At 60.7% G+C, this 55,040-nt stretch carries 59 protein-coding genes (2 of these 59 only partly in view); 24 read left to right on the forward strand and 35 right to left on the reverse strand.

The genetic code is table 11. From position 1 onward, the window contains the following. Both dxs and ACZ0AZ_RS05525 read left to right on the forward strand, forming a co-directional pair. Positions 1–889, forward strand: partial view of a 1-deoxy-D-xylulose-5-phosphate synthase gene (gene dxs, locus ACZ0AZ_RS05520; RefSeq protein ID WP_463537057.1) — the end only. 1,010 nt of this gene lie to the left of the window's left edge; 889 of the gene's 1,899 nt are visible here — the last part of the coding sequence; its start codon lies beyond the left edge, outside the window; the stop codon is at positions 887–889. 165 nt (positions 890–1,054) lie between these two features. Continuing rightward, entirely contained in the window at positions 1,055–2,935 is a 1,881-nt protein-coding gene (locus ACZ0AZ_RS05525; RefSeq protein WP_463537058.1) for a TonB-dependent receptor domain-containing protein, read from the forward strand. A gap of 137 nt (positions 2,936–3,072) precedes the next feature. On the opposite strand, the gene ACZ0AZ_RS05530 is transcribed toward ACZ0AZ_RS05525, so the two are convergent. The 12 genes from ACZ0AZ_RS05530 to nrdR all read right to left on the reverse strand — a co-directional run bounded on the left by ACZ0AZ_RS05530 (position 3,073) and on the right by nrdR (position 11,887). Then, positions 3,073–3,873, reverse strand: coding sequence for a cobalamin-binding protein (locus ACZ0AZ_RS05530; protein ID WP_129999726.1), 801 nt, complete (start codon positions 3,871–3,873; stop codon positions 3,073–3,075). Then, positions 3,873–4,292, reverse strand: a complete 420-nt coding sequence (locus ACZ0AZ_RS05535; protein ID WP_434766858.1) for an MFS transporter — start codon at positions 4,290–4,292, stop codon at positions 3,873–3,875. Before ACZ0AZ_RS05535 ends, ACZ0AZ_RS05530 begins: the two co-directional genes overlap by 1 nt. Then, positions 4,289–4,906, reverse strand: coding sequence for a GTP cyclohydrolase II (ribA, locus tag ACZ0AZ_RS05540; RefSeq protein WP_024014485.1), 618 nt, complete (start codon positions 4,904–4,906; stop codon positions 4,289–4,291). Before ribA ends, ACZ0AZ_RS05535 begins: the two co-directional genes overlap by 4 nt. A gap of 243 nt (positions 4,907–5,149) precedes the next feature. Next, on the reverse strand, positions 5,150–5,887 hold the full coding sequence (locus ACZ0AZ_RS05545; protein WP_463537059.1) for a substrate-binding periplasmic protein: 738 nt from the start codon (positions 5,885–5,887) through the stop codon (positions 5,150–5,152). Between the two features lie 25 nt (positions 5,888–5,912). Further along, on the reverse strand, positions 5,913–6,416 hold the full coding sequence (locus ACZ0AZ_RS05550) for a phosphatidylglycerophosphatase A family protein (protein ID WP_039761886.1): 504 nt from the start codon (positions 6,414–6,416) through the stop codon (positions 5,913–5,915). Beyond that, complete coding sequence (gene thiL / locus ACZ0AZ_RS05555) at positions 6,413–7,378, reverse strand: thiamine-phosphate kinase (RefSeq protein ID WP_039761887.1); 966 nt, start codon at positions 7,376–7,378, stop codon at positions 6,413–6,415. Before thiL ends, ACZ0AZ_RS05550 begins: the two co-directional genes overlap by 4 nt. 27 nt (positions 7,379–7,405) lie before the next feature. Continuing rightward, positions 7,406–7,906: a transcription antitermination factor NusB gene (gene nusB, locus ACZ0AZ_RS05560; protein ID WP_008053839.1), complete on the reverse strand. Its 501-nt coding sequence runs from the start codon at positions 7,904–7,906 to the stop codon at positions 7,406–7,408. Next, positions 7,903–8,379: a 6,7-dimethyl-8-ribityllumazine synthase gene (gene ribH, locus ACZ0AZ_RS05565; RefSeq protein ID WP_003228649.1), complete on the reverse strand. Its 477-nt coding sequence runs from the start codon at positions 8,377–8,379 to the stop codon at positions 7,903–7,905. The genes nusB and ribH overlap by 4 nt, the downstream gene beginning before the upstream one ends. A 90-nt stretch (positions 8,380–8,469) precedes the next feature. Next, entirely contained in the window at positions 8,470–9,561 is a 1,092-nt protein-coding gene (gene ribBA, locus ACZ0AZ_RS05570) for a bifunctional 3,4-dihydroxy-2-butanone-4-phosphate synthase/GTP cyclohydrolase II (protein ID WP_083367795.1), read from the reverse strand. 21 nt (positions 9,562–9,582) lie between these two features. Next, on the reverse strand, positions 9,583–10,245 hold the full coding sequence (locus ACZ0AZ_RS05575) for a riboflavin synthase (protein ID WP_039761896.1): 663 nt from the start codon (positions 10,243–10,245) through the stop codon (positions 9,583–9,585). A 47-nt stretch (positions 10,246–10,292) separates the two neighbouring features. Continuing rightward, positions 10,293–11,426: a bifunctional diaminohydroxyphosphoribosylaminopyrimidine deaminase/5-amino-6-(5-phosphoribosylamino)uracil reductase RibD gene (gene ribD / locus ACZ0AZ_RS05580; RefSeq protein ID WP_463537060.1), complete on the reverse strand. Its 1,134-nt coding sequence runs from the start codon at positions 11,424–11,426 to the stop codon at positions 10,293–10,295. Next, positions 11,423–11,887, reverse strand: coding sequence for a transcriptional regulator NrdR (gene nrdR / locus ACZ0AZ_RS05585; protein ID WP_007910946.1), 465 nt, complete (start codon positions 11,885–11,887; stop codon positions 11,423–11,425). The genes ribD and nrdR overlap by 4 nt, the downstream gene beginning before the upstream one ends. 128 nt (positions 11,888–12,015) lie before the next feature. Here nrdR and ACZ0AZ_RS05590 point away from each other — a divergent pair, with 128 nt between their 5' ends. The 3 genes from ACZ0AZ_RS05590 to trxA all read left to right on the forward strand — a co-directional run bounded on the left by ACZ0AZ_RS05590 (position 12,016) and on the right by trxA (position 14,190). Continuing rightward, positions 12,016–12,480 carry a YbaY family lipoprotein gene (locus ACZ0AZ_RS05590; protein ID WP_463537061.1) on the forward strand — a complete coding sequence of 155 codons (465 nt, stop codon included), beginning with the start codon at positions 12,016–12,018 and terminating at the stop codon, positions 12,478–12,480. Next, positions 12,477–13,130 carry a class I SAM-dependent methyltransferase gene (locus tag ACZ0AZ_RS05595; RefSeq protein ID WP_463537062.1) on the forward strand — a complete coding sequence of 218 codons (654 nt, stop codon included), beginning with the start codon at positions 12,477–12,479 and terminating at the stop codon, positions 13,128–13,130. The genes ACZ0AZ_RS05590 and ACZ0AZ_RS05595 overlap by 4 nt, the downstream gene beginning before the upstream one ends. Positions 13,131–13,317: 187 nt before the next feature. Further along, complete coding sequence (gene trxA, locus ACZ0AZ_RS05600; RefSeq protein WP_463537063.1) at positions 13,318–14,190, forward strand: thioredoxin; 873 nt, start codon at positions 13,318–13,320, stop codon at positions 14,188–14,190. A gap of 4 nt (positions 14,191–14,194) precedes the next feature. Here trxA and ACZ0AZ_RS05605 read toward each other — a convergent pair whose 3' ends face one another. Beyond that, on the reverse strand, positions 14,195–14,554 hold the full coding sequence (locus tag ACZ0AZ_RS05605; RefSeq protein WP_039761903.1) for a hypothetical protein: 360 nt from the start codon (positions 14,552–14,554) through the stop codon (positions 14,195–14,197). A 128-nt stretch (positions 14,555–14,682) separates the two neighbouring features. On the opposite strand from ACZ0AZ_RS05605, the gene ACZ0AZ_RS05610 reads away from it, so the two are divergent. From ACZ0AZ_RS05610 to ACZ0AZ_RS05635, 6 genes are all read left to right on the forward strand, one after another. Further along, entirely contained in the window at positions 14,683–15,249 is a 567-nt protein-coding gene (locus ACZ0AZ_RS05610; RefSeq protein ID WP_129999718.1) for a hypothetical protein, read from the forward strand. Between the two features lie 153 nt (positions 15,250–15,402). Next, the gene (locus ACZ0AZ_RS05615; protein ID WP_129999717.1) at positions 15,403–15,996 is read left to right on the forward strand and encodes a DUF2796 domain-containing protein; all 594 of its coding nucleotides are present in this window, start codon (positions 15,403–15,405) and stop codon (positions 15,994–15,996) included. A gap of 139 nt (positions 15,997–16,135) precedes the next feature. Next, on the forward strand, positions 16,136–16,846 hold the full coding sequence (locus ACZ0AZ_RS05620) for an ABC transporter ATP-binding protein (protein WP_129999716.1): 711 nt from the start codon (positions 16,136–16,138) through the stop codon (positions 16,844–16,846). Between the two features lies 1 nt (position 16,847). Beyond that, on the forward strand, positions 16,848–18,113 hold the full coding sequence (locus tag ACZ0AZ_RS05625) for an ABC transporter permease (protein ID WP_463537064.1): 1,266 nt from the start codon (positions 16,848–16,850) through the stop codon (positions 18,111–18,113). An 11-nt stretch (positions 18,114–18,124) separates the two neighbouring features. After that, the gene (locus ACZ0AZ_RS05630; protein WP_024014502.1) at positions 18,125–18,643 is read left to right on the forward strand and encodes a DUF3299 domain-containing protein; all 519 of its coding nucleotides are present in this window, start codon (positions 18,125–18,127) and stop codon (positions 18,641–18,643) included. Positions 18,644–18,863: 220 nt separating this feature from the next. Further along, a complete protein-coding gene (locus ACZ0AZ_RS05635; RefSeq protein WP_024014503.1) occupies positions 18,864–19,562 on the forward strand; it encodes an OmpW/AlkL family protein in 699 nt (232 codons plus the stop codon). Positions 19,563–19,745: 183 nt separating this feature from the next. On the opposite strand, the gene ACZ0AZ_RS05640 is transcribed toward ACZ0AZ_RS05635, so the two are convergent. Both ACZ0AZ_RS05640 and ACZ0AZ_RS05645 read right to left on the reverse strand, forming a co-directional pair. After that, complete coding sequence (locus ACZ0AZ_RS05640; protein WP_310409120.1) at positions 19,746–20,678, reverse strand: NAD-dependent epimerase/dehydratase family protein; 933 nt, start codon at positions 20,676–20,678, stop codon at positions 19,746–19,748. Continuing rightward, positions 20,671–21,555, reverse strand: a complete 885-nt coding sequence (locus tag ACZ0AZ_RS05645) for a sugar nucleotide-binding protein (RefSeq protein ID WP_101160744.1) — start codon at positions 21,553–21,555, stop codon at positions 20,671–20,673. The genes ACZ0AZ_RS05640 and ACZ0AZ_RS05645 overlap by 8 nt, the downstream gene beginning before the upstream one ends. Positions 21,556–21,857: 302 nt before the next feature. Here ACZ0AZ_RS05645 and ACZ0AZ_RS05650 point away from each other — a divergent pair, with 302 nt between their 5' ends. Continuing rightward, positions 21,858–26,144 (forward strand): DEAD/DEAH box helicase, encoded by a 4,287-nt coding sequence (locus tag ACZ0AZ_RS05650; protein WP_463537065.1) that lies wholly within the window; start codon positions 21,858–21,860, stop codon positions 26,142–26,144. Between the two features lie 121 nt (positions 26,145–26,265). On the opposite strand, the gene ACZ0AZ_RS05655 is transcribed toward ACZ0AZ_RS05650, so the two are convergent. Then, a complete protein-coding gene (locus ACZ0AZ_RS05655) occupies positions 26,266–28,368 on the reverse strand; it encodes a mechanosensitive ion channel family protein (RefSeq protein ID WP_463537066.1) in 2,103 nt (700 codons plus the stop codon). A 291-nt stretch (positions 28,369–28,659) separates the two neighbouring features. Here ACZ0AZ_RS05655 and ACZ0AZ_RS05660 point away from each other — a divergent pair, with 291 nt between their 5' ends. From ACZ0AZ_RS05660 to ACZ0AZ_RS05675, 4 genes are read left to right on the forward strand one after another with little or no spacing between them, the layout of a single operon-like run. Next, positions 28,660–29,586, forward strand: a complete 927-nt coding sequence (locus tag ACZ0AZ_RS05660) for a DUF72 domain-containing protein (protein WP_463537067.1) — start codon at positions 28,660–28,662, stop codon at positions 29,584–29,586. Next, complete coding sequence (locus ACZ0AZ_RS05665; RefSeq protein WP_310409112.1) at positions 29,583–30,380, forward strand: endonuclease/exonuclease/phosphatase family protein; 798 nt, start codon at positions 29,583–29,585, stop codon at positions 30,378–30,380. Before ACZ0AZ_RS05660 ends, ACZ0AZ_RS05665 begins: the two co-directional genes overlap by 4 nt. Further along, positions 30,377–31,651, forward strand: a complete 1,275-nt coding sequence (gene clsB / locus ACZ0AZ_RS05670; protein WP_463537068.1) for a cardiolipin synthase ClsB — start codon at positions 30,377–30,379, stop codon at positions 31,649–31,651. The genes ACZ0AZ_RS05665 and clsB overlap by 4 nt, the downstream gene beginning before the upstream one ends. Beyond that, entirely contained in the window at positions 31,648–32,634 is a 987-nt protein-coding gene (locus tag ACZ0AZ_RS05675; RefSeq protein ID WP_039761925.1) for a lysylphosphatidylglycerol synthase domain-containing protein, read from the forward strand. The genes clsB and ACZ0AZ_RS05675 overlap by 4 nt, the downstream gene beginning before the upstream one ends. A 111-nt stretch (positions 32,635–32,745) precedes the next feature. On the opposite strand, the gene ACZ0AZ_RS05680 is transcribed toward ACZ0AZ_RS05675, so the two are convergent. The 3 genes from ACZ0AZ_RS05680 to ACZ0AZ_RS05690 form a co-directional block, all read right to left on the reverse strand. Continuing rightward, a complete protein-coding gene (locus ACZ0AZ_RS05680; protein ID WP_039761927.1) occupies positions 32,746–33,504 on the reverse strand; it encodes an alpha/beta hydrolase family protein in 759 nt (252 codons plus the stop codon). Beyond that, complete coding sequence (locus ACZ0AZ_RS05685) at positions 33,494–34,603, reverse strand: DUF3182 family protein (RefSeq protein WP_463537069.1); 1,110 nt, start codon at positions 34,601–34,603, stop codon at positions 33,494–33,496. Before ACZ0AZ_RS05685 ends, ACZ0AZ_RS05680 begins: the two co-directional genes overlap by 11 nt. Positions 34,604–34,904: 301 nt before the next feature. Continuing rightward, on the reverse strand, positions 34,905–35,885 hold the full coding sequence (locus ACZ0AZ_RS05690; protein ID WP_129999708.1) for a GlxA family transcriptional regulator: 981 nt from the start codon (positions 35,883–35,885) through the stop codon (positions 34,905–34,907). A 101-nt stretch (positions 35,886–35,986) separates the two neighbouring features. Here ACZ0AZ_RS05690 and ACZ0AZ_RS05695 point away from each other — a divergent pair, with 101 nt between their 5' ends. The 7 genes from ACZ0AZ_RS05695 to ACZ0AZ_RS05725 all read left to right on the forward strand — a co-directional run bounded on the left by ACZ0AZ_RS05695 (position 35,987) and on the right by ACZ0AZ_RS05725 (position 41,238). Continuing rightward, a complete protein-coding gene (locus tag ACZ0AZ_RS05695; protein WP_039761929.1) occupies positions 35,987–36,541 on the forward strand; it encodes a cysteine hydrolase family protein in 555 nt (184 codons plus the stop codon). A 230-nt stretch (positions 36,542–36,771) separates the two neighbouring features. Beyond that, complete coding sequence (locus ACZ0AZ_RS05700; protein ID WP_463538761.1) at positions 36,772–37,353, forward strand: YjfI family protein; 582 nt, start codon at positions 36,772–36,774, stop codon at positions 37,351–37,353. A gap of 17 nt (positions 37,354–37,370) precedes the next feature. After that, a complete protein-coding gene (locus ACZ0AZ_RS05705) occupies positions 37,371–38,069 on the forward strand; it encodes a PspA/IM30 family protein (protein WP_463537070.1) in 699 nt (232 codons plus the stop codon). Positions 38,070–38,267: 198 nt separating this feature from the next. Next, positions 38,268–38,918, forward strand: coding sequence for a DUF2491 family protein (locus tag ACZ0AZ_RS05710; RefSeq protein ID WP_039761931.1), 651 nt, complete (start codon positions 38,268–38,270; stop codon positions 38,916–38,918). 15 nt (positions 38,919–38,933) lie between these two features. After that, a complete protein-coding gene (locus ACZ0AZ_RS05715) occupies positions 38,934–39,359 on the forward strand; it encodes a DUF350 domain-containing protein (protein WP_016772952.1) in 426 nt (141 codons plus the stop codon). An 18-nt stretch (positions 39,360–39,377) separates the two neighbouring features. Next, positions 39,378–40,079: a DUF1190 domain-containing protein gene (locus ACZ0AZ_RS05720; RefSeq protein ID WP_463537071.1), complete on the forward strand. Its 702-nt coding sequence runs from the start codon at positions 39,378–39,380 to the stop codon at positions 40,077–40,079. A gap of 1 nt (position 40,080) precedes the next feature. After that, positions 40,081–41,238, forward strand: a complete 1,158-nt coding sequence (locus ACZ0AZ_RS05725) for a glutathionylspermidine synthase family protein (RefSeq protein WP_463537072.1) — start codon at positions 40,081–40,083, stop codon at positions 41,236–41,238. 193 nt (positions 41,239–41,431) lie between these two features. Here ACZ0AZ_RS05725 and ACZ0AZ_RS05730 read toward each other — a convergent pair whose 3' ends face one another. After that, entirely contained in the window at positions 41,432–41,953 is a 522-nt protein-coding gene (locus ACZ0AZ_RS05730; RefSeq protein ID WP_042610650.1) for a single-stranded DNA-binding protein, read from the reverse strand. A 9-nt stretch (positions 41,954–41,962) separates the two neighbouring features. Further along, positions 41,963–43,360 carry an MFS transporter gene (locus ACZ0AZ_RS05735; protein WP_039761936.1) on the reverse strand — a complete coding sequence of 466 codons (1,398 nt, stop codon included), beginning with the start codon at positions 43,358–43,360 and terminating at the stop codon, positions 41,963–41,965. 191 nt (positions 43,361–43,551) lie between these two features. On the opposite strand from ACZ0AZ_RS05735, the gene uvrA reads away from it, so the two are divergent. Continuing rightward, positions 43,552–46,386, forward strand: a complete 2,835-nt coding sequence (gene uvrA / locus ACZ0AZ_RS05740) for an excinuclease ABC subunit UvrA (RefSeq protein WP_039761937.1) — start codon at positions 43,552–43,554, stop codon at positions 46,384–46,386. A gap of 65 nt (positions 46,387–46,451) precedes the next feature. Here uvrA and bfr read toward each other — a convergent pair whose 3' ends face one another. From bfr to rplF, 14 genes are all read right to left on the reverse strand, one after another. Beyond that, positions 46,452–46,919 (reverse strand): bacterioferritin, encoded by a 468-nt coding sequence (bfr, locus tag ACZ0AZ_RS05745; RefSeq protein ID WP_039761939.1) that lies wholly within the window; start codon positions 46,917–46,919, stop codon positions 46,452–46,454. A 149-nt stretch (positions 46,920–47,068) separates the two neighbouring features. Further along, a complete protein-coding gene (locus ACZ0AZ_RS05750) occupies positions 47,069–48,523 on the reverse strand; it encodes a catalase (protein ID WP_129999702.1) in 1,455 nt (484 codons plus the stop codon). Positions 48,524–48,762: 239 nt separating this feature from the next. Continuing rightward, positions 48,763–49,149, reverse strand: coding sequence for a 50S ribosomal protein L17 (gene rplQ, locus ACZ0AZ_RS05755; protein WP_003176402.1), 387 nt, complete (start codon positions 49,147–49,149; stop codon positions 48,763–48,765). 42 nt (positions 49,150–49,191) lie between these two features. Continuing rightward, on the reverse strand, positions 49,192–50,193 hold the full coding sequence (locus ACZ0AZ_RS05760) for a DNA-directed RNA polymerase subunit alpha (protein WP_016772946.1): 1,002 nt from the start codon (positions 50,191–50,193) through the stop codon (positions 49,192–49,194). Between the two features lie 22 nt (positions 50,194–50,215). Beyond that, on the reverse strand, positions 50,216–50,836 hold the full coding sequence (gene rpsD / locus ACZ0AZ_RS05765) for a 30S ribosomal protein S4 (RefSeq protein ID WP_003176404.1): 621 nt from the start codon (positions 50,834–50,836) through the stop codon (positions 50,216–50,218). Between the two features lie 18 nt (positions 50,837–50,854). Then, the gene (gene rpsK, locus ACZ0AZ_RS05770) at positions 50,855–51,244 is read right to left on the reverse strand and encodes a 30S ribosomal protein S11 (RefSeq protein WP_002555466.1); all 390 of its coding nucleotides are present in this window, start codon (positions 51,242–51,244) and stop codon (positions 50,855–50,857) included. Between the two features lie 30 nt (positions 51,245–51,274). Further along, positions 51,275–51,631 (reverse strand): 30S ribosomal protein S13, encoded by a 357-nt coding sequence (rpsM, locus tag ACZ0AZ_RS05775; protein WP_003186020.1) that lies wholly within the window; start codon positions 51,629–51,631, stop codon positions 51,275–51,277. Between the two features lie 130 nt (positions 51,632–51,761). After that, on the reverse strand, positions 51,762–51,878 hold the full coding sequence (gene rpmJ, locus ACZ0AZ_RS05780) for a 50S ribosomal protein L36 (protein WP_002555468.1): 117 nt from the start codon (positions 51,876–51,878) through the stop codon (positions 51,762–51,764). Positions 51,879–51,905: 27 nt separating this feature from the next. Continuing rightward, positions 51,906–53,234: a preprotein translocase subunit SecY gene (gene secY, locus ACZ0AZ_RS05785; protein ID WP_016772945.1), complete on the reverse strand. Its 1,329-nt coding sequence runs from the start codon at positions 53,232–53,234 to the stop codon at positions 51,906–51,908. Then, on the reverse strand, positions 53,235–53,672 hold the full coding sequence (gene rplO / locus ACZ0AZ_RS05790) for a 50S ribosomal protein L15 (RefSeq protein ID WP_039761942.1): 438 nt from the start codon (positions 53,670–53,672) through the stop codon (positions 53,235–53,237). A gap of 3 nt (positions 53,673–53,675) precedes the next feature. Then, positions 53,676–53,852: a 50S ribosomal protein L30 gene (rpmD, locus tag ACZ0AZ_RS05795; protein WP_003176408.1), complete on the reverse strand. Its 177-nt coding sequence runs from the start codon at positions 53,850–53,852 to the stop codon at positions 53,676–53,678. A 2-nt stretch (positions 53,853–53,854) separates the two neighbouring features. Then, positions 53,855–54,355 carry a 30S ribosomal protein S5 gene (gene rpsE, locus ACZ0AZ_RS05800; RefSeq protein WP_007955637.1) on the reverse strand — a complete coding sequence of 167 codons (501 nt, stop codon included), beginning with the start codon at positions 54,353–54,355 and terminating at the stop codon, positions 53,855–53,857. Between the two features lie 3 nt (positions 54,356–54,358). Further along, entirely contained in the window at positions 54,359–54,709 is a 351-nt protein-coding gene (rplR, locus tag ACZ0AZ_RS05805; protein WP_003186037.1) for a 50S ribosomal protein L18, read from the reverse strand. Positions 54,710–54,719: 10 nt separating this feature from the next. Continuing rightward, positions 54,720–55,040: the 3' portion of a 50S ribosomal protein L6 gene (gene rplF / locus ACZ0AZ_RS05810; RefSeq protein WP_007966176.1), read on the reverse strand. Its footprint extends 213 nt past the window's final position; 321 of the gene's 534 nt are visible here — the last part of the coding sequence; its start codon lies off the right edge, out of view; it ends in the stop codon at positions 54,720–54,722.

The raw sequence follows: 55,040 nt of genomic DNA on the forward strand, positions 1-55,040 counted from the left end.
GTGCGACATGGCCGCGACTGACGCGCGGCTGGTCGGGATCACCCCGGCGATGAAGGAAGGCTCGGATCTGGTGGCGTTCAGCGAGCGTTTCCCCGAGCGCTATTTCGACGTGGCGATTGCCGAGCAGCACGCGGTGACGTTCGCCGCCGGCATGGCCTGCGAAGGCGCGAAACCGGTGGTGGCAATCTACTCGACGTTCCTGCAACGCGGTTACGACCAGTTGGTGCACGATGTCGCGGTGCAGAACCTCGACGTGCTGTTCGCCATCGACCGTGCCGGTCTGGTCGGCGAAGACGGCCCGACCCACGCTGGCAGCTACGACCTGTCGTACCTGCGCTGCATCCCGGGGATGGTCATCATGACCCCGAGCGATGAAAACGAACTGCGCAAGATGCTCACCACCGGCCACCTCTACAACGGCCCGGCGGCGGTGCGTTACCCGCGTGGCAGCGGGCCGAATGCAGTCATCGAAAAAGATCTCGAAGCGATCGAAATCGGCAAGGGCATCGTTCGTCGTCAGGGCAGCAAGGTCGCCATGCTGGTGTTCGGCGTGCAACTGAGCGAAGCCTTGAAAGTCGCCGAGAAACTCAACGCCACCGTGGTCGACATGCGGTTCGTCAAACCGCTGGATGAAGCGCTGGTGCGCGAGATCGCCGGTAGCCACGAGCTGCTGGTGACCATCGAAGAGAACGCAATCATGGGCGGCGCCGGCGGCGCGGTCAGCGAATTCCTCGCCCGCGAGAACATCCTCAAGTCGATGCTGCATCTGGGCTTGCCGGATATTTATGTCGAGCATGCGAAACCGGCGCAGATGCTCGCCGAATGCGGGCTCGATGAGGCCGGAATCGAAGCGTCGATTCGCCAGCGCCTGGCATTGCTCGCCCGCTAACTCGCTGAACACACAATACCTGTGGGAGCTGGCTTGCCCGCGAAGGCTTCGGCACATTCAACCTCGATGTTGAATGTACCGGCCTCTTCGCGGGCAAGCCCGCTCCCACAGTGTTTTGTGGAAGCATAAAACATGTGTACATCTGCAATTTCTAACGGACCACCGATGAACCTCCGCCTCGCCCTGCCCTTCCTCCTGCTGCCAACCGCCAGCGCCCTCGCCGACACCTTCGAACGCGATCAGGCGCTGAAGCTGCCGGACACGCTGATCAGCGCCAATCGTCAGGTCGAAGCGCGCAACGACAGCAGCGCCGCCAACACCGTGTTCACCCGCGAAGACATTGATCGCCTGCAACCCAGCGACGTGCCCGATCTGCTGCGGCGCGTGCCCGGCGTGCAAGTGGCGCAGACCGGCGGGCGCGGCAGTCTGCCGGGGATCTACATTCGCGGCACACAATCGGCGCAGAGCCTGGTGCTGGTCGATGGCCAGCGCATCGGCAACTCGACTTCCGGCGACAGCAACCTGCAACATCTGAACATCGAGCAGATCGAGCGCATCGAAGTGCTGCGCGGTTCGCGCTCGGTGATTTACGGCAGCGACGCGATTGGCGGGGTGATCCAGATCTTCACCCGGCGCGGCACCGAGCAAGGCTTGCAGCCACGCCTGCATCTGGGCTTTGGCAGTCAGCAGACATGGGAACGCAGCCTCGGCTTGTCCGGCGGCGACGAGAAAACCCGCTTCAACCTCGGCGCCAGCCTCGACGAAACGGCCGGAATCGACCGTACCCACGAGTCGTATCCAAGCGACAGCGACCATGACGCCTACCGCAACAAATCCCTGAGCCTGAGCCTCAGCCACGCGCTGACCGATGACGTCGAAGTCGGCGCCAATCTGCTGGATAACCGTGGCAGGAGCGAATTCGACAATCCGTTCGGCCGCTTCGACATGGCCACGTTCGAGTCGGTGCAACAGCAGCCATACAGTGATTTCAATGTCAGCAGCATCAGCAGTTATGTCGATGCGCGGGTCAACGAAACCTGGAAAACCCGCATTGAATTCGGCCACAGCGAAAACCGCGAAAAGACCTTCGACAAGCTCAGCGACGAGCGAACGGTGTTCAACACTTATCGCGACTCGGTGAACTGGCAGAACGACCTGACGCTGGACGCGCGCAACAGCCTGATCCTGGGCGGCGACTGGTACGAAGACCGGGTCAACAGCAGCACTGCGTTTGACGAGGACAGCCGCTGGAATCGCGCCGCGTTCATCCAGCATCGCTACCAGGCCGACAGCTTCTCTACCGAGATCGGCCTGCGCCACGACGACAACCAGCAGTTCGGCAGCCAGAACACCTGGAGCGGCACTTTCACCCTGCCGCTGAACCCGGACAACGACGTGCTGCTGAGCTACAGCGAAGGTTTCCGCGCGCCGACCTTCAACGACCTGTACTACCCGGATTTCAGCAATCGCGACCTGAAACCGGAAACTTCGAAAAGCTACGAACTGCAATGGCGCAGCCAGTTGAGCGACAGCGCGCGGCTGGAAGCCTCGATTTACCGCACCGACCTGGAAGACGCGATCATCTTCGGCAGCAACTCCCGCCCGCAGAACGTTGCGTCAGCGCGCATCAACGGTTTTGAAGCAGCGTTGAAGCAGGAGCTGTTTGGCTGGCAGAGCAATCTTGGCGTAGCAATCATCGATCCCCGTGATCGCGATACCGGGCATACCTTGGCGCGACGGGCGCGGCGCACGGCCACTTGGGATGTGGATCGGCAATTCGATCGATTGGGACTCGGCGCCAGTTGGCAGTTAGTCAGCGGCAGTTACGATGACTTGAACAACACCCAGTCGCTGGGCGGCTACGGCACGCTCGGGCTGCGCAGCAGTTGGGCGCTGAACCGTGAGATCAAGCTGGATCTGAAGGTGGATAACCTGCTGGACAAGGGTTACAGCCGGGCGAACTACAGCTATGACGGCGCGCAGTATGGCTATCGCGAGGAAGGTCGGGCGTGGATGTTTGGGGTGACGTGGACCCCTGAACTCTGAACTGAGATTTGTGTTGGTTGGCAGGCCTCTTCGCGAGCAGGCTCGCTCCCACAATAGACTGAGTGCGGACACAGCTTTTGTTTTCACCGCAAATCCAGTGTGGGAGCGAGCCTGCTCGAGAATACAGGCGATGCGGTCTACCGATCCGGCGCGATCAATTGGCATAGTTTGGCGGTGGCGCTGATCATCTGCCCGCTCGGTCGCTCAAGGCCTTTGTCAGTGGCCAGCAACAACCGCCCCTGCTTGACTGCTGCCACCTGCGGCCAGGCCTTCCACGCCCCTAGCTGGGCCTGATCACCGGCGACAATCACTTCGGGATCACGCTGCAATACTGCCTCGATACTCACCTGCGGCGCTGGCAGATTCAGGTCGGCAAACACATTGCGCGCACCGCACACCTCAAGCGCATCGCTGATGATCTGCCCGCCACCAACGGTATACAGCGGCTTGTCCCAGACCTGATAGAACACCCGCAGCGGCACATCACGACGATAACGCTGACGCAGGTCATCCAGTTGTTCACGCAATTGCGCTGCTCGTTCCGCCCCACGTTCAGGACGCCCGAGCTGTTCGGCAATGGCTTCGATCTGCGCGGCGAGTTGCGTCAAGGTGTGCGGCTCGGCGACGAAGGTGGGAATGTTCAGGTGCTTGAGCTGATCACGCTGCCCCGCGCCAACACTGCCGGGCCAGAGCAACAACAAATCCGGTTTCAGGCTAAGCAAGCGCTCCATATCGAGCTGGCCATAGCGGCCCACTGATGGAACATCGGCAATCGCCGCCGGCCGCTCGCCGGCATCCAGCACGCCGACCAGCAGGTCGGCGGAATCCAGCTCAACGACGATTTCAGACAGCGACGGGGCTAGGCTGACCACCCGCAATGCGGCCAGCACCGGGCCGCTCAGGGCAAGCAGCAGAAGCGCCAGCCACAGGCGAGGCATCAACCGAGTTGACGCGGAATACGGTAGAGGTAGAACAGCACGGCGGTGGACAGCGCCAGCAGCATCAACGGCACGGCTTCGAGGCCGACAAATACCGCCAGTGCGCCAATCCATGCCGGCAAAGACGCCACCAGCAACGCCGCACGCCGACGCGCCGCAAGGGCGATCCAGGCAGCGGGTTCATCGGCGGTATCGAGGGCTTTTTGCGTGGCAATCAGTGCATGTTTGTAACGTGAGAAATACTTCAGGCTGACAAACATCGAGGCGACGCCGGCGATGAACAAGGGCATCGCCAGCACTGGCAGCAGGCCTTGGCCTTCGCCAAACAACGCGTTGAGCACGAACAGCGGCAACAGGGCCAGCGCCAGGTATTGCCACCAGGCCACCGCCAACCGCCGCCGTACCTGGCCGCGGGTCACGCGCGGTCGACCTCGCCCTGATGTTCGTTGCCCATCATGTGGTCGAGCTTGCTGGCCTTGGTCGCCAGGTAGAGTTTGTTGTGCGGATTGTGCCCGGTGTGCAGCGGCACGCGCTCGGCGACGACGATGCCCATGTCGGTCAGCGCTTTGACCTTGCGCGGGTTGTTGGTCATCAAGCGCAGGGATTTCACGCCCAGATGCTCAAGCATCGGCAGGCACATGGCGTAGTCGCGCTGATCGGCGGCGAAGCCCAGGCGTTCGTTGGCTTCCACGGTGTCGGCGCCGCCGTCTTGCAATTCGTAGGCGCGGATCTTGTTCAGCAGACCGATGCCGCGCCCTTCCTGACGCAGATACAGCAGCACGCCACGGCCTTCGCGGGCAATCGCCTGCAACGCGGCTTCCAGTTGCGAGCCGCAGTCGCAGCGCTGGCTGAACAAGGCATCACCGGTCAGGCATTCGGAATGCAGGCGACCGAGTACCGGGGCGCCGTCGGCAATTTCACCGAGGCTGAGCACGACGTGCTCACGCCCGGTGCTCTCATCGAGAAAGCCGTGCATGGTGAATTGCGCAAAAGGCGTTGGCAGCTTGGAAGCGGCGACGAAGACGACAGGCACCGATGTGCTCCTGATCTAGAAGACTGAAAATTCGCAGGCCGGCATTGTAACAGCAGGTTCCTGTAGACGCTTAGGCTGAATTATCGGGCATAACCATCAAAAAGTTTGATGACAGACTGCCCTGCATCGGTCCCTTGTAGGAGTGAGCCTGCTCGCGATAGCGGTTGATCAGGCGACATCATTGTTAAATGTCAGTCCGCTATCGCGAGCAGGCTCACTCCTACAGGGGATTTGTGTTGGGCTTCAGTTAGCGTCAAACGGATACGGCTGCTGCCACTTCTCGAAGATCGGTTTCAACTCTCCGCTCTGCACCAGTTCGGCCATGCGCCGGTCATACAGCGCCATCAACGCCCGAGCCTGTGGGGTATCGGCGAAACCGAGAAACAGCGGCAATTCGGCCAGATGCGTATAACGGTACTGCGCAGGATCCGCTGCGTCGCGCATGACGGCCTGAATTTCGGTCAGCGCGTCGATGTAATAGTCCGCGCGCCCCTGTTTGAGCATCAACAAAATACCGGTGCGCCGTTCGATCTGGTTGAAACGTTTGATATTCGGCAGGTAGTTGTCGTAGCGGTAGCCGCGCACCCAGGCCAGACGATATTTGCCCAAAGTCGCCTGGGTCGGCGGCAGGCTGCTGGCCAGGCCGAGCGCGTAGACGTGATCGGAATCGAAATTCCACTTCGGGTACAGCACCTGCTCGGCCTCGTCGCGGTAGGAGCCGACCAATGCGTCGACTTCCTTCAACTGCACCAGGCCGATAGAACGGGTGTACGGCACCGTGCGGATATCCAGCTTCACACCGGCCGGTTCGTACACTTTGCGTAACACGTCCCAAGCCAGACCATGGCCGTCGGCAGCGGTGTAGTCCTCCCAGTCTTCGCTGGCCAGATGGATGACCGCAGGCACAGGCGCGGCGGCCTGCGCCTGGGCGAACGTGCCCAGCAGAGCCAGAAGCAGCAGGGCCAACCCGCGTCGCAGCATTGCGTGTTTCCTCACGTGAGTCGAATCAGGCGAATACCCAGACCAGCCCTTGCATCGCCAGCCAGGCGAACACACCGGCCAGCACGTCGTCGAGCATGATGCCGACGCCGCCATGCACGTGCTTGTCGATCCAGCGGATCGGCCACGGCTTGAGAATATCGAAGAAGCGGAATACCAGAAAACCCGCGAGCAACCAGTACCAGCCTTCCGGCACCAGCCACAGGGTGATCCACATGCCGACCATTTCGTCCCAGACAATGCCTTCGTGGTCGTGCACACGCAAATCGTCAGCGACTTTGCCGCACAGCCAGAAGCCGAACAGCATGGTGATGCCGAGCATCAGCCAGTAGCCCCAGTCGGGCAGCATCTGCCACAACGGAATGAACGGCAGCGCCACCAGCGAGCCCCACGTGCCCGGCGCCTTGGGCAGGGTGCCGGAGCCGAAGCCGAACGCGAGGAAATGCCAAGGATTGCGCCAGACCGACGGAGGCACGAATTCGGCAGGGACCTGTTTCGGGTGATCTGTCACGGTGTCTCCTGAAAATGTTGGTAGCCGCGAATCTGCGGAGTGATGTCGCGCCCGTCGCGGTCCAGCAGTACCACGCCCTGGCCAGACGCCACGCGCCCGATCACATGGATCGGCCAGCCGTCGGCCAGCAGTGCCGGCAACCCGGCGGACGGCAAGGTGAAGGCCAGTACGTAATCATCACCACCGCTCAATGCCGCACGCTCGGCACCGCGCTGACCGAGAAACGCGACTAAAGCATCCGACAACGGTACACGCTCGCGTTCAATCTCAAGTCGCACCTTCGACGCCAGCGCGATATGACCGCAGTCGGCGAGCAGGCCGTCAGAGATGTCCAGCGCCGCTGTGGCTTTGCCCCGCAAGGCCTGACCGAGGGCCAGTTGCGGCTGTGGCGACCAGTAATGATCGAGCAGCGGCTGGGCGATATGCGCTTCGGCATCACGTTGGGCCAGTACCAGCGGCAAGGCGCCGGCGGCATTGCCCAGTTCGCCGCCGACGCAAAGCAGATCACCGGGCTGCGCGCCGCTGCGGGTCAAGGCCTGGCCAGCGGGTACGCGGCCGAACACGGTGACCGTCAGGCTCAACGGCCCGCGCGTGGTGTCGCCACCGACCAGCGCGACGCCGCAGCTTTGCGCCATGCGGTTCAAACCACGGGCATAGGCTTGCAGCCAATCGGCAGTTACCGTCGGCAAGGTCAAGGCAAGGGTAAAGGCAACGGGCGCGGCGCCCATGGCGGCCAAGTCACTGACCGCGACGGCCAGCGAGCGCTGACCGAGCAGAAACGGATCGCAGGGGTCGGCGAAATGCACACCGGCCACCAGCGTATCGGTAGAAACCGCCAGCTGTTCCCCAACGGGAACCGCCAGCAAGGCGCAGTCGTCGCCGATCCCCAGAGCAACGCCTTCGCCGCCCTGCGCACAAGGCGCGGCGGCGAAGAAATTGCGGATCAGCTCAAACTCGCCCATGGCCGAGAAAAAGTATTCAAGCGCCGATCAGCGCTTGAACGCCTTCACTTCAGCTTCACGCAGGCGCGGGGCCAGCTTGTCGAGCACGCCGTTGACGAACTTGTGGCCGTCGGTCGAACCGAACACTTTGGCCAGCTCGATACCTTCGTTGATCACAACGCGGTAAGGCACGTCGACGCGCTTGAGCAGCTCCCAGGTTGACAGGCGCAGAACCGCCAGTTCAACCGGGTCCAGCTCTTCGATCGTCAGGTCCAGGCAAGGCGTCAGGGCAGTGTCGATTTCGGTCTTGAACTGCGGAACCCCGTGAAGGATTTCACGGAAGTAGGCACCGTCGACATCGGTGAAATCGTTATCAACGCGAAACTGCGCTTCGATCTCGTTCAGCGATTGCTTGGCCATGTGCCACTGGTACAGCGCCTGAGTCGCGAGCTGACGGGCTTCGCGACGCTTGACGCTCTTCGACGGCTTGCCGGCATCCGCAGGTTTCGGATCGCGCGGGTTGAAACGATCGCTTTCGTCGCTAATCACTTGGCCTCCAACTGCGCCAGCAGGCTGACCATTTCCAGAGCGGACAGGGCAGCTTCGGCACCTTTGTTACCGGCCTTGGTGCCGGAACGTTCGATGGCTTGCTCGATAGAGTCGACGGTCAGCACGCCGAACGCGACCGGTACGCCGAATTCCATGGAGACCTGGGCCAGGCCTTTGGTGCACTCGCCAGCCACGTATTCGAAGTGCGGAGTACCGCCACGAATGACCGCGCCAAGGGCGATGATGGCTGCGAACTCGCCTTTCTGGGCGACTTTCTGCGCAACCAGCGGGATTTCGAAGGCGCCGGGTGCGCGGATGATGGTGATGTCGCTTTCGCTCACGCCGTGGCGAACCAGGGCATCAACGGCACCGCTGACCAGGCTTTCAACCACGAAGCTGTTGAAACGGCCCACTACCAGAGCGTAGCGGCCTTTAGGGGCGATGAAGGTACCTTCGATGGTCTTCAGGGTCATTCGTCAGTTCTCTTAAAGAGCCGGGACGCGTCTGCTACGCGTCCCTCAGTGATTATTTGCCGCGAATTGGAGTCCGGAAACAGCCGGTCATTATTCGGAGGGCACGTATTCTACAACTTCCAGATCGAAACCGGATATCGCATTGAACTTCATCGGTGCCGACATCAAGCGCATTTTGCGCACGCCCAGGTCACGCAGGATCTGCGAGCCGGCCCCGACAATGCTGTAGGTGGTCGGTTTTTTCGGCGCTGCCTGCTCACCGGTTTCACGGATATGCGCCAGCAGCACGTCACCATCAAGCGGGTGACCGAGCAGCAGCACCACACCGCTGCCAGCCTCGGCGACCGCAGCCATGGCGGCGCGCAGGCTCCAGCGGCCCGGTTGCTTGACCATCAGCAGGTCGCGCAGCGGGTCCATGTTATGTACCCGGACCAGAGTCGGCTCTTCGGCGCAGACAGTGCCCAGCGTCAGGGCCATGTGCACGTCGCCTTCCACCGAATCACGATAGGTCACCAGGTTGAATTGGCCCAGTTCGCTATCCAGCGGCTGCTCGGCAATCCGCTGAACGGTACGTTCGTGGATCATCCGGTAGTGAATCAGGTCGGCGATGGTGCCGATCTTGATGTTGTGTTCAGCGGCAAAAGCTTCGAGTTCAGCGCGACGGGACATGGTGCCGTCGTCGTTCATCACTTCGCAGATCACCCCGCTCGGCTCGAAACCGGCCATGCGCGCCAGATCGCAAGCGGCTTCGGTGTGGCCGGCGCGAGCGAGCGTACCGCCGGCCTGGGCCATCAGCGGGAAAATGTGGCCCGGGCTAACGATGTCTTCAGCCTTGGCGTCCCTGGCAGCCGCCGCTTGTACAGTGCGCGCGCGATCGGCGGCGGAGATGCCGGTGGTCACGCCTTCGGCGGCTTCGATCGAAACGGTGAACTTGGTGCCGAAACCGGAACCGTTGCGCGGCGCCATCAGCGGCAGCTTCAACAGCTCGCAGCGCTCGCGGCTCATCGGCATGCAGATCAGGCCACGGGCGTGCTTGGCCATGAAGTTGATGTGTTCGGCCTGGCAGCATTCGGCGGCCATGATCAGGTCGCCTTCGTTCTCGCGGTCTTCGTCATCCATGAGGATGACCATCTTGCCTTGGCGGATGTCTTCAACCAGTTCTTCGATGCTATTGAGCGCCACAAGGCACCCCCTTCTTTTGAATTATTTGAGGTAGCCGTTTTGGGCCAGAAAGCTTTCGGTGATCGTGCTGCCGGCAGTCTTCTCGGCGGCCTTGTCACCCAGCAGCAGACGTTCCAGATAACGCGCCAGCAGATCGACTTCCAGATTCACCCGGCGGCCCGGCTTGTACGCAGCCATGATGGTTTCGCTGAGGGTATGCGGAATGATCGTCAGCATGAATTCGGCGCCATCGACTTCGTTCACGGTCAGGCTGGTGCCGTCGACGGTGATCGAGCCCTTGTGGGCGATGTACTTGGCCAGCTCTTTCGGCGCACGGATGCGAAATTCCACGGCGCGGGCATTGTCGCTGCGCGATACCACTTCGCCGACACCATCGACATGACCGCTGACCAGATGCCCGCCGAGGCGAGTGGTCGGGGTCAGGGCTTTTTCCAGATTGACCGGGCTGCCGCTTTTCAGGTCATTCATGGCGGTGCAATCAAGGGTTTCGCGGCTGACGTCGGCGGCAAAGCCGTCGCCCGGCAATTCGACGGCGGTCAGGCAAACGCCGTTGACCGCGATGCTGTCGCCGAGTTTGACGTCGCTCAGGTCGAGCTTGCCGGTTGCGACGTGAACCCGCACATCACCACCCTTGGGGGTCAGTGCGCGGATACTGCCGATGGATTCGATGATGCCGGTGAACATGCGGTTCTCCTTGAGAACGAGGCCAGCGCTAACGCGATGGCCGGGAATTATACGCGGGCTGCAGGGACAGGGATCGCAGTGACTCGCCAGTCATCGCCCACCGCGCGGATTTCAGTGATTTTCAGTTCCGGCGCATCTTTCATCTGCGCCAGCGGCCAGTCGAGCAGCGGACGCGCCGTGGAGCCGAGAAACTTGCCGGCAATGAAGATCACGAATTCGTCGACCAGCCCCAGTTGCGCAAAGGCTCCGGCCAGACGCGGGCCTGCCTCGATCAGCACCTCGTTGGTGCCACGATGAGCCAGTTCGATGAGTAATTGATGCAGATCGACCTGGCCGTCGTCACCCGGCACGATCAGGCATTCCGGGCCATTGGCGTATTGCTCTTCGACCGCGACACAGGTGGCGACCAGCGCCGGCCCGGCCTTGAAAAACGGTGCATCCAGCGGCACCCGCAGGCGGCCATCGATCAACACGCGCAAGGGCGGGCGACTCATGGCCAGCGCGGTTTGCTCGGCGTTCAAGCCCAACTCGTCAGGACGTACGGTCAAGCGTGCACCATCGGCCAGCACCGTGTCGGCGCCAGTCAGTACCACCGCCGCCTCAGCGCGCAAACGCTGTACCGCAGAACGCGCCGCCGGGCCGGTAATCCACTGGCTCTCGCCGCTTTCCATCGCTGTGCGACCGTCGAGGCTCATGGCCAATTTGACCCGCACGAATGGCAAGCCATGCTCCATGCGCTTCAGAAAACCTTGATTGAGCTTGCGTGCCTCAGCCTCCAGCACACCACTTTCAGTGGCGATACCGGCATCAGCCAGGCGCTGCAAACCGCGCCCGGCGACTTGCGGATTGGGATCACGCATCGCCGCCACGACCCGGGCAACGCCAGCGGTCACCAAGGCGTCGGCGCACGGCGGCGTGCGCCCGTGATGGCTGCAAGGCTCGAGGGTCACGTACGCCGTGGCGCCCCGGGCCTGCTCGCCGGCGGCGCGCAGGGCGTAGACTTCGGCATGGGGTTCGCCGGCGCGCTCATGCCAGCCTTCGCCGACAATCTGGCCGTCACGCACCACCACGCAACCGACTCGCGGATTGGGATGGGTGGTGTAGTGGCCCTTGCGCGCCAGTTCCAGCGCACGAGCCATGAAGTGGGCGTCGAGGATCGCCTGCTCGGCGGCAGTGGTCATTCTTTCACCGGTTCGCGGGCGAGGCGGTCGATCTCTTCGCGGAATTCATTGAGGTCCTGGAAGCGTTTGTACACCGAAGCGAAGCGGATGTAGGCGACTTCATCAAGCTTTTGCAGCTCGGCCATCACCAGTTCGCCGACCACGAGGGACTTGACCTCGCGTTCGCCGGTGGCGCGCAGCTTGTGCTTGATGTGAACCAGAGAGGATTCGAGGCGCTCGACGCTGACCGGACGTTTCTCCAGCGCGCGTTGCATGCCGGCGCGGAGTTTTTCTTCGTCAAACGGTTGGCGGCTGCCGTCGGTTTTGATCAGGCGCGGCAACACCAGTTCGGCCGTCTCGAACGTCGTGAAACGTTCGCCGCAGGCCAGGCATTCACGCCGGCGGCGCACCTGTTCGCCCTCGGCGACCAGACGCGAGTCGATGACCTTGGTGTCGTTGGCACCGCAGAAGGGACAGTGCATGGTGGCTGGCAACAAAAAATGGGAGGGCCATGGTAGCGCATCCCCGTGGCAAGACAAGCCATAGGCTTTGCGGTATACAGAACGGCATGATCGTCTGATCCATGGAATTCATTCTGCCGGAGCCTCCAATGCCGTTACGTCCGCTCGTTCTGCTCAGTCTTTTCAGCCTGCTGGTGGCCTGTGGCAGCGACGCACCCAAGCCGCAACCGCCAACCCCGGGCCCCGCCCCGCAGCAGGCGCAGAAAAAAGCCAAAGAGGCCGCCGAACTCGGCCCGCTGCCCGCGCATCAGCGCGAACTGAGCGGCACCCTGCAAGGCGTGCCGGCCGGCGCCGAAGTCGAACTGGCGCTGCTGGTGATCGACGAAAAGGATCGCCCGCAACAATTGCTCGCCAGTTCCAGCCTGATCGGCAACAACCAGGTCCTGCCGTTTCACCTGCGCTTCAACCCCGAGGCATTTCCGGCCGGCGCACGGGTTGAGTTGCGCGGTCGCGCCAGCCAGTCCGGGCAACTGATCCTGCATCTACCGTCGCAGACCATCACTCAACCGACCACTCAGGCGTTGGGCCAGCTGCAATTCGTCAAAGCGCCATGACAGCACCGCCCGACCTGCAACAGGCCTTGGGGGAATTGCTCGGCGACGCCAGACTGAAAGCCTGTGCGTTGCCCGGCACTGATTTGCAGCTGTGGTTGATCGACGGCGACAACATGGCCCGCGAATTCAGCCAGGAAGAAACCCAGCGCATCCTGCATGAACCGCCCTATTGGAGTTTTTGCTGGGCCAGCGGCTTGGCCGTGGCGCGTTATCTGGCGCAGTTTCCCGACTGGGTGCGCGGCAAGCGCGTGCTGGATTTCGGTGCTGGTTCCGGGATCGCCGGCATCGCGGCGGTCAAGGCCGGAGCGGTGGAAGTGGTGGCCTGCGATCTCGATCCGCTGGCGATCGCCGCGTGCAAGGCGAACGCCGAGCTCAACGATGTGCAGATGAGCTATTCGACGGATTTCTTTGCCGAGGCCGATCGCTTCGATCTGATTCTGGTTGCCGACGTGTTGTACGACCGGGCGAACTTGCCGCTGCTCGACGCGTTTCTCAGTCGCGGACGCGAGGCGCTGGTGGCGGATTCACGGGTGCGGGATTTTCGTCATCCGTTGTATGAGCGAATTGAAATGCTCGAAGCGATGACCTTGCCGGATCTGGCCGAGCCTGAGGAATTCAGACATGTCAGCCTCTACCATGCACGGCGCTAGCTAAAAGCTTCGCGGGCAAGCCCGCTCCCACACTGGATCTGTGTCGTTCATAAATCCCCTGTGGGAGCGAGCCTGCTCGCGAAGGCGTCCGCCCATGCAACACAGCTCTCGAACCCGCCCCGCTTCCGGCCACCCCCCACCAAGCCGTATAGTTGCCCCATTCCAAGCTTCTTCGACGAGATCCCCCATGAGTCAGCAAACGCCGTACATCTTCGACGCCACGACTGCCGATTTCGACCAGTCGGTGATCGAAGCCTCCTTCAACAAACCGGTGCTGGTGGATTTCTGGGCCGAATGGTGTGCGCCGTGCAAGGCGTTGATGCCGATGTTGCAAGGCATTGCCGAGAGCTATCAGGGCGAGTTGCTGCTGGCCAAGGTCAACTGCGACATCGAGCAGGACATCGTCGCCCGCTTCGGCATTCGCAGCCTGCCGACCGTGGTGCTGTTCAAGGACGGTCAGCCGGTCGACGGCTTTGCTGGCGCACAACCGGAATCCGCCGTGCGCGCGCTGCTGGAACCGCATGTGCAAATGCCGCCGCCGGCCGCCGCCGACCCGTTCGAACAGGCTCAGGCGATGTTCGACGACGGTCACTTCGCCGAGGCGGAAGCGGTACTGGTGACCCTGCTCAGTGAAGACAATACCAACGCCAAGGCGCTGATCCTCTATGCACGCTGCCTGACCGAACGCGGTGAGCTGGGCGAAGCGCAAACCGTGCTCGACGCGGTCAAGAGCGATGAGCACAAAGCCGCACTCGCTGGGGCCAAGGCGCAGATCCAGTTCCTCGGCCTCGCCCGCGACCTGCCGGACGCTGCCGACCTGAAGAGCCGCCTGGCGCAAAATCCGCAGGACGATGAAGCGGTGTACCAACTGGCGATCCAGCAACTGGCACGCCAGCAATACGAAGCGGCGCTGGACGCCTTGCTCAAACTGTTCATCCGCAACCGCAGCTACGGTGAAGGCCTGCCGCACAAGACCTTGCTGCAGGTGTTCGAACTGCTGGGCAATGATCATCCGCTGGTGACGGCTTACCGTCGCAAAGTGTTTGCGGCGCTGTATTAAGGCCTTACCCGATCCAGCTATAGAGCGGCGTATCCCCGCCGCTCGCCACTTTCACATCGGCACTGTGGCGCAAACGCACGAGCAAACGCTTGCCCGCCGCCGCACTGCCGGTGAGCGCCTCCAACTGATCGAGCAGATCCGGCCCGCTAAGTTGCCCGGCGTTGCGCAACAAGTCTTTGGCCGCCTGCCACAGCGCATCATCCTGATTCACCGGCTTCGCCGCCGGAGCCGGCGCAACCGCCTCAGACTGCGCGACCGGCGCCTGCCCGCTCAACGCCGAACCGAGCCTCGCCCAATCGCTGTCATCCAGCTCCACCGTCAAATCCACCGGCACCTCGCCGACCGTTCCGCGTATCCGCAACATCAAGTTCGCTCCTGCATTTTTCTGACCTGCATGCTCCCATGGGACTTGTGCAACGCCAAGTAAAGTCGTCCAGTGTGGCGGTTATCGGGCATTCATCTACAGTGTTCTTTTTCTCACAGCACCATGTAATGAAACGCCCTTATTCGCTCTTCCTCATAATTCCGTTTTTGCTCATCGTGGCATGGCGCATCTGGTTGCCTGCCGATCTTTCGGCTTGTCCCGCTGACGGGGAAACTGGAGGTCCACTGACCCTTGTTATTCGTGATTACTTTGAGCGCAATAGCCGGACCGACTGGCGAGACATGGATGATCGTTTCGACATACTTTCAACCCCCGAAGGCCAGAGCATAGCGAGTCAACCGAATTCACACACTTGCGAAGCATTGCGGGTACTGCAGAGTCCTGCGTTCAGTCAGAGTGAAAAAATCTTTACCATCGCACTGATGTTCAGACTGCCAATCGACCAGTACATGGCCCTGATGGATCGCAGTCATCAACTCTACACGCAGGGCAAAATGGATAAGGAGGTGCTGACTCTGGTGGTATTTCCGCGCGGAACAGCCATCAACTACTGGTGGCTTCCGGCTTGGCGACAGCGTTTCAGTCGCGATGCCCCGAGCGTGCTCGACGCAAATCTGATCAACGATGTTCTTTCGGGACACTATTGGTTCGACTATCCCGGCGCAGGCTTCTGATTCTGCAAGCATGACATCCAATCCCAGCACCGCCCGCGAACTCATCCCGGGCGGTGCTTAGCCATGTCTTGCGCAATCTCAAACGCACGGGCACACTCTGCGCACCTTCGTTATAAGATTACATAACAAACTTTTCATTTTTCGGAGTTCGTCATGCGTCGTTTGCTGCTTGCTTTGCCGTTTGCCCTGTTGCCGCTGGCCGCTGCCCATGCGGTGGATGAGCACGATCACGATCATGAGCATGGCAGCCTCGGCGCGCATGAGCATGGTGTGGGTCGGCTGAACGCCGCGCTCGACGGGCAAACCCTGGAGCTGGAGCTGGAAAGCCCGGCGATGAATCTGGTAGGTTTTGAACACGCGGCCACGTCGGACGCCGACAAGGCCAAAGTCGCTGCCGCTCGCGCGCAGCTGGAAAAACCATTGGCCCTGTTCAGTCTGCCCGCTGCGGCCGGTTGCAAAGTGGTCAGCCAGGAACTGGAAAGCCCGCTGTTCGGCGACAAGCCGGACGCCGATGATCACGACGAAGATGAGGCAGACAAGGACGGTCACGAGCATCACCACGACCACAGCGAGATCCATGCGCATTACCAATTCAGCTGCGCCACACCGGGGGCGCTGAACACGCTGGATCTTGCGAACGTCTTCAAGACCTTCCCGGCGACGCAGAAGATTCAGGTACAACTGATCAGCGCCAGCGGCCAGCAAGGTACGGAAGTCACGGCCAAGTCGGCTGCGCTGAAATTCTAGAATCCACCGAAATCCCCTGTGGGAGCGAGCCTGCTCGCGAAGGCGGCGTGTCAGCTGACATGTGGGTGTCTGACCCAGCGCTTTCGCGAGCAGGCTCGCTCCCACAGGGTTATGTGTTCACTTCATGAAAATCGGTGCCATGACCCAAGCACTCATCGAACTTTCCGACCTTGGCTTCAACTGGCCCGGTCACCCGCCGCTGCTGGACATCCCGGCGTTTCGTCTGGAAGCCGGCGAAACCCTGTTTCTCAAAGGCCCCAGCGGCAGCGGCAAGACCACCCTGCTCGGCCTGCTCGGCGGAGTGCAGAAGCCCGGTCGCGGCAGCATTCGCCTCCTCGGCCAAGAGCTGACCGAACTCTCCGCTGGCGCCCGCGACACCTTCCGTGTCGATCACACCGGCTACATTTTCCAGCAATTCAATCTGCTGCCGTTTCTCTCGGTGCGCGAGAACGTTGAGTTGCCGTGTCACTTCTCGAAACTGCGCGCGCAACGAGCGAAACAGCGCCACGGCAGCGTCGATCAAGCCGCCGCCACGTTGCTCGCGCACTTGGGCCTGAAGGATGAAAGCCTGCTCAGTCGCCGCGCCGATTCCTTGTCCATCGGCCAGCAACAACGGGTCGCCGCCGCCCGTGCGTTGATCGGCCAACCGGAACTGGTGATCGCCGACGAACCGACCTCGGCACTGGATTACGACGCCCGCGAGAACTTCATTCGCCTGCTGTTTGCCGAGTGCCGCGACGCCGGATCGAGTCTGTTGTTCGTCAGCCACGACCAGAGCCTGGCGCCGCTGTTCGACCGTCATCTGTCCCTGGCCGAACTCAATCGCGCCGCCACGTCCGCCGAGGTCTGAGATGTATCTGTTTCGTCTGGCCATGGCCAGCCTGGCCAACCGCCGTTTCACCGCATTGCTCACCGCCTTCGCCATTGCCCTGTCGGTGTGCCTGCTGCTCGCCGTCGAGCGCGTGCGCACCGAAGCCAAGGCGAGTTTCGCCAGCACCATCAGCGGCACTGACCTGATCGTCGGTGCCCGCTCCGGTTCGGTAAACCTGCTGCTGTATTCGGTGTTCCGCATCGGCAACGCTACCAACAACATTCGCTGGGACAGCTTCGAACACTTCGCCAACAATCCGAAAGTGAAGTGGGCAATCCCGATGTCCCTCGGCGACTCCCATCGCGGCTATCGCGTAATGGGCACCACCGAAGCCTACTTCGAGCACTATCAATACGGGCGCCAGCAGCACTTGGCATTGGCCGACGGTCGCGCGTTCGCGACCGATCCTTTTGAAGTGGTGCTCGGCGCCGAAGTCGCCGAAGCGCTGCACTACAAGCTCGGCGACAAACTGGTACTGGCCCACGGCGTGGCGGCGATCAGCCTGGTCAAGCACGACGACAAACCCTTCACCGTGGTCGGCATCCTCCAGCGCACCGGTACCCCGGTGGACCGCACGTTGCACATCAGCCTCGGCGGTATGGAGGCGATTCACATCGATTGGCACAACGGTGTGCCGGCGCGCGGCAATGGGCGGATCAGCGCCGATCAGGCGCGCAACATGGACCTCACGCCGCAAGCGATCACTGCGTTCATGCTCGGTCTCAACAGCAAGATTTCCACCTTTGCCCTGCAACGCGTGATCAACGAATACCGTGGCGAGCCGATGCTGGCGATCCTGCCGGGCGTGGCGTTGCAGGAATTGTGGAGCCTGATGAGCACCGCTGAAAAAGCGCTGTTCGTGGTTTCGCTGTTCGTCGTGCTGACCGGGTTGATCGGCATGCTCACAGCGATTCTCACCAGCCTCAACGAGCGCCGCCGCGAGATGGCAATTCTGCGTTCGGTAGGCGCACGGCCGTGGCACATCGCAAGCCTGCTGGTGCTGGAAGCGTTCGCCCTGGCGCTGACCGGGGTGATTGCCGGGCTGGCGTTGCTGTACGTCGGCATCGCCGCTGCGCAAGGGTACGTGCAGGCCAATTACGGTTTGTACCTGCCACTTGCATGGCCGAGCGAGTATGAATGGACGCTGCTCGGTGGCATTCTGGCGGCCGCGCTGCTGATGGGCAGCGTGCCGGCCTGGCGCGCGTATCGCCAATCATTGGCCGATGGCCTGTCGATCCGTTTATGAGGATGTTCACCATGCCCCGCGCCCTGCTTGCGCTGCTGATGCTGGTCGCCCTGCCCGTGTGGGCGGCGGCGCCGAAAGACCTGACCTGGTCGGAAATGATCCCGCCGGACGCCGCGCCGGAAGTACCCAACATGACCCCGCTGCACGATCTGTCGAAGATGGGCGACGCGCTTTCCGCCGAGTCCGCGCCAGCGGCGAAGCAGGACATGCCCAATGCCCCGGTAGTGAAGAGCCTTGACGGGCAGAACATTCGCCTGCCCGGCTACATCGTGCCGCTGGAAGTCAGCGAGGAGGGGCGCACCACCGACTTCTTGCTGGTGCCGTATTTCGGCGCCTGCATCCACGTACCGCCACCGCCGTCGAACCAGATCGTCCATGTCAAAAGCGAACTCGGTGTGAAGCTCGATGAGCTGTATCAGCCGTATTGGGTTGAAGGACCGTTGCAGGTGAAAGCCTCGAGCAGTGAACTGGCCGATGCCGGGTATCAGATGGAGGCGGAGAAGATTTATGCGTATGAACTGCCGGAGTAAGTCCCGGTAGTTTTGTATTGGCTGGTCTATCGTCTTCGCGAGCAGGCTCGCTCCCACAGGTGATCACATTCCAAGGTGGGAGCGAGCCTGCTCGCGAATAGGCCCTCAAAGGTTCCACAAAACCCCGCCCCTTCACTGTTTCATTGAGCTGAGTCAAAACACCGTATCAGACGGCTTCGTACCCTAGGACATCGAATTTTTATGTCCTTTCGGAGCCCCCATGAACAAGTCCTTGCTCAGCGCCCCGCTGTTTGCCCTCGCGCTCGCAGCCCCGCTCGCCCACGCCCACGAAGCCGGTGACATTCTTGTGCGCGCTGGCGCGATCACTGTCAACCCGAAGGCCGACAGCTCCAGCGTCAAGGTCGATCAGGGCCCGCTGAGCGGCACCAATCTGGGCGGCAAGGCGACCATGAGCAGCGACACCCAACTGGGTCTGAACTTCGCTTACATGCTCACCAACAACATCGGCATCGAACTGCTGGCAGCCACGCCGTTCGAGCATGATGTCAAGCTCAAGGGCACCGCGCTGCCCGCCGCCAACGGCAAGCTCGGCACCCTGAAGCACCTGCCGCCGACCCTCAGCGTCGTCTACTACCCGCTGGATTCGAAATCGGCTTTCCAGCCCTATGTCGGCGGCGGCATCAACTACACCTGGATCTACGACGAACACGTCGGCAGCGAAGCCAGCGCCAATGGCTTCAGCAACTTCAAGGCGAAAAACTCCTGGGGTCTGGCCTGGCAGGTCGGCGCCGACTACATGATCACCGACAACATCATGCTCAACGCCCAGGTGCGCTACATCGATATCGACACCCGCGCGACCGTCGAGAACAACGCCGTCGCACCGGGCACCCGTGCACGGGTGAATGTGGATGTCGATCCGTTCATCTACATGGTCGGCCTGGGCTATAAGTTCTAAGCTGACTTTGACCGAACGTTCACGTGGTGGTGAATGAGGCCTGGTGACGGGCAGGCTCAGACCTGACGACGACCGTACGCAGTTGATCGGGGGATAACATTCCCTCGCCACAGGGATATCGATATTCCGGCCGTGAAAAAGGCGCCTTATGAAGGGCGCCTTTTTCATTTCCGAAAGCTTGTTTCATCCGCGCCCGAGCAAGCGCGCCAAGCCCACACTCATCGGCGTCTGCGGCGGCATTTCGAAGCGCTGCAGCAAGCGTCGGTTATCGGCTCGCGAATGGCGGATATCACCTGAACGCGCCGGCCCGTAGCTCACGGGCGGCAGTTCACCGACCACTGATTTCAATGCTTCGAGCATCTGCTTCAGGCTCATCGCCTGATTCCAACCGACGTTGACCGCACCTTCCTGCACTTCAGGTTTTTCAAGCGCCTGCACCAGCAAATCGACCAGATCACCGACATAAAGAAAATCCCGAGTCTGCTCGCCATCGCCAAACACGGTGATCGGCAAACCTTTCGACGCGCGTTCGCTGAAAATGCTGATCACCCCGGAATACGGCGAGGACGGATCTTGGCGTGGGCCGAAGATGTTGAAGAAGCGAAAGATCGCCGGTTCCAGGCCATGCTGGCGACGGTAGAAATCGAAATATTGTTCACCGGCCAGTTTGTCCGAGGCATACGGAGTCAATGGCGCCTTCGGCGTGTCTTCGTCGATCGACTCGCCCTCGCCATTGTTGCCGTACACCGCCGCGCTGGAGGCGTACACCACACGCTTGACCCCGGTCAGGCGCATGGCTTCGCAGACATTCAGGGTGCCGATGAAATTGCTCTGATGAGTTTTCACCGGATCGTCCACCGAGGCCTGCACCGAGGCCACCGCCGCCAGATGCGCAACAGCGCTGCAACCTTGCATGGCGCGGGCGACCAATGCGGCATCAGCGACATCGCCGACCACCAGTTCGACCTTGGGATTGTCCAGCGGCAGATTGCTGCGTTTGCCGGTCGATAGGTCGTCGAGCACACGCACCGCATAGCCCTTGGCGAGCAAGGCATCGCTCAGGTGCGAGCCGATGAATCCGGCGCCGCCGGTGATTAAAACCGTTCCTTCAGCCATGTCGGTAGAACCTGTCCAATAAGCTTGGGAGGGCGGCACGCCACGCGCGCGGCTTGATCCCGAAAGTGTGGAGAATTTTCTTGCAGGCCAGCACCGCGTGCTGCGGTTCTTCGGCGGCGTCCGGGCGCGCGGCGTGGGCCTGCGCGGTCGGTGCTTCGATCGCCAGCGGATGCAGGCTGCGTGCTTCGGTGAGAATCGCCTGGCCCAGCGCCAGCGGTGTGGTCGCTTCATGGCCGGCGTAATGGTAAGTGCCCCACAGCGGCGCGGCGCAGTCGAGTTGCTTGAGCACGGAGATGATCACCCGTGCGGCGTCATCGACCGGAGTCGGATTACCGCGACGATCATCGGCCAGCAACAACTCTTCGGGTTTTTCCGCACGGGCGAGGAAGCGTCCGAGAGTGCCGTCCGCGCTGTCATCGAGCAGCCAGCCGAAACGCAGCAGCACATGCTGCGGGCAGGTCGCGCGCACACTTTGCTCGATGCGCCACAAGGCCTGACCGCGCAGGCCCAGCGGCACCGGTTCGTCTTTTTCGCTGTAAGCGGTAGCACGTGAGCCGTCGAACACGCGATAGCTCGACGGCTGCACGAGGACAATATTGTGGTGCTGGCACAGCTCGGCCAGACGCTCGATGGCGCGTTCCTGGCCGGTCATGCGGCTTTCGCTGACGCTTTCGGCCTGGAACCAGTCGAAATAGTAGGCGAGGTTGATCAACGCATCGGGACGGGTGTCGTCGAGCAGTTGGGTGAGGCTCGCGGCATCCCAGCCGTTTTCGGGCGGGCGGGGGGCGAGGAAACCGATGTCTTCTTCCGCACCGAGGCGAATCAGCGCCTGCCCAAGGGCATTTCCGCCGCCCAGTAACATAAGGCGCATTCGCATAGAGTCAGCAGGCCCAGTCTGATTGGAACAATGGCTTTAGCGACGGAGCTCGTGGAACCGTCGTCGATAATTGCCGGAATCGTTGCATTTTGCGGGTTTAGTGCGCAACCGTCATCCGTAAAGTGTAGATGCGGGGATTTGTGTTGAGGCAACCGGCCTCATCGCTGGCAAGCCAGCTCCCACAGGTTTTGTGCCAGGCATTAATCCTGTGGGAGTTGGCTTGCCGACGATAAGGGCCTGACTGTCTCTGAGATCCCCAGCGGTACTTGCATCTTCCCGCCTCCGCCCGCATAACTTCCGTCATGAATCTGCCCCTCCCTGCCAACAGCGCGCTGGCCGGCTTTCACCCCGCCGTCAGCGCCTGGTTCAACAAGACTTTCCCGGCGGTCACCGCCGCTCAGGCGCGTGCGTGGCCGTTGATCCGCCAGCGCCGGTCGACGCTGATCGCCGCGCCTACCGGTTCGGGGAAAACCCTGACCGCGTTCCTCGCCGTGCTCGATGAGCTGGTGCACCGAGGTCTGGAGCATCCTGACGGTTTGCCCGCCGAAACCCTGGTGGTCTATGTCTCACCGTTGAAGGCACTGTCCAACGACATTCAGATCAATCTGCAGAATCCGCTCGCTGGCATCACTGGGCAATTGCGCGAAATGGGCCTGCCGGAGCTGACCATCACCACCGCCGTACGCACCGGCGACACGCCACAGAAAGACCGCGCCGCCATGCGCAAGACCGCGCCGCACATTCTGGTCACCACCCCGGAATCGCTGTACGTGCTGCTTGGCTCGGAATCCGGGCGCGGGATGCTCGGCACCACGCGCACGGTGATCATCGACGAAATCCATGCGATGGCCGCCGGCAAGCGCGGCAGTCATCTGTCCTTGAGCCTGGAACGCCTGCAAGCGTTGTGCGCCGAACCGCTGACCCGCATCGGCCTGTCCGCCACGCAGAAACCGGTGGAAGCCGTGGCGCAGTTTCTGGTCGGTCACGATCGCCCCTGCGAAATCGTCGACATCGGCCACGCCCGCCCGCGAGACCTGGGTATCGAAGTGCCGCCGGTGCCGTTGTCGGCGGTGATGGCCACTGATGTCTGGGGACTGGTATATGACCGCCTCGCCGAACTCGCCCGCGAGCACCGCACCACGCTGATTTTCGTCAACACCCGACGCCTTGCCGAGCGCCTCAGCCGCCATCTGAGCGAACGCCTCGGCAAGCAGGCGGTGGCGGCGCACCACGGCAGCCTCGCCAAAGAGTTTCGCCTCGACGCCGAACAGCGCCTCAAGCGTGGCGAGTTGCAGGTACTGATCGCCACCGCGTCGCTGGAGCTGGGCATCGATATCGGTGAAGTCGACCTGGTCTGCCAGATCAGTTCGCCGCGTTCGATTGCCGCGTTTCTGCAAAGGGTTGGTCGCTCCGGACACCAGGTCGGCGGCACGCCCAAGGGTCGTTTGTTCGCCACCACCCGCGACGACCTGATCGAGTGCGCCGCCCTGCTCGACTGCGTGCGCCGGGGCGAGCTCGATACGCTGCACATTCCGGAAAAGCCGCTGGACGTGCTGGCGCAGCAGATCATTGCCGAGGTCAGTTGCCAGGAATGGTCGGAGGACGCCTTGCTGGCGATGTTCCGCCGTGCCTGGCCCTATCGCGATCTCGACGAAAAACACTATCAGGCCCTGCTGAGCATGCTCGCCGAGGGTTACAACGGCCGCCAAGGCATCCGCAGCGCCTACCTGCACCGCGACGCCGTCAGTCGCACCTTGCGTGGCCGGCGTGGTGCGCAGCTGACCGCCGTGACCAGCGGCGGCACCATCCCGGACAATGCCGACTACAGCGTGCTGCTCGAACCGCAGGGTTTGAACATCGGCAGCGTCAACGAAGATTTCGCCGTGGAAAGTATCGCTGGCGACGTGTTCCAGCTCGGCAATACCTCATATCGCATCCTGCGCGTGGAGAGCGGCAAGGTGCGCGTCGAGGATGCGCAGGGCATGCCGCCGACCATTCCGTTCTGGCTCGGCGAAGCGCCGGGGCGCAGTGATGAACTGTCGGCGGCCGTCGCGCGCCTGCAAGCGCAACTCGATGAGCTGCTCAGCGCCAGCCCGGGCAATCTGCAACCGGCGCTCGACTGGCTGACCACTACACTCGGCCTCAACCTCGCCAGCGCCGAGCAACTGGTCGAATATCTGGCGCGCGCACGGCAAACCCTCGGCGCCCTGCCCTCGCAGGACACGCTGTTGATGGAGCGGTTTTTCGACGAGTCCGGCGGCACCCAACTGATCATTCACACGCCGTTCGGCAGCCGCATCAACCGCGCTTGGGGCCTGGCCCTGCGCAAGCGTTTCTGCCGCACCTTCAACTTCGAGTTGCAGGCCGCTGCCAGCGAAGACGCGATCGTCTTGTCGCTCTCGACCAGCCACAGTTTCGAGCTCGATGAAGTCTGGCGTTACCTGCACAGCCACAGCGCTGAACACACGCTCATTCAAGCGGTGCTTGATGCGCCATTGTTCGGCGTGCGCTGGCGCTGGAATGCCGGGGTGGCGCTGGCGTTGCCGCGTTTTACCGGCGGGCGCAAAGTCGCTCCGCAACTGCAACGGATGAAAAGCGAAGACCTGATCGCCAGTGTGTTTCCCGACCAGATCGCCTGCCTGGAAAACCTCGCCGGCGAGCGTGAAGTCCCCGATCATCCGTTGGTAGAACAGACCCTCAACGATTGCCTGCACGAAGCCATGGACAGCGAAGGCTGGCTGACCCTGCTGCGGCGCATGGAGCGTGGCGAGGTGCGCCTGATCGCCCGTGATCTGCCTGCTCCGTCACCACTGGCGGCAGAAATCCTCAGCGCCCGGCCGTACACGTTTCTCGACGACGCGCCGCTGGAGGAACGCCGCACGCAAGCGGTGATCAATCGACGCTGGAGCGATCCGCAGTCGACCGATGATCTCGGCGCGCTGGACGCCGATGCGATCACCGCAGTGCGCGAAGAAGCCTGGCCGTCGCCCAATTCCATGGATGAAATGCACGAAGCGCTGATGAGCCTCGCCGGCATCAGCGACGCCGAAGCCCGCGCCAACGCGGGTTGGCCGGACTGGCTGCAAACGCTGATGGCCAGCGGCCGCGCCTGCCTCTTGCAGATCGACGCCGAGCATCAGTTATGGCTGGCCCGCGAACGCTTGAGTTGCCTACAAGCTCTTTATCCACAGGCGACGTTGCTGACTGAGGCGGTGGTGCTGCCCGGCTTCGACGACACGTGGGCATTCGATGAGGCGTTGGTCGAAGTGATCCGCGCCCGCCTCGGCGCCTTTGGCCCGATCCCGTTGCCCGCCATCGCCGAACCGCTCGCGCTGCCAGCCGCGCAAGTCAATCAGGCCCTCGCGCAACTGGAACGCGAAGGCTATGTGTTGCGCGGCCAGTTCACGCCGATCAGCGCGATTGAAGAATGGTGCGAACGCCATCTGCTGGCGCGCATCCATCGCTACACGGTCAAGCGCCTGCGCCGGGAAATCGAACCGGTGGCATTGCAGGACTTCATGCGTTTTCTGTTCGACTGGCAGCATCTGACGCCGGCCACCCAAGGTCAGGGCAGTGCGGTGCTGCCGGCGATTGTCGGCCAATTCGAAGGCTACCCGGCGGCAGCTTCGGCGTGGGACAGCGACATCCTGCCGGCCCGCCTCAAGGACTATTCGCCGAGCTGGCTGGATGAACTGTGCCGCAACGGCAAACTGGTGTGGACGCGCATCAATGCGCGGCAGAAGGTCAGCGGCTCGGCATTGCGCAGTACGCCGATCGTGCTGCTGCCGCGCAGCCAAGTGGGTCTGTGGAGTGCATTGGCAGAACAGACACCAGTGAGCGAGTTATCGCCGAAAACACAGAAAGTCTTCGAGGCGCTGAGTCAGCATGGCGCGCTGTTTTTCGATGAGTTGATTCATGAAGCGCGCCTGTTGCGCAGCGAACTGGAAATCGCCTTGCAGGAACTGGTCGCCGCAGGTTTGGTGAATGCCGACAGCTTCGCCGGCTTGCGTGCGCTAATCACTCCTGCAAGCAAGCGCCAGCAGCGCAGTAGCCGACGCGGGCGCGGCGCGTTTATCGGCGGCATGGACGATGCCGGGCGCTGGGCATTGCTGCGCCGAGGTTCGTCAGCCGATGCCGCCGAGACGCTCGAACATGTAGCCATGACCCTGCTGCGCCGCTACGGCGTGGTGTTCTGGCGTCTGCTGGAACGCGAAGCGGACTGGCTGCCGAGCTGGCGGGAATTGCTGCGCACCTTTCATCGTCTGGAAGCGCGGGGCGAGATTCGTGGCGGGCGGTTCGTCAATGGTCTGGCTGGCGAGCAGTTTGCCTTGCCCGAAGCCATTCCCTTGCTGCGCGAAGTACGCCGACGCCCGCAGGACGGCAGCCTGGTGGCGGTGTGTGGGGCTGATCCGCTGAATCTGGCCGGGACGTTGTTGCCCGGGGTGAAAGTGCCGGCGCTGGTGAGCAATCGGCTGGTGTATCGCGATGGGGTGCCGGTGGCCGCTATGGTTGCGGGCAAGCCGCAGATCTGGGGGGAATGGGATCAGGTGGTCGTTGAGCAGATAGGCAGGAAACTCATCCGCAATTGAGGGTCTGTTCTGGCCTCATCGCGGGCAAGCCCGCTCCCACAGGGTTCTGCGGCGTACACAAAACCAATGTGGGAGCGGGCTTGCCCGCGATGAGGCCGGGACATGCAACGCAAAATCTAGATCAGGTCCGCGACTCCTGCGGTACCTCACCCGCAACCACCGCCCCCTCCTCCTGCCGCTTCGGCAATAACACCTGCTGTGGATAAGTCTGCGCAAAATGCACATTCGGTGTGTTATCCACAAGCTTCTTCAAGCGCTGGTTGAACGCGCGGCTCACCGCATATTGCCCACCGGACACCGTGCGGAATTGCGCCGTCAAGACCACGCCGTTGAGATCCATTTTGTCCACGCCAAACACATCCAGCGGCCCTTGCAGGTTGTACTTGAGGAACGGGTCTTCGCGGATCGAATCGCCGGCCTCGCGGATCAGCTCGATGGCTCTGTCGACATCGGTGTCGTAAGTGAACTGCACCGAGAAAAACGCGAAGGCGAACTGGCGTGATTGGTTGGTCACAGCCTTGATCTGACCGAACGGCACCGAATGCACAAAACCCTTGCCGTCACGCAGGCGCAAGGTGCGAATGGTCAGGCCTTCCACGGTGCCGGCGTGGCCGGAATCGAGCACCACCCAGTCGCCGATCGACAGGGTGTCTTCGATGATGATGAACAGGCCTGTAATCACGTCCTGCACCAGTTGCTGCGAACCGAAGCCGATGGCCAGACCGACCACCCCCGCACCGGCCAATAGCGGCGCGACGTTGATGCCGAGATTGGCCATGGTGGTGATCGCGCAGATCACCACGAGGATGATTTTGATCGCGTTGCGCAACAGCGGCAGGATGGTTTTCACCCGTGTGCTCGGCTGGCGTGCTCCGCGTTTGCTGACCGGTGGCTTCAGCGCTTCCTGAATCGCCGTGTCGAGCACCACCCACAGCAGCCACGTCACCAGGAAGATCAGGCCGATGCTGCTCAAGGCATTGCTGATCGCCCGGCCGACCGTGCTGCTCTGGGCGAAATCGAGCAACGACACGCCCCAGATCCGCCCGAGAATATCGATGAACACAATCGCCATGACGATGCGCAGCAACGCATGCAGCAGACTGAGAAAGCGTTCCTTGTAAGCACTGCTGCGCTGGATCGCCTCAGCCTTGCGCGACTTGAACAGGTGCTGCAACACCGTGCTGAGGAACACCGTGGCGATCAGCAGCACGGTGGTGAACAAGGCGCAGCGCAGGGCTTTTTGATTGTCCTCGCCGATGCCGATCAGGCTGACCGCCGAGACCAGCACCATCAGCACGATCGGCCAATACCACAGCCCGGAAAATATCCGCAGCGACTCCTGCAGCGACGGTTGTTTCAAACGCTGGGTCAACGGGCGATTGCGGATCAGGTGCGCCACCGGCCGGCGCAGGCGAATCACCAGCAAGCCGAAAATAACCGAGGCGATCAGCCCGGTGAACACCGCGATACTGCTGGTGATATTGCCGCCCAGTTGCCGGGCGATCTGCGGGCTGGTCAGGGCATCGCTGAGGGCGGCGAGAAAGCCGATCAGGAACAGCGGGCGCGGGCAGTATTCGCGGATGATTCGCGCGGCGGTGCGCTTGTGGCCGACGTTGAACATCACCACCACGCACAGCAACATCGACGTGGAAAAAATCCCGCTGCTGGTGGCGTAAGCCAGACACAGCGCCAGCGCCCGCCCCACCGAACCTTGCAGAAAATGGCTGACATACAGCGTCAGCGGCAGGCAGATCAGCGCCGGCACGGTGAACGGCAGCACGTAGCCGAGCAGATCCTGACTGCGCTGGCGGGTGCGCAGCCAGCGCCCCTCACGCAGACGCTTGGCCAGCAAACTGCCGAGCACCGTCAGCAGGGCGAAACTGCCCAGCCAGACTCCCGACAGCGTGAGGAAATCCCCGGCCACGCTCCAGCCCGAGCGGTTCGATGGCTGCTTGACCAGCCTGTCGACCTCATCCGCCGCGCGGTCGGCGCGCAGACGCCAGGCATCGACCAGGTGTTCGTTGAGATCGAGTTTTTCCTGCACATCGTCGATGCTCGTACTGATCGCCCCGAGCAGGCCACCCTGCACCAGCGGTTCCGGTTCGGCAGGTTTTTCCGCCGTCTCAGCGGGAGCTGGAACGCCCGGCAGCGCGGCGGCTTGCGATATGTTGACGCTGAAGCACAGCAGCGCTCCCAGCACAATGGCGATCCTGAAATGGCGCAAAACTCCGATCTCCCGTGGCTGACCCTGATAAGGAACTGATCGGTAATTGCGCGGCAAGTTCAGCGACCAGAGCCACACACAGCCCCTGTGGGAGCGAGCCTGCTCCCGAAAGCGCTGGCTCAGTCAACGGATCATTTACCGACAGTCCGTATTCGCGAGCAGGCTCGCTCCCACAATGAATCGCAAGCAATTTCTAATCGCGACCGTCCGTAACGCCACCGAAACTTTCCCGCCCCCGGCGCAGTCATCACAGAACATCGGCAACACGAGGACTTTCTACGGGAGGATGGGATGGCGACGATACACATCGGTATTTCAGGCTGGCGCTACGCCCCGTGGCGCGGGGATTTCTACCCGAAGGGACTGGCGCAGAAGCGCGAATTGCAGTTCGCCTCCCGCGCGGTCAACAGCATCGAAATCAATGGATCGTTCTACGCCCTGCAACGCCCCGAACGTTACGCCCAGTGGTACGCCGAAACCCCTGATGACTTCGTGTTCAGCGTCAAGGCACCGCGCTTCATCACCCACGTGCGCCGCTTGCGCGAAATCGAAAAACCGCTGGCGAATTTCTTTGCCTCGGGCGTGCTGGAGCTGAAGGAAAAACTCGGGCCGATCCTCTGGCAGTTTCCGCCAAACTTCAAATTCGACGCCGAGCGTTTCGACCAGTTTCTCGCGCAACTGCCCCACGACACCCAAGCCGCAGCAGCCCTCGCCCGCCAGCACGATTCCCATATGCCCGGCCACGCCAGCGTCAAAGCCTGGCGCAAAAAGCCGCTGCGCCACGCCGTGGAAATCCGCCATGAGAGTTTCATCGACCCGGAGTTCGTACGCCTGCTCAAGCGCCATAACGTGGCACTGGTGGTCGCCGACACCGCCGGCAAATGGCCGTACCGCGAAGACCTCACCAGCGACTTCGTCTACCTGCGCCTGCACGGCGCCGAAGAGCTCTACGCCAGCGGTTATTCCGAACAAGCGCTCGAGCGCTGGGCCGAGCGCATCGACGCCTGGTATCACGGTAAACAGCCACAGGACGCCCACCTGATAGCGCCACGCCTGAAACCCCGCGCACGCAAATCCCGCGAAGTGTTCTGCTACTTCGACAACGACATCAAAGTCCGCGCGCCCTACGACGCACGCAACCTGTTGCAGCGCTTCGACCTCGATAAAGACCTGGCCACGACTCCCGGGCAAGTTGCCGCAGAAGGAGTTCTGTCATGAGCATTCCCGAACCGGTCGGTTTCACCGACGAAGGCTCCGTGGTTGCGCCCTCGGTGCGCACCTTCACCGTACTGACGGTCAACACCCACAAAGGCTTCACTGCGCTGAACCGGCGTTTCATTCTGCCGGAGCTGCGTGAGGCGGTGCGCAGCGTCGCCGCCGACGTGGTGTTTCTGCAGGAAGTGCACGGCACCCACGAGCAGCATCCGAAACGCTACGACAACTGGCCGACGATGCCGCAATACGAGTTCCTCGCCGACAGCCTCTGGCCCCAGTTCGCTTACGGGCGCAACGCGGTGTACCCGGCGGGCGATCACGGCAATGCGCTGCTGTCGAAATTCCAGATCATCCGCCACGACAACCTCGACGTGTCGATCAGCGGCCATGAAAACCGCGGCTTGTTGCATTGCGTGCTGCGCCTGCCCGGTGACGGTACCGAAGTGCATGCGATCTGCGTGCATCTGGGCCTGCGCGAGAGCCATCGCAATGCGCAACTGGATTTGCTGATGCAACGCCTTGCCGAACTGCCCGACGATGCGCCAGTGATCGTCGCCGGTGATTTCAATGACTGGCGCCAGCGTGCCGATGCGCAGCTCAAGCCCTGTGGCCTGCGTGAAGTGTTCGCTGAACACCACGGCAAACCGGCGCGCAGTTTTCCCGCGCGGCTGCCAGCGCTGCGACTCGACCGCATCTACGTGCGCAACCTCAAGGCCAGCCGGCCAAAAGTATTGACCAACCGGCCCTGGTCCCATCTTTCCGACCACGCACCGTTATCGGTGGAGATTGAACTATGAACAGTGCGCCACTGGAGAAATCCGCCGTCGACCCGGTCACGCTGAACCCGCCGGTGCGCGAACCCGGCCACGTTGACGTCGAGTATCAATGGCACAGCAACAACCGCGTAGAGCTGCTGGAGAACGGCGAGGAATATTTCCCCCGCGTGTTCGAAGCGATGCGCGCGGCCAAGAGCGAGATCCTGCTGGAGACCTTCATCGTCTTCGAAGACAAGGTTGGCGCCGAGTTGCAGCAGATCCTCATCGAAGCCGCCCAGCGTGGCGTGCGCACCACGGTCAGCCTCGACGGCTTCGGCTGTGGCGAGCTGAGCACCGGCTATCTGTCGGCCTTGAGCGATGCCGGCGTGCATCTGCAGATCTTCGATCCCGCGCCCAAGCACCTGGGCATTCGCACCAACTGGTTCCGCCGCTTGCACCGCAAGATCGTGGTGGTCGACGGTTTGATCGCGTTCATCGGCGGGATCAATTTTTCCGGCGATCATCTGGCCGATTTCGGCCCTGAAGCCAAGCAGGATTACTCGGTCGAAATCCAGGGCCCGGTGGTCGCCGATATCCACCACTTCGCCCTGCTGCAAAGCGGTCGCCCCGGACGCGCGCGGTTCTGGTGGCAACGCCGGCGCCAGCGTCTGGAGGAAATGGCCTTCACCGATCACGATGGCCAGGTACGCCTGGTGTTCCGTGACAACGATCAACACAACACCGATATCGAAGACGTCTATCTGCAGGTGCTGCGCAAGGCCAAGCGCCGGGTGATCATCGCCAACGCCTATTTCTTCCCCGGCTACCGTTTGCTGCGCGAGATCCGCAACGCCGCGCGCCGTGGCGTCGAGGTGCGGCTGATCCTGCAAGGCCAGCCGGACATGCTCGTCGCCAAACTGGCAGCGCGCATGACTTACGATTATCTGCTGCGTGCCGGCGTGCAGATTCACGAATACTGCCAGCGCCCGCTGCACGGCAAGGTCGCGCTGGTCGACGATGACTGGAGCACCGTGGGCTCGAGCAATCTCGACCCGCTGAGCCTGTCGCTGAATCTGGAAGCCAACGTGCTGATCCGCGATCGCGCGTTCAATCAGCAACTGTACGAACGCCTCGAAGACCTCAGCCGGAACCACTGCAAAGCCATGGATGCCAAGCTGTTGCCGCGTGGGCGCATCTGGCACATGACCGTAGGCTTTCTGGTGTTCCACTTCTTGCGGCACTTCCCGGCCATGGCCGGTTGGCTGCCGGCGCATAAACCGCGTCTGAAGCCTTTTCGAGGTGCGCGTCCATGAGTCATTCCGAAGTGCACTCCGATAACCATTCGGCACCAGCGGCGCCGTCGAAATGGAGCCGCTGGAAACGTCCGCTGACCCTCCTGTTTTTCCTCGCGTTGATCGTCCTGTTGACGATGTTCGCCACCCGCATCGAATGGGCCGAGGTGCTGGAGACACTCGCCGATTTCAAAGTGCGCACACTGATCATCGCCGCCAGCCTGACCCTGCTGAGCTTTCTGGTCTACGCCAGTTTCGACCTGATCGGCCGCACTTACATTCGGCAAGATCTGACCTGGAAGCAGATCCTGCCGGTGGGCATCATCAGTTACGCCTTCAACCTCAATCTCAGCGCCTGGGTCGGCGGCATCGCCATGCGTTATCGCCTGTATTCGCGGCTCGGCGTAAGCAAAGGCAACATCGCCAAGATTCTTGGCTTGAGCCTGGCGACCAACTGGTTCGGCTACATGACCATCGCCGGCGTGGTGTTCAGCAGCGGTCTGGTGCGCATGCCGCCAGGCTGGAAACTGAGCAGTGATGCGCTGCAACTGGTGGGTGTGTTGTTGCTGTTGGTCAGCGCCGGGTATCTGGCGGCGTGCCAGTTTTCCAAACGTCGCGAGTGGTCGATACGCGGCGTGGAAATCAACCTGCCGTCGCTGCGCATGGCGGTCCTGCAATTGCTCTTGGGCGCGTTGAACTGGTCGCTGATGGCGGCGGTAATCTTCACTCTGCTGCCAAGCAAACTGGATTATCCGCTGGTGCTGGGCGTGCTGTTGATCAGCGCGATTGCCGGGGTCATCACGCACATTCCGGCGGGGCTGGGTGTGCTTGAAGCTGTGTTTGTGGCGTTGCTGCAACACGAGGCATCGCGGGGCAGTCTGGTCGCGGGACTGCTGGCGTATCGGGCGATTTATTTCCTGCTGCCGCTGTTGATCACGGTGGTGATGTATCTGGTGGTGGAAGCCAAGGCCAAGGCGTTGCGCATCGAGAAGAAACCTTCCTGACCATGCATTGCTGCTGATGGCCCTTTCGCGAGCAGGCTCGCTCCCACATTTGAAATGCGCTCAACCTGTGGGAGCGAGCCTGCTCGCGAAGGGGCCGGTACATGCGAAACATCATCTGGATTGGATAATGCTCAACCGCTCCCCCACCACCATCTCGGTAATCCAGTCCACCAGGATAGAGGTATAGGCCTGCTGCGACACCGGATCACTCAAGGCGTGATCCGCGCCATCGATGATCCGGTGCGTCAACGAGTGAGTCTGCTGACACGCGGCGCGGTAACTCATGATCGTCGCGTGGGGCACGAAGTCGTCGGTTTCCGACTCCACCAGCAGCACGTCGCCAGTGAATTGCGAGCAGGCATGCAGGGCGCGATTGCTGTCGGCGCGTACCAGCGTGCTGCGGTAGTCACGCAGATCGGCTTTATCCAGATCGCGCTTGGGCGTGTGCCATTGCTCGTCGCGGTACAGCGCCGGCACGCGCAGCGCCAGCCAGCGCACCGGGCGCAATGACGTCAGGATCGAGGCCAGATAGCCGCCATAACTGGTGCCGACCACAGCGATCGCAGAGGTATCCAGCGCCGGGTGCGCCAACAGGCGATCATAGGCCGCCAGCAAGTCACGCAGATTGTCTTCACGGGTCACGCGGGTCAGCGGAATTCCGGTGCCGCCAGTGTGCCCGCGCAGGTCGAAGGTCAGGCAAACGCAACCCAGGCCGGCGATGCCTTTGGCCCGTTCCAGATCCCGTTCCTGACTGCCGCCCCAACCGTGAACGAACAACACCCCCGGGACTTTCGATTTGGGACTGAGAAACGTCCCGCTCATCTGTTCGTCATCGATGTCGATTTGAATGCTTTCGCTTCTAGCCGTCATAGGATTGGACCGTTACGTATTTGAGAAGAAACGCGCTGTTTTCCGCCGGGCCGCGATAGACCTCGATGGCGTCCGCCGGCAGCGCCTGATCGGTATAGGTTTCCACCGACGACACGCGGATGGCGCGCATCTGCGGATCGTTGACGAAGCTTTGCAGCGCCGCCACTTCAGCGCTGCTGGCGCCGCCCATGCGCCAGGACTGTTCGAGCACGCCGCTGCGCGGGTTGCCGCTGGTGTCGAGACCCTGGGCGATATCGTAATTGCGCCGCGAGGCGAAAAAGCGCGGGTAGGCTTCGTTGGCGGCGCTGTCGAAGACCTGCGCCTGTTCGATGGCCAGACGCACATCATCAGGCAGATCCAGCGCGAGCAATTGGTCATAGCCGCCCTGCACCACCAGCAGATTCGAACCGCCGTAGACCTCTTCGCCCTGTCCGTCCTCGGTCAAGTACTGCTCGCCGCAGTAGCTCAACACCTTGCCGCCGATGAACGACTGGCCGACGCTGTGGGTGACGACGTTGCTCAAGTCCTGCTCCAGCACTACGCCGTCGCTGAACAGACTTTGCGCCTCGGGCCGCGCGAGGATCTCATCGAACGCGTCGAGGCTTTTGATCACTTCCTGACCGCGCCCGGCGCAAGCGTGAACCGGCTTCAGGCGAATCGGCCCGGCGTACAGCAGATGCTCGGCGGCGGGCCGCGCATCTTCCAGGGCGAATACGCTGAGACCGTCGAGCACAACGTTGCGCACCCGCTCCGAGAACAGCGGCGACCAGCCCTGCGGCGCGTGCGCCAAATGGCTGCGTAAGCCGTGGCTGATGGCTTTGGTGCAGATGAAATCGTATTCGACGTAACCGCCCCACAAGTCATCGGGGCCTTTGATTCCCAGCGCTTGAGCGTGGGCAGCGCCAACAATGGTTTGCGTTGGCAGCAGATACAGCTCGCGACCCTGATGTTTGGCCGGATCGTAACTGCCGCCGAATTTGCAACCGAGGATTTGCGCCAGCCAGCGCGCCAGGGCCTTGTTGGTCTCGACTTCATGTTGCGGTGCCTCGGTACGCACCGAATGAGCAACGACGATTTTCTTGCTGGGTGTCGGGGTCATGCGTTCCCCTTTTATCAGTCGATGGGTTCACTCAGGGAAAGTGCAGAGATCAGGCCAATCAACGATCCCCACGGACCGCCCGGTAATCGGGTGTTTGCCCCTGAAGTGCTGGCATCACGCCTGTTTCAAACTGCACGACGGCGCGCAAAACTCCGGCAAATTGCACGATCCCGCGCTTCACCGCATTCCACTGTAGGAGTGAGCCTGCTCGCGATAGCGGTATCTCATCCAACATGAGTGGTGACTGATCCACCGCTATCGCGAGCAGGCTCACTCCTACATTAGCTCATCGTTGCCCGGGCTACCGCGTCAACCCAAACCGCCCCCGGTACTCACTCGGCCCCAGCCCGGTAATTTTCTTGAAAATCGCACGAAACGCACCCGGATCCTGATAGCCCACCGTCCAGGCGATGTGATCGATCGTGCCATTGGTGAATTCGAGCATTTCTCGCGCCTTGCCAACCCGCAGATGCTGGCAATACTCGGTCGGTTTCAAGCCTGTGGCGGCGCGGAATCGGCGCAGGAAAGTGCGTTCTTCAAGGCCCGCGCGCTCGGCCATCGCGTTCAGCGAAACATCCGTCGCCCCGGTGCTTTGCAGCCAGTGCTGGACCTTGAGAATCGCCGCGTCGCCATGACTGAGGATCGGCGCAAAATTGCTCCCGCATTCGCTGGCGCTGTCGCTGTGTTCCATCACCAGAAAACGCGCGGTCGCGGTGGCGATGCTCGGGCCGAGCAAGCGATCGACCAGGCGCAGTCCCAGTTCCGACCAGGCCATCAGCCCCGCCGTGGTGATCAGGTCACCGTCGTCGACAATCGGCGTGTCGGCCTTCAGTTTGATCTTCGGGTAACGCTCGGCAAACGCCTGGGCCGAGGTCCAGTGCGTGGTGGCGCTGCGACCGTCGAGCAAGCCGCTTTCGGCAAGCATCAACGAGCCCACACAGACACCGCCAAGCGTTGCGCCGTGCGCATGCTGATCGCGCAGCCATTGCGTCAGGCTCGGAGTCATCTGCGCCGCATCGAACCCGCCGAGGGACGGCGGAATCAGCACGGCGAGCAAAGCGTCTTCCGCACCGGGATGACTGTCGAAAACCCGCGTCGGCAGCTGCTCGCCCTCGACCTGCCAGTGACTGACTCGCAGCAACGGCAACTGCACTGCCTGATAGTCGGCGGCGATGCGGTTGGCCACGGCGAACAGATCGGTCAGACCGTGCACGGCCGCCAGTTGCGCGCCGGGGTAAATCAGCACGCCCAGTTCAGCAGTTGCGGCTTTTTGTGCAGCCATTGTCAGTTTTCCCCCGTCTATTGTCGGTGCGGCCAATCCCCGAATCCTCGGCCAGCGCCGATACTGAGGCCACAACCAATCACTGCCTCGAGGACAATCCCATGGCCAAGCAAGCGCTCATCGTAGTCGATATCCAGAACGACTACTTCCCCCAAGGCAAGTGGCCGCTGGTCGGCGCCGATGCCGCTGCCGACAACGCCGCTCAGCTGATCGCAGCCTTTCGCGAAGCGGGCGATCCGGTGGTGCACATTCGGCATGAATTCACCTCCGACGATGCGCCGTTTTTCACTCCCGGCTCCGAGGGCGCGAAACTGCATCCGAAAGTGCTTAACCGCGCCGACGAGCCGGTGGTCCTCAAGCACTTCGTCAACTCCTTCCGGGAAACCGAACTGAAAGCGGTGCTCGACGAACAAGCCATTACCGATCTGGTGGTGGTCGGCAGCATGAGCCATATGTGCATCGATGGCATCACCCGCGCGGCGGCAGACATGGGTTACGGCGTCACAGTGATTCACGATGCCTGCGCCAGCCGTGATCTGGAATTCAATGGCCTGACGGTGCCGGCCGCCCAGGTGCACGCAGCATTCATGGCCGCGCTGGGTTTCGCCTATGCCAACGTAGTATCGACTGACCAGTTCCTGAGCAGCAACGCCTAGCAACAACTGCGCAATCCACAGGCCTGCCACGTTGCGGGCCTTTTTGCGTCTGTCATGAAAATCTCACGCGTGAGTCATTGATGGCACTTTGCATTGGTTGTAGTGTGGCCCACGCGTGAGATGTTCATAACCGGAAAACAGCCATGACAAGCCGCACTCAGACGACTGCCGCAGCCAGCCCCAAGGGCGAGCGCGGCAAGACGTCGGCGAAAAAACCGTCAAGCTTCTACATGAAGCAGATGCGCGCAGGCCTGGCCTCCGCCGGTTATGTGAAACACGAAACTTGGGTGCTTCCGGAAAACCGAAGCTTGCTCAAGCAAATGGAGCAACAGCTACGCCAACCGATTCTGGCTGGCTCTTTCATGTCGGAGAAATACATGAGCGCAGGCAACAACTGGACCATCGACAGCCTCTTCAATGCCCTCAAGGCGCTGGACGAGGTGGCTTCCCAAGAGATTTCGCTGTCCCTGATCCAGAGCTCCGAGCCGAGCATCAAGCTGGAAATGAACGAATTCGGCGGCCTGCCGATTCACATCGCCCTGGCCGGCCAGCAGATCATCGTCGACACCTTGCTGGTGGACATCGATTCGATCAGCAATGTCCAGGCGTTCAACGATGCCGTGCTGCGCAGCCGCGAGATGTTCCCGCTGTCGTCGATCGGCATCGAGTCGATGCCCAACGGCCAGACCGTCTACAACATGTTCGGCGCCCTCAGTGCTGATTCGAGCCTGACCAACGTCGTCACCGAGGTGAAAACCCTGGTCGACAACGTGCAGCGCGCCAGCGAAGCCTTCGAACACTTCTTCAAGTAATCAACAGGGAATATCCAATGACTCAGTCCATCTGGAGCAAGTTGTTCACCGCACTGCGCGGCGGCGCCAATGAAGTCGGCGAAGCCATCGCCGACCAGCAGGCGCTGCGCATCCTCGATCAGGAAATCCGCGACGCTGACACCGCGCTGTCCAATGCTCGCCGCGAACTGATGACGATCATGGCCAAGCACAAACTCGCCGCCGACCGCGTCAGCGAATACGACGCCAAGATCAAGGACCTCGAAGCCAAGGCTGTGGCCGCGTTGAATGCCGGCCGTGAAGACCTGGCGCTGGAAGTGGCCGAAGCGATTTCGACCCTGACCAACGACCTCGCTGCCGAGAAGAAACTCAGCGATGAATTCGGCGCCTACGCCGACAACATGCGCAAAGACATCAGCAAAGCCGAATCGCGGATCAAGAGCCTGCGCCAGCAAGTCGACATGGCCAAGGCCCGCGACAGCGTGCAGAAAGCCCAGGTCAGCGCCTCGATTGCCAGCGGCGGCGCCAACGGCAAACTGGAAACCGCGGTCGGCACCCTGAACCGCCTGCAAGCCAAGCAGCAGCAACGCGCTGCCGAACTGAACGCCGCAGATGAACTGGCCGACGCCTCTACCGGCAACGACCTGGAACGCAAACTGCGCGACGCCGGCATCACGCCGAACGAAGGCAGCGCCAACGCGATCCTTGAGCGGCTGAAGCAGAAGTCCGCGCAGTAATCACTGAACGGTAACCTGTGGGAGCGAGCCTGCTCGCGAAAGCGTCGTGACAGTCAAAATTGATGGTGACTGACACGGCCCATTCGCGAGCAGGCTCGCTCCCACACGGTTTGCGGCGTGTCGTTCACCGCTTCGCCCGTTACACTACCGCCACTTTTTCACCCCCGAACACCTCCACCCGCTTCAAGGAACGTACCCATGGGATGGTTTAAAGACTTGCTCGGCACCAGCAATTGGCAGACCGCTGCGCCAACGAGCACCGGCGCCAGCGGTCCACTGGGCATGGCACAAGGCAAAGGCGTGCGCTTCGACACGACCCTGGCGTTGCTGCTGGAAGGCTCGACTTCGGTGCGGGTGCCATTCGATCAAGCGGTGTGGAGCGCCGGCTGGGTCGATCTCGGCCAGTCCAACAAGCTGCACCGCTACTACATGAACGACGAGGATTTCTGGGTGCAGATCCACGTCACCGGCGATGATCAGGTCGAGTCGGTCACCCTGTTCAATTACCTCAGCTACGTGACGGTCAACAGTGATGCGGAACTGCAGCGTCTGGCCGGGCCGAACAGTCTGATCGGTCTGCCGACCTACACCCACGACGGTGTCGAATACACCCGTGAATGGGGCACCGAACTGCAGCAGACCGAACTGGTGCCGATGACCGAACACGTAGTCAACCCGGACGAGTCCTACACCATCAAGCACCACGCCATGCTGTATGCCCGCGACACCGGCCTGACCGATCGCCGCGAACTGCTGCTGTTCTCCGTCGAACAGGATGAAGAAGGCACCGTCAGCCTGAGCACCTCGCTGGGCATCTCGCTGTACACGACTGATTTGAGCGCCATCTAAAAAAGGAAGTTTTTCATGCTGGAAGTCTTGGCCGTTTCCCTGAACAAAACCGCGCTGGTCGGTTTTGTCGTCTACCTGATCGGCGCCGTGTTGCTGTTCATGCTGTTTCAATTCGTCTACACGCGCATCACCGCGCACAAGGAATTCGAACTGATCCGCGCCGGCAACACTGCCGCCGCCATTGCCCTGTCCGGGGCGATCATCGGTTTCGCCATTCCGGCGAGCAACGTGATCGCCTACTCGGTCAACGTGCTCGATTTCGTGCTGTGGGCGGTCATCGCCGCCGTCGTGCAGCTGTTGGCATTCGTCGCGACCGGGCTGGTGCTCAAGGGCACTTCCCAGCGCATCGCCAACGGCGAAGTCGCCGCCGGCATTTATGTCGCCGCCGTGGCGATCAGCGTCGGTATGCTCAATGCCGCGTGCATGACCCCGTCCCACTGACCGGCAGGAAGCCTTTCGATGAAACGCAGCAAATACGTGCAGTTGTCCCTCGCCGCGTCGGTGGCGATGGCGATCTCCGGTGAAGCAGCAGCGCTGGATCAGCCGCGCAATTTCCAGAGCGTTGAACAATGTGTCGACGCCGAAGTGGCCGCCGATCTCTGCTCCAGCGCCTACGTCGCCGCTCTGAACGAACATCGGCGCATCGCCCCGGCCTACACCGACAAGGCCAAGTGCGACGCAGACTTTGCCGCTGGCTGGTGTCAGAAAAATTCCGATGGTCGTTTCGTGCCGAAACTCGGCGGTTTCAAAGTGCCGCAGAAGGGTGATGAGCCGCAAAATCTGGATGCCATTGCCAATGCGCAGATGCCGGCGGGGGACACCACCACCAGCAGCAGTGCCAGCCACGGCGGCTCGCATTATTCCGGTGGCTCCGGTGGCGGCGGCAATGGCTGGCTGACCGGCTGGCTGATCGGCAACGCCATGAGCAACAACGCCGAACGCACCGTTTACCGTGATCGCGAAACGCGCCAGCCGTACAACACCTCAACGCAGTACCGCCGAGCTGACACAACCTCGCGCAGCCAGTCGGATTACGAGAGCAGCAAGAGCAAACCGGTGAACGTTGCGTCGTCGACGTCGCGCGGCGGCTTCGGCAGCCAGTCCAGCGCCCGCAGCGGTTGGGGTGGCTGGGGCAGCAGTTCCGGACGCTCGAGCAGCTGACATGAAAAAGATCCACTGCGCCGAGCGCCCCGACTGGAAACACACCGCCGAAAGCCTCGGTTTCCTGTTCCACACCATCGACGACGAACCGTACTGGGACGAAAGCGCCTACTACCAGTTCAGCCTCGCGCAGATCGAAAACGATCTGGAAGACCCGACCACCGAACTGCACGAGATGTGCATGGACCTGGTGGATCGCGTGGTCAACAGCGAGGAGTTGCTTGATCGCCTGAGTATCCCGGCGGCGTACTACGACATGATCCGCACCTCTTGGCGTGAAGGTCATCCGCATCTGTACGGTCGTATGGACTTTTCCTACAGCGGGAGCGGGCCGGCGAAACTGTTGGAGCTCAACTACGACACACCGACCAGCCTCTATGAAGCGGCGGCGTTTCAGTGGGGCTGGCTGGAGCAATGCATCGAACGCGGCACCTTGCCCCGGCATGCCGACCAGTTCAACAGCATCGACACCAAGCTGCATCGGGCCTTCGCCGAATTGCAGTTGAAGCGGCCGTTCTACTTTGCCTCGATGAAGGACTCGGTCGAGGACAAAGGCACCACCGACTACCTGCGGCTGATCGCGGAAAAGGTCGGCATCGAATCACGCCACATCGACATCGAAGACATCGGCCTGACGGCTGAGGGCCGTTTCGTCGATCTGCAAGATCGCTGGATCCCGCATCTGTTCAAGCTGCACGCCTGGGAATTCATCTTCCATGAACCGTTCGGCGCGGCGATCGCCGAGTGTGACACGCAGTTTTTCGAACCGGCGTGGAAGGCGATTCTGTCGAACAAAGGTGCGCTGCCGCTGCTGTGGGAATTGCACAAGGGACATCCGAATCTGCTCGCCGCGCACCTTGATCCGAATCCGCAGAGTGCGGTGCCGAAGGGCTGGGTGCGCAAGCCGTACTTTTCCCGCGAGGGCGCCAATATCGAACTGCAAACAGCGGAGGGGCTGATCGTCAAAGAGGACGGGCCCTACACCGATGCGCCATTCATCCTGCAGGAGTTCGCACCGCTGCCGAAGTTTGGCGACAGCTACACGCTGATTGGCTCGTGGGTGATTGGAGATGAGGCGGCAGGGATTGGTGTGCGTGAGGACAACAGTCTGATCACCAAGGACTCCAGCCGCTTCCTGCCGCATCTGATTCTGGATTAAGACGAAGTTACCTTGTGGGAGCGAGCCTGCTCGCGAAAGCGTCCTGTCAGTTACAGGTGCATCGACTGATCTGACGCATTCGCGAGCAGGCTCGCTCCCACAGGAGATTGTGAATAGCCAGGAATTTCCTGAACAAAAAAGGCCCGTCGCTCAAGCGACGGGCCTTTTCATTTAAAGCGGTTACCGCGGCGAATCAGAACGGAATATCGTCATCGAAGCTGTCGAAATCCGGAGCCGGTTGCGGTGCGGCCTGCTGTGGCGCTGGCGGAGCCGAACGCTGCTGCGGAGCCGACTGCTGCGGGCGTGGAGCCTGCTGACGTGGCGCCTGCTGCTGGTAGTTGTTGCCGCCACCTTGTTGGTCGCCCTGTTGTGGACGGCCGCCGAGCAATTGCATGGTGCCTTGCATGTCGACCACGATTTCAGTGGTGTAACGCTTGATGCCGTCCTTTTCCCACTCGCGGGTCTGCAGCTTGCCTTCGATGTACACCTGCGAACCCTTGCGCAGGTATTCACCGGCGATCTCGGCAACCTTGCCGAACATCGACACACGGTGCCATTCGGTCTTCTCGACCTTCTGACCGGTCTGCTTGTCGGTCCATTGTTCGCTGGTGGCCAGACTCAGGTTGGTCACGGCGTTACCGTTAGGCAGGTAGCGAACTTCGGGATCCTGGCCGCAAGTGCCGACCAATATGACTTTGTTAACCCCACGGGCCATAACGTTCTCCTAAGCGTCGCACGCAGCCCCGGCCGGGTTGTTGACCAAGCGTTCGAGGGTGGTGCGATCCACTAATTCTTTGTCCAGTTTGATGTAAACAGCCGCCTCTTCCGCGACTATCACTGCATCTGTTACCCCTACCAGGGCCTTGAGGCGCTCGACCAGACCCGCTTCGCGGATCGCTTCGGGCGACAACGGCAAGCGCAGGCTCGTCACGTAGGGAGGTTCGCGCATGGTAACAGCAAAGGCCAGCCAAAGTGCAGCCAGCGCGGCGCATCCAAGGAACACAACCGACAGACCGCCATGCTGGAACAACCAGCCGCCGAGTATCCCGCCGAGTGCCGAACCGAGGAACTGGCTGGTGGAGTACACGCCCATGGCCGTGCCCTTGCCGCCTGCCGGTGAAACCTTGCTGATCAGCGACGGCAACGAGGCCTCGAGCAGATTGAACGCGGTAAAAAACACCACCGTGCCGATCACCAGAGTGCGCAGGCTGTCGCCGAACTGCCAGAAGAATAGTTCAGTCAGCATCAGTGTCATGACGGCACCGAGCAAAACTCGTTTCATTTTGCGTCGCTTCTCGCCATAGATGATGAAAGGGATCATGGCGAAGAACGAAATCAGCAGCGCGGTCAGGTAAACCCACCAGTGCTGCTCCTTGGGCAAGCCGGCTTTTTCTACCAGTGCCAGGGGCAAGGCGACGAAGCTCGACATCAACATGGCATGCAAGACGAAGATGCCCAGATCGAGGCGCAGCAGATCCGGGTGCTTGAGCGTCGGCATCAGTGCCTGCCGGGCGACGCCGGACTCACGGTGCTGCAACGGCCCGGTGGACTGCGGCACCATGAACATGATGATCAGGATACCGACCAGCGCCATGGCGCCGGTGGCGAGGAACAGCCCCGAAAGCCCGAACGCGCTGGTCAGTAACGGCCCGACCACCATGGCCACGGCGAACGACAGGCCGATGGTCATGCCGATCATAGCCATGGCTTTGGTCCGATGTTGCTCGCGAGTCAGGTCAGACAGCAGCGCCATCACCGCTGCGGAAATCGCCCCGGCGCCCTGCAGGATCCGCCCGGCGATCACGCCCCAGATCGAATCGGCCTGGGAAGCCAGAACACTGCCGAGAGCGAAGACGATCAGGCCGAGGTAAATCACTGGCCGGCGGCCGATGCGGTCAGAAATGATGCCGAACGGAATCTGGAAAATTGCCTGGGTCAGGCCGTAAGCGCCAATCGCCAGCCCGATCAGGGCCGGGGTCGCTCCCGCCAGATCCATGCCATAGGTCGCCAGCACCGGCAACACCATGAACATGCCAAGCATACGGAAGGCGAACACCAGGGCCAGACCGCTCGCCGCGCGGGTCTCGCTGCCACTCATGCGTTCGCTGTGGGGATCGTGCATGGAAAAACCTCGTGTGAACCGGCGGCGATTCTACCAGTCCCATCGGAAGACGGGGTATATCGCGACGCTATGACGCGTATAGATGAAACTCTCTTCATGAACGGCAAAACGCCCTTCGTTTGATAGTGTGCATCCATCCAGTATTTGCCCGTATACTCCTACGTTTTCGACGCCCGCCGAGCGAGGCCACTTTGGACAAGATCCTGATACGTGGGGCCCGTACCCACAACCTGAAGAACATCGACCTGACCCTGCCACGGGACAAACTGATCGTCATCACCGGCCTGTCCGGATCCGGCAAGTCGTCCCTGGCGTTCGACACGCTGTATGCCGAAGGTCAGCGCCGCTATGTCGAATCGCTGTCGGCCTATGCCCGACAGTTCCTGTCGATGATGGAAAAACCCGACGTCGACACCATCGAAGGCCTGTCGCCGGCGATCTCCATCGAACAGAAGTCGACCTCGCACAACCCGCGTTCCACCGTCGGCACCATCACCGAAATCTACGACTACCTGCGCTTGCTCTATGCCCGCGTCGGTACACCGCGCTGCCCGGATCACGACATCCCGCTGGAAGCGCAGACTGTCAGCCAGATGGTCGATCTGGTGCTGGCGCAGCCGGAAGGCAGCAAGCTGATGCTGCTGGCGCCGGTGATCCGCGAACGCAAAGGCGAACACCTGTCGGTTTTCGAAGAATTGCGTGCGCAAGGTTTCGTCCGCGCCCGGGTCAACGGACGCATTTGCGAGCTCGACGAGCTGCCGAAGCTGGATAAACAAAAGAAGCATTCGATCGATGTGATCGTTGACCGCTTCAAGGTTCGCGCTGATTTGCAGCAACGTCTGGCCGAGTCTTTCGAGACCGCGCTGAAACTCGCCGACGGCATTGCCCTGGTCGCACCGATGGACGACGAGCCGGGTGAAGAAATGATCTTCTCCGCACGCTTCGCCTGCCCGATCTGCGGCCACGCGATCAGCGAGCTGGAACCCAAGCTGTTTTCCTTCAACAACCCGGCCGGCGCCTGCCCGACCTGCGACGGTCTGGGCGTGAAGCAGTTCTTTGATATCAAACGTCTGGTCAATGGCGAGCTAACACTGGCCGAGGGCGCGATACGCGGCTGGGACCGGCGCAACGTTTATTACTTCCAGATGCTCGGCTCACTTGCCTCGCACTACAAGTTCAGTCTGGACAAGCCATTCAACGACCTTAGCGCCGAGCAGCAGAAGTTCATCCTGCACGGCAGCGGCTCGCAGAACGTCGACTTCAAATACCTGAACGACCGTGGCGACATCGTCAAACGCTCGCACCCTTTCGAGGGCATCGTGCCGAACCTGGAGCGCCGTTACCGCGAAACCGAATCGGCGAGCGTGCGCGAAGAGCTGGCCAAGTTCCTCAGCCATCAGGCCTGCCCGGATTGCCGTGGCACGCGTCTGCGCCGCGAAGCACGGCACGTCTGGGTTGGCGAGAAAACCTTGCCGGCAGTGACCAACCTGCCGATTGGCGATGCCTGCGAATATTTCGGCGCGCTGAAGATGACCGGGCGCCGCGGCGAGATCGCCGACAAGATCCTCAAGGAAATCCGCGAGCGTCTGCAGTTCCTGGTCAACGTCGGCCTCGACTATCTGTCGCTGGATCGCAGCGCCGACACCTTGTCCGGTGGCGAGGCGCAACGGATTCGTCTGGCGAGCCAGATTGGCGCGGGCCTGGTCGGCGTTCTGTATATCCTCGACGAACCGTCCATTGGCCTGCATCAGCGCGACAATGACCGCCTGCTCGGCACGCTCAAGCATTTGCGCGATATCGGCAACACGGTGATCGTGGTCGAGCACGACGAAGACGCGATTCGTCTGGCTGACTATGTCGTCGATATCGGCCCTGGCGCCGGTGTGCACGGCGGGCAGATCGTTGCCGAGGGCACGCCGGACGAAGTCATGGCGCACCCGGATTCGCTGACCGGCAAATACCTGTCCGGCCGGGTGAAGATCGAAGTTCCGGCCAAACGCACGCCGCGCAACAAGAAGCTCAACCTCTCGCTTAAAGGTGCGCGTGGCAACAACTTGCGCAATGTCGATCTGGACATCCCGATCGGCCTGCTGACCTGCGTGACTGGCGTCTCCGGTTCTGGCAAATCGACACTGATCAACAACACGCTGTTCCCGCTGAGCGCAACGGCACTCAACGGTGCGACCACGCTGGAAGCCGCCGCGCATGACAGCATCAAAGGTCTGGAACATCTCGACAAAGTCGTCGACATCGACCAGAGCCCGATCGGCCGTACGCCGCGTTCCAACCCGGCGACCTACACCGGGCTGTTCACACCGATCCGCGAACTGTTTGCCGGCGTGCCCGAGTCGCGCTCCCGTGGTTACGGCCCGGGGCGTTTCTCGTTCAACGTCAAGGGCGGTCGCTGCGAAGCGTGCCAGGGCGATGGCCTTATCAAGGTGGAAATGCACTTCCTGCCGGACATCTATGTGCCCTGTGATGTGTGCAAGAGCAAGCGCTACAACCGCGAAACCCTTGAGATCAAATACAAGGGCAAGAGCATCCACGAAACCCTCGAAATGACCATCGAGGAAGCGCGGGAGTTCTTCGACGCGGTGCCGGCACTGGCGCGCAAGCTGCAGACGTTGATGGATGTTGGCCTGTCGTACATCAAGCTGGGGCAGTCGGCGACGACCTTGTCCGGTGGTGAAGCACAGCGGGTCAAGTTGTCGCGAGAACTGTCCAAACGCGATACCGGCAAAACTCTGTACATCCTCGACGAACCGACCACCGGCCTGCACTTCGCCGACATCCAGCAATTGCTCGACGTTCTGCATCGCCTGCGCGACCACGGCAATACCGTGGTGGTGATCGAGCACAACCTTGATGTGATCAAGACCGCTGACTGGCTGGTGGACCTCGGTCCTGAAGGCGGTTCCAAGGGCGGGCAGATCATCGCCACCGGTACGCCGGAAGAAGTGGCCGAGATGAAGCAATCTCACACCGGCCATTATCTCAAGCCGCTGCTGATCCGCGATCGGGCCTGACCGCCAGGCATGAAAAAGCCCCTGTCACCGTTGAAGTGACAGGGGCTTTTTTATAGCCGTTGCAATCAGGACGCGTGGGATTGCAGGTAGTTCTCGAGACCGATCAGTTTGATCAGGCCCAGCTGCTTTTCCAGCCAATAGGTGTGATCTTCTTCGGTGTCATTGAGTTGAACCCGCAGAATCTCACGGCTGACGTAGTCCTTGTGTTGCTCGCAAAGCTCGATGCCTTTGCACAGCGCAGCGCGGACTTTGTATTCGAGGCGCAGATCGGCTTCGAGCATCGCAGGCACCGTGGTGCCGACATCCAGATCATCCGGACGCATGCGCGGCGTGCCTTCGAGCATCAGAATCCGCCGCATCAATGCATCGGCGTGGCCGGCTTCTTCTTCCATCTCGTGGTTGATGCGCTCGTAGAGCTTGGTGAACCCCCAGTCCTCATACATCCGCGAATGAACGAAATACTGGTCACGCGCGGCCAGTTCGCCGGTCAGCAACGTATTGAGGTAATCGATTACATCTGGGTGGCCTTGCATCGCCCTACATCTCCCTTCCTGAAAGTCTGTAGTTTGAACCAACATGACCGGAAGGTCACTCACGAAGCGCAATAAAAGCGAAGATATTCTGAGAAAAGCAGGCCAAATAACGCAAAAACCGCCCAAATGAGGGCGGTTCTGCTTCTCGTTTAGACTTCGTTAAGCTGTACGTTAAGCAGCTTTGCGATTGCTTCTCCATACGCCGGATCGGCTTTGTAGAAATGTTGCAGCTGGCGGTCGACGACATCGCTGGAAACACCTGCCATGGCACCAGCGATGTTGCTGACCAGCAACGCCCTCTGCTCATCGCTCATCAAGCGGAACAAGGCACCGGCATGGCTGTAGTAGTCGGTGTCTTCCCGGTGATCATAACGATCAGCGGCACCGCTCAAGGCCAGCGCTGGTTCAGCGTAGTGTGGCGCTTGTTTCGGCGATTCAACGTAGCTGTTCGGTTCATAGTTCGGCGCCGCGCCGCCGTTGCTGCCGAAAGCCATGGAGCCGTCACGCTGATAAGTATTCACCGGGCTGCGCGGAGCGTTCACCGGCAATTGCTGATGATTGGTGCCCACACGGTAGCGGTGCGCGTCAGCGTAGGCGAATACACGGCCTTGCAGCATGCGGTCTGGCGACAGACCGACACCTGGCACCATGTTGCTCGGGCCAAATGCAGCCTGTTCAACTTCAGCGAAGTAGTTCAACGGGTTGCGATTCAACTCCAGCTCACCAACTTCGATCAGCGGGAACTCTTTCTGCGACCAGGTCTTGGTCACGTCGAACGGATTCTCGTAATGAGCCGCCGCCTGGGCTTCGGTCATGATCTGAATGCACACGCGCCATTTCGGGAATTCACCGCGCTCGATGGCCTCGAACAGATCGCGCTGCGCGTAGTCCGGGTCGGTACCGGCCAAACGAGCGGCCTCGGCTGGCGCCAGATTCTTGATGCCTTGCTGAGTCTTGTAGTGCCACTTTACCCAGTGACGCTCGCCTTTGGCGTTGATCAGGCTGTAAGTGTGACTGCCGAAGCCATGCATATGGCGATAGCCGTCAGGAATACCGCGATCAGAGAACAGAATGGTGACCTGGTGCAGCGCTTCAGGCGAATGCGACCAGAAATCCCACATCATCTGCGCGCTTTTCAGGTTGCTTTGCGGCAGACGCTTTTGCGTGTGGATAAAGTCAGGAAATTTCAGCGGATCGCGGATGAAGAACACTGGCGTGTTGTTGCCGACGATGTCCCAATTGCCTTCCTCGGTGTAGAACTTCAAGGCGAAGCCGCGCGGATCGCGCTCGGTGTCGGCCGAACCACGCTCGCCACCTACGGTGGAAAAGCGCAGAAAGGTTGGCGTTTGTTTGCCTACCGACTCGAACAACTTCGCACTGGTGTATTCAGTCATGTCACGGGTAACGGTGAACGTGCCGTAGGCGCCCGAGCCTTTAGCGTGGACACGGCGCTCAGGAATGTTTTCACGGTTGAAGTGTGCGAGTTTTTCGATCAAATGGAAATCGTCGAGCAGCAGCGGACCGCGTGGGCCAGCGGAGCGGGAATTCTGGTTATCAGCAACTGGCGCGCCACTCGCGGTTGTAAGCGTCTTGGTCTGGCTCATGCGGTCTTCTTCCTCTGTCAGTCTTGAACTGCCGGCTAATGGGCTTGGTGGGAAGTATTGATCATCGACGTTACAGCTACAAATTCATTAACTTGCAGGCATCGATAGATAATTACTAATTATGTTTTCCCGGCACATAGTGGCAGTTCAACCATGTCAGAAACTTGTACGGACGGCGCATTTCTTCCAGGCACAAAAAACCGGGCACTAGGCCCGGTTCTTTGTTTCAGACTGACGTCTTACTCGGCGGATACAGCTTCGCCAGCAGTAGCACGATCAACCAACTCGACGTACGCCATAGGCGCGTTGTCGCCAGCGCGGAAACCGCACTTGAGGATGCGCAGGTAGCCACCCTCACGGGTAGCGTAACGCTTGCCCAGGTCGTTGAAGAGCTTACCAACGATAGCTTTCGAACGAGTACGGTCGAAAGCCAGACGGCGGTTAGCCAGGCTGTCTGTCTTGGCCAGAGTGATCAGCGGCTCGGCAACGCGGCGCAGTTCTTTGGCTTTTGGCAGAGTAGTTTTGATCAGCTCGTGCTCGAACAGCGACACCGCCATGTTTTGGAACATGGCCTTGCGGTGCGAGCTGGTGCGGCTCAGGTGACGACCACTTTTACGATGACGCATGGTTCATTCCTTACCAAACACTACGTTCGGTGATTACGACGATCAGGCAGTCGCCTTGTCGTCCTTCTTAAGACTTGCAGGCGGCCAGTTGTCGAGGCGCATGCCGAGGGACAGACCGCGGGAGGCCAGAACGTCCTTGATTTCAGTCAAGGATTTCTTGCCAAGGTTCGGAGTCTTCAACAGCTCTACTTCGGTACGCTGAATCAGGTCGCCGATGTAGTAGATGTTTTCCGCCTTAAGGCAGTTAGCCGAACGTACAGTCAGTTCCAGATCGTCAACCGGGCGAAGCAGGATCGGATCGATCTCGTCTTCCTGCTCGACAACCAGCGGCTCACTTTCACCTTTGAGGTCGACGAACGCAGCCAGCTGCTGTTGCAGGATGGTTGCAGCGCGACGGATAGCCTCTTCAGGATCCAGGGTACCGTTGGTTTCCAGATCAATAACCAGCTTGTCCAGGTTGGTACGCTGTTCGACACGGGCGTTTTCCACCACGTAAGCGATACGGCGAACCGGGCTGAACGAAGAGTCAAGCTGCAAGCGACCGATGCTGCGGCTTTCGTCTTCATCGCTCTGACGCGAGTCGGCTGGTTCATAACCACGACCACGAGCTACGGTGAGCTTCATGTTCAGGGCGCCGTTAGACGCCAGGTTAGCGATTACGTGATCGGGATTAACGATCTCGACATCATGATCCAGCTGAATATCGGCAGCGGTAACCACCCCCGAACCCTTCTTCGACAAGGTCAGCGTAACTTCGTCACGACCGTGCAGCTTGATGGCCAGACCTTTAAGGTTCAACAGGATTTCAATTACGTCTTCCTGTACACCTTCGATGGCGCTGTACTCGTGGAGCACACCGTCAATCTCGGCCTCGACTACTGCGCAGCCGGGCATTGAGGACAACAGGATGCGGCGCAGCGCGTTGCCCAGGGTGTGGCCAAAACCACGCTCGAGAGGCTCGAGAGTGATCTTGGCGCGGGTTGGACTGACAACCTGCACATCAATGTGGCGGGGTGTCAGGAACTCATTTACCGAAATCTGCATGGATGCACCTATTTTCTAGCCCTTACTTGGAGTAGAGCTCGACAATCAGGCTTTCGTTGATGTCGGCGGACAGATCACTGCGAGCAGGAACGTTCTTGAAAACGCCCGACTTCTTCTCAGTGTCTACTTCTACCCATTCTACGCGGCCACGTTGGGCACACAGATCGAGAGCTTGGACAATGCGAAGTTGGTTTTTTGCTTTCTCGCGAACTGCAACCACGTCACCAGCACGAACCTGATACGACGGAACGTTTACGGTCTGACCGTTTACGCTGATCGACTTGTGCGATACCAGCTGGCGGGATTCGGCACGAGTCGAACCAAAGCCCATACGGTATACAACGTTGTCCAGACGGCATTCGAGCAGTTGCAGCAGGTTTTCACCGGTTGCACCTTTCTTGCCAGCAGCTTCTTTGTAGTAGCCGCTGAACTGACGCTCGAGAACGCCGTAGATACGACGGACCTTCTGCTTTTCACGCAGTTGGGTGCCGTAGTCGGACTGGCGACCGCGGCGTTGGCCGTGGATACCAGGTGCTGCTTCAATGTTGCACTTCGATTCGATCGCGCGCACGCCGCTCTTCAGGAAGAGATCGGTGCCTTCGCGACGAGCGAGTTTGCATTTTGGACCAATGTAACGAGCCATTCTTTACAATCTCCTGGATTACACGCGGCGCTTCTTCGGCGGACGGCACCCGTTGTGCGGGATTGGCGTCACGTCGGTGATGCTGGCGATCTTGTAGCCACAGCCGTTCAAAGCGCGGACTGCGGATTCACGACCTGGACCTGGACCCTTGACGTTGACGTCGAGGTTTTTCAGGCCGTATTCCAGCGCAGCTTGACCAGCACGTTCAGCAGCTACTTGAGCAGCGAACGGGGTGGACTTGCGGGAACCGCGGAAACCCGAACCACCGGAGGTAGCCCAGGAAAGAGCGTTACCTTGACGGTCGGTGATGGTCACGATGGTGTTGTTAAAAGATGCATGGATGTGGGCGATGCCATCAACCACTGTCTTTTTAACTTTTTTACGAGGACGAGCAGCAGGTTTTGCCATGATTAAATTCCTGTCGATTCGCTGGGGCGATTACTTGCGGATCGGCTTACGCGGACCTTTACGGGTACGCGCGTTGGTCTTGGTACGCTGACCGCGTACTGGCAGACCACGACGATGACGCAGACCGCGATAGCAACCGAGGTCCATCAAGCGCTTGATTTTCATGTTGATTTCGCGACGCAGGTCACCTTCAGTGGTGAACTTCGCCACTTCGCCACGCAGCTGTTCAATTTGCTCGTCGCTCAGATCTTTGATCTTTGCTGCTGGGTTTACCCCAGTCACTGCACAGATCTTCTGCGCAGTAGTGCGACCAACACCATAGATGTAGGTCAGCGAGATAACAGTATGCTTGTTATCTGGAATGTTAACGCCTGCAATACGGGCCATTCAGTGGGACTCCAATTGACAGCTACCTACGCCCCGGAAGCCAAGAAATAGGGCGCGAGATAATATCGCTGTAATAACAAATAATCAACCCGGTAGCGCACTAGCTACCGGGCTTGAAGCACAATCACACTCAGCCTTGGCGCTGTTTGTGACGCGGTTCCGCGCTGCAAATTACTCGAACAACACCTTCGCGGCGAATAATCTTGCAGTTACGGCACAGCTTTTTCACCGATGCACGAACTTTCATCACCAACTCCTCGAACCTTATGGGTACTCAGCGCAACATGCCGCTGCCGTAACCCTTCAGGTTGGCTTTCTTCATCAGGGATTCGTACTGGTGCGAAACGAGGTGCGATTGTACTTGGGACATGAAGTCCATCACAACCACGACCACGATCAGCAACGAGGTCCCGCCAAGGTAGAACGGAACGTTTGCTGCAACCACCAGGAATTGGGGCAACAGGCACACGGCCGTCATGTAAAGAGCACCGAACAGGGTCAAGCGGGTCAGAACGCCATCAATATAGCGCGCAGACTGCTCACCTGGACGGATGCCCGGAATAAAGGCACCGGACTTCTTCAGGTTTTCCGCTACGTCTTTCGGATTGAACATCAACGCCGTATAGAAGAAGCAGAAGAAAATAATCCCTGCACTAAACAGCAGAATATTCAACGGCTGACCAGGAGCGATCGACTGCGAGATGTCCTGCAACCAGCCCATACCTTCAGACTGACCGAACCAGGCACCCAACGAAGCCGGAAACAGCAAAATGCTGCTCGCGAAAATAGCCGGAATAACACCGGCCATGTTCACCTTCAGCGGCAAGTGGCTTGTCTGCGCCGCAAAAACCTTTCGGCCCTGCTGACGCTTGGCGTAGTGAACAGCGATACGACGCTGGCCACGCTCAATGAACACCACGAAACCGATAATCGCTACTGCCAGCAAACCGATGGCAACCAGGGCGAAGATGTTGATATCACCCTGACGCGCAGACTCGAAAGACTGCCCGATTGCTCTCGGAAGACCGGCGACGATACCCGAAAAAATCAACATCGAGATACCGTTGCCAACACCACGCTCAGTAATCTGCTCACCCAGCCACATCATGAACATCGCACCAGCCACAAATGTGGTTACCGCGACGAAATGGAAGCCAAAGTCACCAGTGAACGCGACTCCCTGCCCGGCCAGACCAATGGACATGCCAATAGCCTGGACCAGAGCGAGAGCGACGGTGAGGTAGCGGGTGTACTGGCTAATCTTGCGACGGCCAGCTTCACCTTCCTTCTTCAACTGCTCCAGCTGCGGGCTGACGGCGGTCATCAGTTGCATGATGATCGATGCCGAAATGTACGGCATGATCCCCAGTGCAAAGATGCTCATCCGTTCCAGCGCGCCGCCGGAGAACATGTTGAACAAGCTAAGAATGGTCCCCTCATTCTGTCGAAACAGGTCTGCGAGTCGGTCCGGGTTGATACCTGGAACCGGGATGTGTGCGCCTATTCGGTAGACGATAATCGCCAGGAACAGAAAACGCAGACGAGCCCAGAGTTCAGACATACCGCCTTTGCCGAGCGCAGAGAGAGCACCTTGCTTAGCCATTTATTCCTCGAACTTGCCGCCAGCTGCTTCGATAGCCGCACGCGCACCTTTGGTGGCGCCGATTCCCTTGCCGATAGTGACAGCGCGAGTCACTTCACCGGACAGCATGATTTTCACACGCTGTACGTTGACGTTGATCACGTTGGCATCTTTCAGGGACTGCACAGTAACGACGTCGCCTTCCACTTTGGCCAGCTCGGACAAACGCACTTCTGCGCGATCCATGGCTTTCAGGGAAACGAAACCGAACTTAGGCAGGCGACGATGCAGCGGCTGTTGACCGCCTTCAAAGCCTGGAGCGATGGTGCCACCGGAGCGGGAGGTCTGACCTTTGTGACCACGGCCACCAGTCTTGCCCAAACCACTACCGATACCACGGCCCGGACGATGCTTTTCGCGACGGGAACCCGGCGCTGGACTCAGATCATTGAGTTTCATCGATTAACCCTCGACACGCAGCATGTAGTAAGCCTTGTTGATCATCCCGCGATTCTCGGGAGTATCCTGGACTTCTACAGTGTGACCGATGCGACGCAGACCCAGACCCTTAACGCACAGTTTGTGGTTAGGGATGCGGCCGGTCATGCTTTTGATCAGCGTAACTTTAACGGTAGCCATGATTACTTGATCTCCTCAACACGCAGGCCACGCTTGGCAGCGATGGACTCAGGAGACTGCATAGCCTTCAGACCCTTGAAAGTGGCGTGAACCACGTTTACCGGGTTAGTCGAGCCGTAGCACTTGGCCAGAACGTTCTGAACGCCAGCAACTTCGAGGACAGCACGCATAGCGCCGCCAGCGATGATACCGGTACCTTCAGAAGCAGGCTGCATGTACACCTTCGAAGCGCCGTGAGCGGACTTCATTGCGTACTGCAGGGTGGTGCCGTTCAGGTCAACTTGAATCATGTTGCGGCGAGCAGCTTCCATTGCCTTCTGGATCGCAGCAGGCACTTCACGTGACTTGCCACGGCCGAAGCCAACACGCCCTTTACCATCACCAACCACGGTCAACGCGGTGAAAGTGAAGATACGGCCGCCTTTAACGGTTTTGGCTACGCGGTTAACTTGAACCAGCTTCTCGATGTAGCCTTCGTCGCGCTTTTGGTCGTTATTTGACATAACTTAGAACTCCAGCCCAGCTTCACGAGCAGCATCAGCCAGCGCTTTAACGCGGCCGTGGTACTTGAAGCCAGAGCGGTCGAAAGCCACTTGCGATACGCCAGCGGCCTTAGCACGCGTAGCGACCAGCTGGCCAACCTTTGTGGCCGCGTCGATGTTGCCAGTGGCACCATCACGCAGTTCTTTATCCAAAGTCGAGGCACTTGCCAGGACCTTGTTGCCGTCGGCCGAGATGACCTGGGCGTAGATGTGCTGCGACGAGCGGAACACGCAGAGACGCACGACTTCGAGTTCGTGCATTTTCAGGCGTGCTTTGCGAGCGCGACGCAGTCGAGTAACTTTTTTGTCGGTCATTTGCTATGCCCTACTTCTTCTTGGCTTCTTTACGACGGACGACTTCGTCCGCGTAGCGCACACCTTTGCCTTTGTACGGCTCTGGTGGACGGAAGTCGCGGATCTCGGCGGCCACTTGACCTACCAGCTGCTTGTCGATGCCCTTGATCAGGATATCGGTCTGGCTAGGAGTCTCAGCGGTGATGCCTTGCGGCAGTTCGTAATCCACTGGGTGCGAGAAGCCAAGAGCCAGGTTCAGAACCTGACCTTTTGCTTGCGCTTTGTAACCAACACCGACCAGCTGGAGCTTGCGCTCGAAGCCTTGGCTTACGCCCTGGACCATGTTGTTTAC

Source organism: Pseudomonas sp. AC239 (assembly GCF_979258545.1).

Coding starts and splice junctions, on each gene's coding strand:
- rpsK (WP_002555466.1), bottom strand. CDS start 51,244: ATGGCAAAACCTGCTGCTCGTCCTCGTAAAAAAGTTAAAAAGACAGTG.
- ACZ0AZ_RS05530 (WP_129999726.1), bottom strand. CDS start 3,873: ATGCCTCGCCTGTGGCTGGCGCTTCTGCTGCTTGCCCTGAGCGGCCCG.
- ACZ0AZ_RS05660 (WP_463537067.1), top strand. CDS start 28,660: ATGGCGACGATACACATCGGTATTTCAGGCTGGCGCTACGCCCCGTGG.
- rpsD (WP_003176404.1), bottom strand. CDS start 50,836: ATGGCTCGTTACATTGGTCCAAAATGCAAACTCGCTCGTCGCGAAGGC.
- rpsE (WP_007955637.1), bottom strand. CDS start 54,355: ATGTCAAATAACGACCAAAAGCGCGACGAAGGCTACATCGAGAAGCTG.
- ACZ0AZ_RS05650 (WP_463537065.1), top strand. CDS start 21,858: ATGAATCTGCCCCTCCCTGCCAACAGCGCGCTGGCCGGCTTTCACCCC.
- ACZ0AZ_RS05615 (WP_129999717.1), top strand. CDS start 15,403: ATGCGTCGTTTGCTGCTTGCTTTGCCGTTTGCCCTGTTGCCGCTGGCC.
- ACZ0AZ_RS05545 (WP_463537059.1), bottom strand. CDS start 5,887: ATGCTGCGACGCGGGTTGGCCCTGCTGCTTCTGGCTCTGCTGGGCACG.
- ACZ0AZ_RS05705 (WP_463537070.1), top strand. CDS start 37,371: ATGACTCAGTCCATCTGGAGCAAGTTGTTCACCGCACTGCGCGGCGGC.
- ACZ0AZ_RS05760 (WP_016772946.1), bottom strand. CDS start 50,193: ATGCAGATTTCGGTAAATGAGTTCCTGACACCCCGCCACATTGATGTG.
- thiL (WP_039761887.1), bottom strand. CDS start 7,378: ATGGGCGAGTTTGAGCTGATCCGCAATTTCTTCGCCGCCGCGCCTTGT.
- nrdR (WP_007910946.1), bottom strand. CDS start 11,887: ATGCACTGTCCCTTCTGCGGTGCCAACGACACCAAGGTCATCGACTCG.
- ACZ0AZ_RS05690 (WP_129999708.1), bottom strand. CDS start 35,885: ATGGCTGCACAAAAAGCCGCAACTGCTGAACTGGGCGTGCTGATTTAC.
- bfr (WP_039761939.1), bottom strand. CDS start 46,919: ATGCAAGGCCACCCAGATGTAATCGATTACCTCAATACGTTGCTGACC.
- clsB (WP_463537068.1), top strand. CDS start 30,377: ATGAACAGTGCGCCACTGGAGAAATCCGCCGTCGACCCGGTCACGCTG.
- ACZ0AZ_RS05730 (WP_042610650.1), bottom strand. CDS start 41,953: ATGGCCCGTGGGGTTAACAAAGTCATATTGGTCGGCACTTGCGGCCAG.
- ACZ0AZ_RS05710 (WP_039761931.1), top strand. CDS start 38,268: ATGGGATGGTTTAAAGACTTGCTCGGCACCAGCAATTGGCAGACCGCT.
- ACZ0AZ_RS05665 (WP_310409112.1), top strand. CDS start 29,583: ATGAGCATTCCCGAACCGGTCGGTTTCACCGACGAAGGCTCCGTGGTT.
- ACZ0AZ_RS05640 (WP_310409120.1), bottom strand. CDS start 20,678: ATGGCTGAAGGAACGGTTTTAATCACCGGCGGCGCCGGATTCATCGGC.
- ACZ0AZ_RS05725 (WP_463537072.1), top strand. CDS start 40,081: ATGAAAAAGATCCACTGCGCCGAGCGCCCCGACTGGAAACACACCGCC.
- ACZ0AZ_RS05685 (WP_463537069.1), bottom strand. CDS start 34,603: ATGACCCCGACACCCAGCAAGAAAATCGTCGTTGCTCATTCGGTGCGT.
- ACZ0AZ_RS05525 (WP_463537058.1), top strand. CDS start 1,055: ATGAACCTCCGCCTCGCCCTGCCCTTCCTCCTGCTGCCAACCGCCAGC.
- ACZ0AZ_RS05695 (WP_039761929.1), top strand. CDS start 35,987: ATGGCCAAGCAAGCGCTCATCGTAGTCGATATCCAGAACGACTACTTC.
- ACZ0AZ_RS05675 (WP_039761925.1), top strand. CDS start 31,648: ATGAGTCATTCCGAAGTGCACTCCGATAACCATTCGGCACCAGCGGCG.
- ACZ0AZ_RS05630 (WP_024014502.1), top strand. CDS start 18,125: ATGCCCCGCGCCCTGCTTGCGCTGCTGATGCTGGTCGCCCTGCCCGTG.
- ACZ0AZ_RS05595 (WP_463537062.1), top strand. CDS start 12,477: ATGACAGCACCGCCCGACCTGCAACAGGCCTTGGGGGAATTGCTCGGC.
- ACZ0AZ_RS05635 (WP_024014503.1), top strand. CDS start 18,864: ATGAACAAGTCCTTGCTCAGCGCCCCGCTGTTTGCCCTCGCGCTCGCA.
- ACZ0AZ_RS05700 (WP_463538761.1), top strand. CDS start 36,772: ATGAAGCAGATGCGCGCAGGCCTGGCCTCCGCCGGTTATGTGAAACAC.
- ACZ0AZ_RS05575 (WP_039761896.1), bottom strand. CDS start 10,245: ATGTTCACCGGCATCATCGAATCCATCGGCAGTATCCGCGCACTGACC.
- ACZ0AZ_RS05610 (WP_129999718.1), top strand. CDS start 14,683: ATGAAACGCCCTTATTCGCTCTTCCTCATAATTCCGTTTTTGCTCATC.
- ribD (WP_463537060.1), bottom strand. CDS start 11,426: ATGACCACTGCCGCCGAGCAGGCGATCCTCGACGCCCACTTCATGGCT.
- ACZ0AZ_RS05750 (WP_129999702.1), bottom strand. CDS start 48,523: ATGAGCCAGACCAAGACGCTTACAACCGCGAGTGGCGCGCCAGTTGCT.
- rpmJ (WP_002555468.1), bottom strand. CDS start 51,878: ATGAAAGTTCGTGCATCGGTGAAAAAGCTGTGCCGTAACTGCAAGATT.
- ACZ0AZ_RS05625 (WP_463537064.1), top strand. CDS start 16,848: ATGTATCTGTTTCGTCTGGCCATGGCCAGCCTGGCCAACCGCCGTTTC.
- rplO (WP_039761942.1), bottom strand. CDS start 53,672: ATGAAACTCAATGATCTGAGTCCAGCGCCGGGTTCCCGTCGCGAAAAG.
- trxA (WP_463537063.1), top strand. CDS start 13,318: ATGAGTCAGCAAACGCCGTACATCTTCGACGCCACGACTGCCGATTTC.
- ACZ0AZ_RS05680 (WP_039761927.1), bottom strand. CDS start 33,504: ATGACGGCTAGAAGCGAAAGCATTCAAATCGACATCGATGACGAACAG.
- rplQ (WP_003176402.1), bottom strand. CDS start 49,149: ATGCGTCATCGTAAAAGTGGTCGTCACCTGAGCCGCACCAGCTCGCAC.
- rpsM (WP_003186020.1), bottom strand. CDS start 51,631: ATGGCCCGTATTGCAGGCGTTAACATTCCAGATAACAAGCATACTGTT.
- ACZ0AZ_RS05715 (WP_016772952.1), top strand. CDS start 38,934: ATGCTGGAAGTCTTGGCCGTTTCCCTGAACAAAACCGCGCTGGTCGGT.
- ACZ0AZ_RS05735 (WP_039761936.1), bottom strand. CDS start 43,360: ATGCACGATCCCCACAGCGAACGCATGAGTGGCAGCGAGACCCGCGCG.
- ACZ0AZ_RS05720 (WP_463537071.1), top strand. CDS start 39,378: ATGAAACGCAGCAAATACGTGCAGTTGTCCCTCGCCGCGTCGGTGGCG.
- secY (WP_016772945.1), bottom strand. CDS start 53,234: ATGGCTAAGCAAGGTGCTCTCTCTGCGCTCGGCAAAGGCGGTATGTCT.
- rpmD (WP_003176408.1), bottom strand. CDS start 53,852: ATGGCTACCGTTAAAGTTACGCTGATCAAAAGCATGACCGGCCGCATC.
- ACZ0AZ_RS05645 (WP_101160744.1), bottom strand. CDS start 21,555: ATGCGAATGCGCCTTATGTTACTGGGCGGCGGAAATGCCCTTGGGCAG.
- ACZ0AZ_RS05620 (WP_129999716.1), top strand. CDS start 16,136: ATGACCCAAGCACTCATCGAACTTTCCGACCTTGGCTTCAACTGGCCC.
- ACZ0AZ_RS05590 (WP_463537061.1), top strand. CDS start 12,016: ATGCCGTTACGTCCGCTCGTTCTGCTCAGTCTTTTCAGCCTGCTGGTG.
- ribH (WP_003228649.1), bottom strand. CDS start 8,379: ATGACCCTGAAGACCATCGAAGGTACCTTCATCGCCCCTAAAGGCCGC.
- rplR (WP_003186037.1), bottom strand. CDS start 54,709: ATGACCGACAAAAAAGTTACTCGACTGCGTCGCGCTCGCAAAGCACGC.
- ACZ0AZ_RS05605 (WP_039761903.1), bottom strand. CDS start 14,554: ATGTTGCGGATACGCGGAACGGTCGGCGAGGTGCCGGTGGATTTGACG.